Consider the following 55,678-nt stretch of genomic DNA (forward strand, 5'->3'; position numbering starts at 1 on the left):
CCCCGGCGAAATACTTGGCCGCCTTGCGCAGGATGTCGCGTTCGGTGGTGAGCTTCTTCTCGCTGGCCTCGAGCTCGCGCACTCGGGCTTCCAACTGGGCGATCCGCTCGGCGGCCTCATCGGCCGCGCCGGCGGGCTGTTGACTCCGGGCGGTGGTCGAGCCGGTCGGCGGTCTACCCGGTGCCTCACCGCGCTGAGCACGCGCTCGTACCACCCACTCGCGCAGGCTGCCCCTACTCACTGCCAGGTTGGCGGCGATGCCCTTGTAGGTCGCCCCGGGTGTGGACTCGTACAAGGCCACGGCATCGGCCCTGAACTCGTCGCTGTAGTCCTTCAACGCCATCGGCGGTCTTCTCGCTTCCTCTGGATCAAGCAAGATCCAGTATCAGCGTGTCCACCACTTGGGGGGAGTTCCCATCTACGCCAGGCTGTCAGATGCCCAGCGGGAGCCGAATACGCTGTGGGCCTGGTCGGAGACGACTCAGCACCAGTCCATCGGCGCCCTATATGCCCAGCTCGGCGACACTGAGAAGGCCGAACCGGCACTGGCCCACGCATCGGGGCTGTGCCCCGCATCCCGACCCGTCGCCCAAGCTCAGATCATGATGTGGCACTCCCTGTGCAGGATCAACGATGGGGATGTCACTGACGGCCTCGGCCAGGCAGTCGAGGCGGTATCGGTGTTGCCCGAGGAACGGCGGACCCTGCTGGTACGGCGGAGCGCCGTAACCATCCTGCAGACCATCCCCAAGCAGGCGCACAGCCTTGACGCGGCACGAGAGCTGCGCACTCTTACCGGGATGGCTTAGACCCTTACCGCTCCCCAGAACGACGGCACGAGGGGCATGACGCCACGCTGGTTCGCAATACCGCAGTAACCCACGCCAGGAGCGGCAAGCAGGCAGGACACCGGCGAAACGCCACGTCTAAGGGCGCGGCCGAGCGCAGTGGGGCGGCGATAGGGCCTGCCGTAAAGGCGACCACGGCCAAAACGCACGGCAGACGAGGGGCACCCCACGTCGGGCGGAGCCCGACACAAGAAAGGCGTCCGAGCGGAGCGAGGGCCAAGCCCTCAGGGCGCGAAGCGCCGTCAATACCCGAAGGGCACTGGTCGGTGCCGGGAACGGCGAGCAGGCAGCGCACACGCGAAACACCGGTTTCAAGGGCGCGGCCGGGCACGTGGGGCGGTGGTAGGGGCCTGCCGTAAGGGGGCCGGGGCTGGAGCGCAGGGCACATGTCGAGCCCCGGCGTCGGGCGGAGCCCGACATCGGAAAAGCGTCCGAACGGAGCGAGGGCCGAGCCTTTAGGCGCGAAGCGCTGCCAATGCCCGAAGGGGTACGAGGGGTGGGTCATGGGAGGGGGGAGGGGTGCTTGGGTTCTTTGCTCTGGGGCGGGATGCGGGCGAGGTGTTGCTGGAGTTCGATGTGGCGGAACTGGTAGTAGGGGCCCTCGGTGCGCAGCAGGCCCAGGCGGTGGGCGTCCTCCAGGAAGCCCATCGCGCGCAGTGGCAGCCGCCCCCTGGAGGCCAGGCGCGGGATCGTCAGCTTGTAGGCCAGCCAGGCGTGGTGGCTGCCCAGCAAGAGGCCGAACAGCAGGCCGAGCAGCAGCCCGCCCACGATCGCCACGCTCGGGCTGAGCTGGGCCTTCAACGCGATGGCCCCGCCCATCAGGCCGACCACGAGCCCGCTGACGATCCGGATCACCGTGAGGTTCCTGTCGGCCTGCCAGGTCGAGCGCGGGCTCCTCGCGGTGGCCTCGGTGGTGGGGTGCTCGACCCAGCGGATCAGGCTGAGCACCACGACGAACCCGATGCCGGACAGCAGCCCGATCTGCCAGGCCGCCTCCAGGCCGACCCGCAAACCGAACACGGGACTCGCCATCAGCCAGCCGACCAGCGCGCCCAGGGCGCCGACCAGCAGCCCGTCGCGCAGCACCCGCAACAGCTCCGACAGCCTGCCGCGTACCTGGAAGTCGGCGTGCCCCGGCGACTCGCTGAACCAGGACCCGGTGACGAACATGACCACGCCAGCGACCGGCACGCCGATCAGCGCCCCGACGAGCGGCGACCCCGCCAGCACCGCGAACGCCACCCCGACCACCGCGCCGCTGGCCACACCGGCTCCGATCCGTACGCCACGGCTCGGCGTGTGCCGGGCCAGGTGCCACCAGGCGACGTCGCGTGAATCCTCCTTGCCGATGGTGAGCTGGCGGGACAGGTACGCAAGCCAGCGGCCCACTTCGTCGGCCCGCCACATGTGCTGCGGCCGGAACGGCTGCGCCGGGCCTTCGGCGGGCGGGCGCGCGCTCACCAGGGCGGGGATGAGCTGGTCGCACAGGTGGTCGTGCAGGTCGGCCGCGGTGCCACGGCCGAGCGCGAGCAACGGGGCGGGGTCCGCCCGGGGCGCGATGTAGGTCGCGCGGACCAGCCAGAGCCCCAGGGACGTGGACGTGACCTCGGACAGCGCCGGTACGGCTCCCGCGCGCAGCTCGCCGAGGACGCGCGGCCAGGCCGGGTGCGGCACGGGGGGCAGACACGCCCGCAGGTACTCGGAGGCCGCGGCGGCGGTCATGGGCTGTGGTTCGATGACCGCCGCCGCGGTGAGGACGTCGCCGATATCGTGGACGGACTCGGCGAACTGCTCCGTCCGGCAGGTCAGGATGAGCTGGTCGTTCTCGCACATCGAGCGGTTGAGGGCGGCCAGCATGGCGGCGCGGGCATGGTCGGGCAGCTCGTCCAGCCCGTCGATGACGGGCAGTACCTCGCCACGGGCCACCAGCGTCTCGGGGATGGCGGGCCCGAGGCCCTCGGCGCGCAGCGCGGGGTAGTCCATCGCCACGCTCTCGGCCAGCCAGTCCTGGATCCGCGGGTGCAGCCGGTCATCCCAGCGAGCGGCCGACAACAGCACCGGGACGTGCTCCTCGGGCTGCCGGGTGCGCAGCAGTTCGAGGACGAGTTGAACGGCCAGCGTGGTCTTGCCGGTGCCCGGCCCGCCCAGAATGACCAGCCTGCGGCTGCGCAGGGCACGGAAGTTGCGGGCCATGTCCTCGATGTGGACGCCCAGGCCGGGGAAGGCCACGGTGCCCCTGGCGATGATCTCGGGGTGATCGGCCAGTTCGCGGTGCTCGGTGGAACGCCAGGGCAGCGGCATGGGCTCGGGGTCGCACAGCGAGCGCAACACCGTCTCATCACGCCACTGCTGGGCCACCAGGCCGGCCAGGATGTCCTTGGCGGTGCCGATGTCTGCGGAGGTGGGCGCGGGCGGCGGCGTGGCGCGCCTGTGCCACCAGGCCAGGAACTGCACGAGGCCGTTGCCCAGCGACACCGTACTGAGCGCGGCCGTGATGAGCGAGGCCGTGCCGATCGTCACGGCCGCGCCCCCGCCCAACTGCGGTGCCAGGAGCAGAAAGGCGGCCGACAGCGCCAGGAGCAGGGCGCCGATCGCCACGGACGCCCTGGCCCTGCGATTGTGCCGCCAGTATCGGCCAGCCATGAAACCATTATGCCCACGTTTCCGCCGGGCCCGGGGATTGCTTATTCTCTGCGCACGGTCGAGAATGCGGAAAAAGCGGTCCGCCGGTTCAGCAAGTGGTCAATTCAATGGCATCGGGCGGAAAACCCGCCGTGCCCGGGCGGTGGCCGGGGAATCGGTTTTCCGCGGCGAACGCGGCGGCCCGCCCCCGGGGGCCGGGCACGACCAGGTTGCCGTCGGTGACCAGCATGAACCGCTCCAGCCCCGGCACGATCACGTGGACGGCGGTGATGCCGCAGGGCAGCGTGCGGACCGTACGCCGGTACGCCGGGCGGCCCAGCATCGCGACCACCGTGCGGATCTGGTCCCGGAGCGGCCCGGGTGGCGCGGTCGCCTGCGGGAGGGGCACCGGGCGCGCCGCGCGCAGCGGGCCGGTGAGGTCGAAGCGGCCGCAGGCGTGCAGTGCCGGATAGGCCGCCAGCCCGGCCAGGTCGGCGCGTGGCGGGCTCGCCGGGCGCGACCATGCCTCAGCCAGGGTGGTCTGGACGAGTTCGGTGAGCGCTCGCCAGGCCGCGTGGGCGGGAGTGAGCGAGGTCCCGCTGCCGCGCCGGTGTGGACGGCGGCCGGTCGGGGCCGTGTAGGCGAGCATGGTGGGCACGCCGATGTCGCTGGTGATGTCCAGCAGGTGCACCGGTGACCCGGTCAGTTCTTCCGCCGTCGCGTACGCCCGCGCGAGGCCGTGCGGGAGCGTCTCCGGGTCGATGAGCCTGAGCACGGGGGCCGTCCGGCCGAGGAAGGCCCGTACCAGCAGCAGGGAAAGCGCGTCGCGCTCGATCGCCTCGTTGAGGGCGTGCAGCAGCGCCTCGGCGGTGTTCACCCCGGCGGCCGAGCCGCTGTTGCAGGTGTAGCGCATGAGGTGGGTGTAGTCGCAGTCGTCGCCCGCCAGGCGGCGCGGCCCGGCCGCGCCGGTCTCGGTGTACCAGGGGGCGGACAGGAACAGCGGCACGGGCAGCGCCGCTCCCCCGCCGAAGGCGCGGTAGCGCAGACAGGCCATGCCGCTGCCGGGCATCCGGGCCAGCAGCGGCGCGCATGACTCCGCACGCAGCGGCCCTTCCGCGAGGCGGGCCGGCGCGACCCGCGTCAGCGTGGCGGGGTCGAACCCGGCCGGTCCGGTGAGGTAGTGCTCGACGGCCTCGAAGCCCGCGCCCACCCGGGCCTGCTCCGGGTGCCCCTTCCCCATCCCGGACGCGACCGGCCCGGCAGGCCCGAGCAGCCCGCACCACCACGCGGTGGGATCGCGGCCCTCCCCCACGTCCACCAGCTCGGCGCGCAGCCCGAGCGCGGCCGAGGCCGCCGCGACCCTCCGGGCGGCCTCGGCCGTCGGCACGGCCCGCTCGTGGACACCGGTGAAATCGCCGTCATCGAACGGCATCGCCGCTCGCCACGGGCGGCGAGCCCACCAGCCCGGACTCAGGAAGCAGGTCGGCGAGAACGTCGATCTCGGCCTGGGTCAGGTGCTGAGTCCGCCGATCCAGTGACTCGGCCGGAATGTAATCCACTACTTTTCCCATGAGACCCTCCCCATGTATTTCACCTACCATTCTATCCCCCGCCAAGGGTTAACAGGATTTAGCAAGAATTTGCCGGGCGGTGAGCGTGCGGGGAAAGGCGGGCGGGTATGCGGGAAGCCGACGGATACTCGAAGCGGCGGACCGTCATGGATATTTCACCAGAAGTCCGGGAAAACAGGGTGGGGCACAGCAGGGCGGCCGCCGAGCGGTACCGCCGCAGTGACCCCCAACGCCACGAGGCGCGCCTACGGCAGGAGCGGGGCGAGACCTTCCCCGACTCCCCCGGCATGCTCGCCGCCCGCGCCACCCGCCTCATCCAGCGCAACGGCGTGCCGGTCGAGGCGGCGCTGGAGGCCACCAGGGGCGACAGCCTGGACCGGCCCCGGATGCACGAACGCATTGTCGGGGTCGCCAAGGACCTGCAGGCGTGGAGCTTCCTCCCGCGTGGCGTGCGGGCCGCGCGGACCGTGGCCCGGATCTCGGTCCGCGAGAACGGCCGCGAACTTCCGATCGGCACCGGCTTCCTGGTGTCACCGCGGCTGCTGCTGACCAACCACCACGTGTTCCCCGGCGCCGGGGCGGCGACGCAGGCCGTCGCGGAGTTCGACGCGCAGGTCACCATCGACAACGTGCCCGGCGTCTCGACACGGTTCGCCCTCGACCCCGGCGGCTTCTTCCTCGCCCACCCCGACCTCGACTTCGCGCTGGTCCTGGTGGCCCCGGACGCCGACGGCCGCCCGGCGGGCGAGACCTTCGGCTGGAACAGGCTCAGCGTCCAGACCGGCAAGCTGGTCATCGGGGAGCCGGTCAACATCATCGGGCACCCCAACGGACGGCTGAAGGAGATCTCCATCCGGGAGAACCGCCTTGAGGTACGGCTGGACGCCTTCCTCCAGTACCAGACCGACACCGAGCCGGGCAGTTCCGGTTCCCCGGTGTTCAACGACCAGTGGGAGGTGACCGCGCTGCACCACAGCGGCGTGCCGGAGACCGACGACAAGGGCCGGATCCTGCGCCGCGACGGGCGCGTCTGGCAGGAGGGCGACGGCGACGACGCCGTCCACTGGATCTCCAACGAGGGCGTCCGGATCAGCGCCATCCTCAAGCACCTCGCCACGCTGCCCCTGGACGACGCCGCCCGGGCCCTCCTCGCCGAAATGGGCCCGGAGTCCGGCCTCCAGCGCACCACCGTCACCCCCACCGAGAGGCCCGGCGGGATCGGCCCGGCCGTGGGACGGGGGTCGTTCGGTGCGGGGCGGCGGCTGGTGTTCCTGCATGGCCGGGGCCAGTTGACGCAGGACCCCGCACGGCTTCGCCGGTACTGGGCCGCCGGGCTGAACGGCGGCCTCACCCGGGCGGGCCTGGCTACCGTCGCCCCCGAAGACGTCTGGTTCCCGTACTACGCGCCGCGGCTCGCCGAGGCCATGCGCGCCAAGGAGTCCCGCCCGCCCCCGGCCTGGGAGGCCACCGGCGACGCCGTCGCGGCCGGTGCGCCGGGTTCCACCGCCGCGCGGAGCCTGTACGGGGAGCTGATCGTCGAGGCGTCGGCCAGGGCCGGGATGCCGCCTGGGGGGCCCGCCGGGGCGGAAGGGCTCGCCGACACCGTGCGCGCGGGACTCAGCTGGCTGGCGAACACCACCGGACTGGACCGGCTGGTGATCGCCGGGATCTTCGGGGACGTGGCCGCCTACCTCGACGACCGGCGGATCCGCGAGGCCGTCCTGGAGTGCGTGCTCCAGGCGATGCCGCAGGACGGCCGGCTGGTACTGGTCAGCCACAGCCTCGGCACGGTGGTCGCGATGGACCTGCTCACCCGGCTCGGCCCGGACGCCGGCGTCGAACTCCTGGTCACCGCGGGCAGCCCGCTCGGCATGGACGCCGTCTACCGGCGGCTGCTCGCGGGCGGCCCCGGGCGTCCGGATCGGGTGGCCCGCTGGGTCAACACCTGGTGCCCGCTCGATCCGGTCGCCATCGCCTGCCCGCTGCGCGACCACTGGGCGGGGGTGGCGGCCGAAATCCCGGTCGCCAACCCGGCGAGCCGGGCCCACGACATCGAGGAGTACCTGGCCCACCCCGAAGTCGCCGAGGCGATCGGGACCTCGCTCGCCGCCCCGGCCCCCACCTGAAAAGCAGGGCTACGAGGTCGCCGCCTTCTTGGCGATGGCGTGCAGCATGAGGCGGCGGATCGCGCCGCTGAAGGGCCGGATCAGCCGCCAGTACGCGAGCATCTTGCGCCGGGCGTCCGCGTCGTCGGCCGAGACCCAGGTCTCGGTGCGCAGCAACGTGCCCTCCCCCGCCGGGATCACCTCGAACACCGACGCCGACTTGGCGAAGCCCGGCACCGCGTAGTCGCGGAACCGCTCCGGCGGGCACGAACGCCGGTGGTCCTCCGACCGCAGCCGCCAGAACTGGCTGATCGAGCCGAGCACGACGTACCGCTGCGGCTCGTCGGCCAGTTGGAACCAGCCCCGGCGGATCATGGTGTTGATCATGCTCGGCGACCTGTTGGTGAAGGCCGCGCCGCCCTTCGCCGGTAACGACCGGATGCCCATGAGCACCCCCACCAGCGGAAGATCCGCCGGAGACAGGGCGTTCAGCGCCTGCCAGACCGCCTCGGGCCGCTGCCGTATGTGCAGCTCGTGACACTCACCGGCCAGCGGCCGCGGTATGAAGCTCTCCAAAACCTTCGGCATCTTCTCATCCTTCTTCCGAATCATCGGGTGACCGCGCCTTAGTTGGCGAGATGGGCGAGCTTGTCCGGGTTGGCCATGCCGTAGATGTCGCGCACCCGTCCGGAGGGGTCGGTGTCGATGGTGACCACCACGAGGGGCCGGCCGCCGTCGATCACCAGCGCGGTCGGGCTCCCGCCGGGGCGCGCCCAGCGGACCTCGTACCCGGCGAACCGTGGGCCGACCGCGGCGAGCAGCCGGGCCACCTTGGACGCGCCCAGTACGGGCCGCAGCGCGGCGCGGGCCCGGCCGCCGCCGTCGTTCCACAGGGTCACCTCGGGCGCGAGGACGTCCAGCAGGCCGGACATGCTGCCCCCGACGGCCGCGTCCACGAACCGCTCCGCCGCCACCTGGGCGTCCTGCTGGTCCGCGTTGAAGCGGGGCCGCCGCGCGTGGACGTGCCCCCGCGCCCGGTGCACCAGCTGGCGGATCGCGGCGGGCGTCCTGTCCAGGATCCCGGCGATCTCGTCGTACTCGTACGCGAACGCCTCCCGGAGCACGAACGCCGCCCGCTCCAGCGGTGACAGCGTCTCCAGTACGACGAGCAGGCCGAGCGCGAGGCCGCCGCGGCGTTCCAGCCGCTCGGCCGCGTCCTCCTCGGTCCACAGCGGCTCCGGCAGCCACGGTCCGATGTAGTCCTCCCGGAGCCTGCGCACCTTGCGCAGGTGCTCCACCGCGCGGTGCACCGCGATCCGCATCAGGTACGCCCGAGGATGCTCGATCTTGGCGTGGTCCACCTTCTCCCAGCGCAACCAGGTGTCCTGCACGACGTCCTCGGCGTCGGCCACGCTGCCGAGGATGTCATAGGCCGCGGCGAACAGCAGGTTGCGGTTGGCCGCGAAGACGGCCACGGCCGCCGGCTGGTCCGGGATGTCGACGTTCACCACGTATCCGCTCCCCTCCTCTCGTCCGCCGCGCTCTTCCCCGGCTCCTTCCACCGGCCGTTCGGTCATCGCGTCGTACGAGGTCATGCTGCGTTCACTTCCGTCCCCCTGCCTTCCGCGCACGCGGGCGTTCGCTCATGAGACAGAACTCCGGCCCGCACTGTGACATCCGGGGCCGGAATCTTCCGATCGAATCCGGGGCGGTGGCCCGCGTGTCACAGCGGGCGGCGTCCGGCCGTCTGATCGTGGCGTGGCCCGGTACTTCGCCGGGGTCGCAGGAGGGAGCAGGTGAGATGACGTTGACGAGGTCGGATGCCCGGCGTGGGGGCCGGTTGCGCGCGGCCGGTGCGGCGGTGCTGGCGGCCGGGCTGCTGCTGACGGCGGCGTGCGGGCAAGGCGCGGCCCCCGCGAGCGCAGGCGCTTCGGAACACGCGGCGCAGCGGCATCTGTTCGTCGTGGTGGGCGGTGACAAGGTGACCGGGCCCGACGTGATCGAGGCGCGCACCGGCGAGACCGTCCAGATCGTGGTGACCTCGGACGTCGCCGACGAGCTGCACGTACACGGCTACGACCGCACGGCCGAACTGGTCGCCGGACGCCCCTCGACACTGACCCTCGCGGCCGGTCTCCCCGGCGTCTTCGAGGTCGAGGTCCACGAGAACGGGCTGCTGCTGACCCGGTTGCGGGTGCGGTGAAGACCGCGCGGCCCGGCCTCCGGAAAGCCGGAGGCCGGGCCGCGCGGGTCTCCCGCCCAGGTTCACATCCGGACGCGGCTCCGCTGCGCCGCGGAGGGGGCGGTGGTACGGGCCTCGGCGCGAGCCTCGGCCTTGGCGCGTGCCTGCGCCGCGCCGACCTGCCTGCGGTGCACCACCAGCCCGGCCAAGGTGAGCAGGGACACCAGACCGAGCTGCCACCAGGTCTGCGGGCTGCCGCCGAGTTCGAGATCGGCGGCGTGGTTCACCGCGTGCAGGCTGTTGGTGACGAAGAACCCGATCAGGACGATCGAGAGCACGTCCCCCCACACCAGCGCGCACAGCATCATCAGGCCGATGCCGATCTGGAACACCCCGGCGTCATGCAGAAAATGGATATGATTGGGGAACTGGGCGAACTCCGCGAAACTCGCCGGGTCGATGCGCATCCACACACCGAAGACCAGCATCATCATGGCACCGACCACCGTGGCCAGCCCGATGAAGAACTTCGCGGGGCCGTTATGGCCCTTCAGCATTCCGGGTCTCCCTTCCGCCGCGCGGCGCACCGCCGCCATCGCCGCGTTCGCGCGACCATCGATCTCTTCGCCCGATAGGACGACCGGGCCGGGGCGGCTTGTGACATGACCCGCGCGGCCGGACCTCCTCGATACGGCCATAAAACGCAGGATTCCGGTCAAGATCCGTCGGCGGCAGGTACGAGGGCTCAGGATGAGGACATGCCAACCGAGAAGACGATCGCGTTCGTGCTCTACCCCGGCTGCACCATCCTCGACATCGTCGGCCCGCTCCAGGTGCTCTCGACGCTCCCCGCGTTCCGCCCGGAGTACCGGGCGGTCGTGGTGGCCGAGCGGCTGGAGCCCTTCGAGACCGACACGCCGTTGCAGGTGCGCGCGAGCCACACCTTCGCCGACGTCCCCGCGCCCGACGTGGTCGTGGTGCCCGGCGGCGGAGGGCCCACGCTGCGCGCGCTGACCGACGAGACGCTGCTCGCGTACCTGCGCGGGGCCGCGCCCGAGGCCCGCCCCACGGCCTCCGTGTGCACCGGCGCGCTCATCCTCGGGGCGGCGGGGCTGCTCTCGGGACGGCGGGCCACCACGCACTGGGCGATGCTCGACGCGCTGCCGGAGTTCGGCGCGACCCCGGTCCGCGAGCGGTGGGTCTCGGACGGCCCGGTCCTGACCGCGGCCGGGGTGGCGGCCGGGATCGACATGGCGCTGCACCTGACCCAGGAGCTCGCGGGCGAGGAGGTGGCCCGGTCCGTGCAGTACTTCATCGAGTACGACCCGGAGCCGCCGCTCGGCGGGCTGGACTGGGACAAGGCCCCGCGCGCGCTGGGCGTCATGGCCGGGGAGAGGTGGGTGCGCGACGGTCTCGGCGAACACCCGCTCGCCGAGCGGCTGGTGACACGGCTGAAGTCCGGCTCTTGAGGGGCGGGGGCGTACCGCCGCTCAGCCCGCCGACATCAGGGTGATCCCGATGCCGGTGTAGACGACCATGAGCGTGAGCATCGGGTACTGCCCGGTGCGCATGTCGCCGGGGCGGACCACGACGAGCGCCCGGTCGTGGGCGGACACCACCCCGGCGATGTGGCCGAGGACGATCGCGGCGATCTGGACGACGACGATCAGCGACGGCGTCAGCACCGTGTAGTCGACCCCGGCTCCGGCGATGCCGAACAGGTCCCAGCCGCGGCCGAACGGGTCGGTGGCCAGCAGCCAGCCGCGCTGGCCCTCGAAGACGGCGAAGGAGAAGTAGTGCGCCACGCCGTACCCGACCATGAGCGGCACCAGCGAATGGGTGAACTGGTGGTCCGGGCCCGCCGCCGACGGCCGCAGGTAGGGGCGGGTCATCCGGAGGGCGTCCCGGTAGGCCAGGAAGTTGAGCGCGATGACCAGCCCGAGCGCGGCGGTGGCGAGCAGCGTGGTGGCCGGGCGGCCGAGCGCGCGGGTGAGGTCGATCCAGAGTGACAGCCTGCTGAGTCCGTCGAACATGGTCCCGCCGAGCACCACGAGCGCGAGCGCGGTGTGCCCGGCGTCGGCGCGACCGGCCCGCAGCCCGGCCGCGGGGGTGCGCAGCACCAGCCGCCCGGCGGGGTCCCTGCCGAGCGGGGCGAGGGTGGCGAGCAGGCCGGAGTACACCTCGAAGGTGTCCGCGCGGTCGAACCACCGCGGGCCGTAAACCGCCCCGCCCACCGTGTGCGCGACCGCGTAGCCGGTCACGAACAGGGCCACGGCGCGCGGGGAGCCGGGGTGCGGGGAGGCCAGTTCCAGCCAGAGGAAGGCGACCATGCCGGCCAGGCTGAACAGGTGCCCGATCCGCTCCGGCGGCCCGTCCCGGCGTACGGCGGGCGGCAGGCACCGGCGCGCGAGGGCGGACAGCGGGCGCAGCGGATTGACCAGCCGCCAGATCGGCCCGAACAGCAGCGAGGCCGGGATCAGACCCACCCAGAACCACACATAGAACCACGCGGGCGCGGGGTTCGCCGCCGGATCGTCCGCCCCCAGCCACGCCGTGGCCAGCACCAGACCGAACCCGGCGAGCCCGCCTGCCCGCAACGCCCGGCGTACCCAACGCGCGTCCGCCGCCCTCCGCACGACCGCCGGCAGCGACGCCTCCGCCGGCCCCGATCGCGGCCGGGGCCGCAGCACCGACACGGCGAAGAACGCGATCAGCACCGCCCCCGCCCCGGTATAGAGCGCCAGCCACAGCGGTATCGGCAGATCCGCCCGCCCGCCGATCCCATGAGCCAGGATCACCGCCACACCCCTCCCCCGTCGTCCATCACCCAGCAGACGCCCCCGCTCTCTCGCGTGTGACAGGCCCGGGGTGGTGGGGGTGGGCGTACTCGTGCTCCGGGGCCGGCGGCACCGGAGACACCGGTGTCCCAGGGGTGACAGCCATGGCGCAGGCATCCGTCCCGGACAGCCGGACGACGAACCGCGTGTATCGGCCGAGCGAGCGGGATGACTCAGGAGGCCGCGGACACCTGGGCGGCGGTACCGGCCCCCATCACCGGGGCCTTGGGGTGGGCGTACTCGTGTCTCGGCCGGGTACCAGGCGGGCCGGGCGACTCGGGCTGCTTCGGGCAACCTGGCGGCGGTACCGGCCCACATCGCCGGGGCCCAGCGAGAGGTGGAGCGGCCGGGTGGGTCAGGCGTCGTTCGTGGACAGGTGGGCGGTGGGGCGTGTCGCCGGGGTCTCTGATTCGCGCCGGGTGAGGACCAAGGGAGCGTCCTCGGTGATGGCCACCGTGTGCTCGCTGTGGGCCGTGCGCGAGCCGTCCGCGGACCGGATGGTCCAGCCGTCGGCGTCGTAGATGATCTGGTCGGTCGTACGGGCGAGCCAGGGTTCGAGGGCGAGGGCCAGGCCCGGCCGGAGGGTGAGGCCGCGGCCCGCGCGGCCCTTGTTGGAGACGTGCGGCCCCTCGTGCATGGTGCGGCCGATGCCGTGGCCGCCGAACTCGGTGTTGACCGGGTAGCCGTAGTCGCGCGCCACCGCCCAGATGGCCGCCGAGATGTCCCCCACGCGGTTGCCCGGACGGGCCACCGCGATGGCCGCCTCCAGCGCCTCTTCGGTGGCGCGGATGATCCGCAGGTCCTCCTCGGCGGGAGTCCCCACGATGATCGTGCGCGCCGAGTCGGCCACCCAGCCGTCGATGCCGACCGCGATGTCCGCGCTGAGCACGTCACCGTCGCGCAGCGTGTAGTCATGAGGCAGCCCGTGCAGCACGGCGTCGTTGACCGACAGGCAGATCACATTGCGGAACGGACCACGTCCGAAGGACGGCGCATAGTCCCAGTAGCACGACTCCGCCCCGCGCCGTTTGATCATGCCGCGCACATGGTGCTCAAGGTCAAGGAGGTTGACGCCCACGTCGGCGAGCCGGCCGACCTCGGAAAGCACCTCGGCGACGAAACGCCCGGCCACATGCATGCGTTCTATCTCCGCAGGCGTCTTGAACTCGATCACGGGTACCTCGCTCAGCAGGGAGTTGGTATTACTATACCGGCACCCTAACACTTGCCGGTATAGTAATACCAGCCCTATCCTGGGGGCATGGTCCGTCAACCGCTCACCCCTGAGCAGATCGAAGCCGGCAGGCGTCTCGGCGCCCTGCTGCGCCATGCGCGCGGAGGACGCGACCTGGCCGAGGTCGCCCACGCGGCCGGCATCTCGCCCGAGACCCTGCGCAAGATAGAGACCGGACGCCTGCCGTCCCCCGGTTTCGGCACCATCGTCTCCCTCGGCGAGGCGCTCAACGTGCCGGTGGAGGAGCTGGCGGCCACCTGGCGCGGCAGCCACCTTCCGCTGGAAGCCGTCTCCTAGGCGACGGGTGACGGGGGACCGGTGGCCGTCAGCAGGTGATGGTGGCCTCTCGGTCCACCCATATCTGGTCGACGCCCTTGTTGCCGTTCACCGAGGCGAAGAGCGTGCCCTGGTAGTGCCCGCTGACGCATGGCACCGTACTGCTCGCGGAATGGGACTTCGCGGGACCGGTTCTTTCGCCGAACCACTCGTCGTAAGGGGCATCGTTGTCGGGCTCCAGCCAGATGACCAGCCAATCGACTGTGGCCGGAGCGGATTCGGAGCATTTCGCGCCGCCATTGAAGCGCACCTTGCCGTCCACCACGTGCGGAGTGTCGAAGAACACCTCGCAGCCCGGATAGACCTCCGACACCCGGGTTCCGCTTCCAGGTCCGTTCGTCCCGGGCGACAGCGGGGTGGCGCTCGCCGCACCGACTCCACTCGACGTGATGGTCAGCAGCCCGGCGGTGATGGCCGCGGCCAGCGTGGCAGATGTTCGGAGCCGATTCATGAGTCCTCCGATCGGAAGCGATTTCCTGTACGCCCGACCATATACAGCCAATGGAAATAGGCGATATTTCTTATGATTTTGCGCATGAACTCGGTGATCTGAATGGCGGCCACGGCCGGGAGAATGGCATAGACGACCCGAAATCGGCCGCACCCTATAAACTTTATTAGTTAGGGCGGCCCGCCCCGTTCATACGCAGACGAGATTTACGGTCCGCGCTTATCCTTCATCACATCGCGGCTCCCCTGTCGCGATCAACGAGGAATCGGCGTACGTCCGACAGGCCGGGCCTGTCGATCCCGTCCAAGCCCGTCGATCCGCTGGGATCATGAGGGCGTGGAGCTTCGCCAGCTTGAGTACGTCATCGCGGTCGCGGAAGAGCTGCACTTCGGCAGGGCCGCGGCCCGGATGCACGTCACCCAGCAGTCGGTCAGTGAACAGATCCGCAGGCTGGAGCACCAGATCGGCGCCCCGCTGTTCACCCGTACCAGCCGCCGGGTGGCCCTGACCGCCGTGGGCGAGGCGTTCCTGCCGGAGGCCCGCCGGGCGGTGGCCGCGGCCCGGAACGCGCTCGACGCGGGCCGCCGCGCCGCCGTCGCCCCCGCGGGCGAACTCCGCATCGGTCACGCCGAAGACCTCGGCCCGCGCCTGTTCCAGCTCGCCGTACCCGCGTTACGCGCCCGCCTGCCCGAAGTACGGCTGGCACCGGCCCCGATGACCACCTTCGACCAGCTCAACGCCCTGGGTGACCACCGCCTGGACATCGGCTTCGGCTGGAACGCGGAGGCCCGGCCGGGTCTAGAGTCCCTGCTGGTGGTCCGCGAACCGTTCGTCGTCGCCGTGGCCACCGGCCACCCCCTCGCCGCAGAAGCGGCGATCGACCCGGCATGGCTGTCCCATCAGCCGATCATCGTGAACGAGCGGGCGCTCAACCCCTGGCTGCACGATCACATCGTCGGCCGCCTGCGGGCGCGCGGCGCCGCGGTGACGATCCACCGGGAGATCTCCAGCCTGGACCGGCTGCTGCCGCTGGTGCTCACCGGCGCGGCCATCGGGATCACGGTCGCCGCCTCCGCCGCGGCCCGGCCGTTCGCCGGTGTGGTCTACCGGCCCTTCACCGACCCGTCCCCGCTCGCCGACCAGCGCATCGCCTGGCGGCGGGACACCACCGCGCCCGCCGTCCTGGCGTTCGTCGAGATCGTCCGCGAGCTCCGGGACGCGGGGGCGTTCGTCCCGGGCGACCCAGGTCTGCCCACCCCAGAGGCGGGCACACCAGGCCACCTCGCACACACCCCGCGCCAGGACCATGAGACCACTACCGGGACGCCGGCCGAGTGCCGGCCGCGCGATTGACCGCGGCCGCGTAGGCGGACTCCATCTGGGCGGTGATGGTGGGCCCGTCGGGTGCCGGTCGTAGGCGGGCCCCAGGGCCGAGGTGGGTTTCGCGGAGTTCGTCCATGAACGCCTCCAGGGCCTGCGGGCCGCCGGCGGCGAGCACCGCTCCGCGGGCGGCGTACTCCTCGCCCACCGGAAGGTGCCGCATCCCCCAGTCGCTGAGCTGGACGAAGACGGGCAGGAGCTGGATCGCCCGCTCGGTCAGGCCGTAGGTGACCTTCTGCCGGTGCGAGGGGTCCTCGGCCTTGGTCAGCAGCCCGTGCTCGACGAGCATGGCGAGCCGGTCGGCGAGGATGTTCGACGAGATCCGCTCGGGGCCATTGAGCAGTTCTCGAAAGTGCCGTGCGCCGGTAAAGATCGTGTCGCGGAGGACCAGCAAGGTCCAGCGGTCCCCGAAGATCTCCAGCGACAGGTTGATCGGGCACGTCGATCGCATGTCCTTCCGCACCGCACTCATCTCCGAACCAGTTGCGTTTCGCAACATACTCTCCTAGCGTGAGCCCAGTTGCAAAACGAGAGCAGTTGAGAGGTACGCATGTCGCTACAGAACCCGCCCGAGGTGGTGTCACGTGAGGAGTGGCTCGCCGCCCGCAAGAGGCTGCTGGTCCAGGAGAAGGAACTCACCCGGGCCCGGGACCGGGTGAACGCCGAGCGCCGCCGGTTGCCGATGGTCCGCATCGACAAGCCGTACACGTTCGAGGGCCCGCACGGGAGCGTGAGCCTGCTCGACCTGTTCGAGGGGCGGCCCCAGCTGGTCGTGCACCACTTCATGTGGATCAACGACCTCGACGCCGAAGGGAACGAGCACCCTCGCGACACCGGCTGCCCCAGTTGCTCCACCGCCGCCGACCGCATCGGCGAGCTGCGGCAACTGCACGTCCGCAACACCACGCTGGCCGCGGTGAGCAGGGCGCCGTATGACAAGATCGCCGCGTTCCGCGAGCGGATGGGCTGGACCTTCCCCTGGTACTCCTCCTACGGCAGTGACTTCAACTACGACTTCCACGCGACCGTCGACGACCGGGTCGCCCCGGTACGGATCTACTACCGCGACGAGGCCGAGCTGGCCGAGGCGGGCATGCCGTGGTCAGCGGACATGCGCGGCGACTGGCCGGGCATCAGCGCGTTCCTCCAGGTCGATGGCGTCGTCTACCACACCTACTCCACCTTCGGCCGCGGGATCGAGGAGTTCCACATCGGCTACCCCTACCTCGACCTCACCGCCCTCGGCCGCCAGGAGGCCTGGGAGGAGCCGAAGGGGCGCGCGACCCCACTCGGCCTGGAGGTCGGCGGCCCCGCCCTCCGCCTGCCCGACGAGTACGGCGGGTCCTAGATCATGTTGACGCCCCGACGCGGAGTCAGGCCGAGTCGCCTGGGCCACCGGCTTCCTGAAGCCGCCGGTGGTCAAGGACACCATGGCGCCACGGGAGGCGGCCCGCCTCTGACGGCACCGGGCGGTGGGCTCGCGGCTACCGGACCTCGCGCAGCCAGGTCTCGAAAACCACCAGGCCGGGGAACCGTTCGCGCAGGGCCGGGAGGTCGGCCTGGTAGCCCTTGTTCTCGAACCACTCGAACATGGTGGCGGCCTCCTCCGCCTCGGCCCGCAGTTCTTCGAGGGACTGCCGGACGAAGCGCGTCGGTACGCCTCCGACCCGCGTCAGCACCTCGGCGATCTCGGTGACGGTGAGTTCGTCGCCCGCGATCTCGATCCGCCGCCCCAGGAACTCCCCGGGGGCGCAGAACACCTCGGCGGCGATCCGGCCGACGTCGGCCTGGCCGATCATCTGCAGCTTCGTGTCCGCGCTCAGGGCCAGCGGCACGACGCGCTCGCCGCTCCCGTCGGGCTCGGGGACCATGTACGGCCAGTTCTCCATGAAGAAGACCGGCCGCAGCACGGTGGCGGGCACGCCGATCGCGGCGATGTGCCGCTCGACCTGCGCCTTGGTCTCGAAGTGGGCGATCCCGGATCGGCGTTCGGCGCCGCCGACCGAGCTGTAGACCAGGTGGGGCACGCCCGTTTCCAACGCCGCGTCGGCCACGGCCACGCCCTGGCGTACCTCGGTCCCGCCGTACGGATCGGCGAAGTCGGCCGGTTGCACGCTGAACACGCCATCGACGCCGGTCATCGCCTTGCGCAGCGCCTCGTCGTCCTCGAAGGTGCCCGTGGCCAGTTCGGCACCCGCGGCGGACAGCGCGGCGGCCTGGTCCGTGTGCGGGTCGCGCACCAGCGCGCGGACGCTCCAGCCGCGCGCCAGCAGTGCGCGGGTCACCGCTCCGCCCTGTCCGCCGGTCGCGCCCGTGACCAGTGCGATTCGCCCGTTCGGCATTACCCCGTTCCTTCCCATGTTGTTGGTATGCCAACAACACCGTATCCGCTAGCATGTTGGCATGCCAACAAGGGGCGGGGCCCCGCATCCCGGAGTCGAGGTGACCGGCGCGCCGCTCGGCTCGCTCCTGCTGCAGGTCGTACGCCGGCACGCCGCGCTCGCCCACGAACTCCTGGCCCGGATCGGGGTCACGCCGCCACAGGAGCTGGTGCTGCTCTATCTGGAGGACCACGGCCCGGTCCAGCAGTCGGAGCTGGTCCGCTTCCTCGGCCGGGACCGCTCGACGGTCTCGGTGACCCTCGGCGCGATGGAACGGGCCGGGCTGATCACCCGCTCGCCGTCCGAGACCCACCGGCGGGCCATGCTCGTCCGGCTCACCGGCACCGGCCGCGACCTGTGCCCGCGCATCCGCCAGGCCTGGGCCGAGCTGGAGGACCGCGCCTTCGGCGGGCTGACCACCGAGCGGCGGGCCGAGCTGGCAGCCGGCCTCGCCACCGTGCGCGACGCGCTGGACAGGAAGTGATCACGGGCCGGCGGGGTGCGCCGGCCCGGGTGGGGACTACCTGACGCGGGCGGCCAGGCCCTCGTGGAGGTTGCGGTAGACCGGGGTCCAGCCGAGCTCGCGGGTGGCCTTGGCGTGCGAGACGCGCATCTTCGTGTCGATCAGCAGGCAGCCGAGGTAGGGCACGGCCAGGCGGATCATCCACTGCGGGGTCACCACGGGACGCGGGGTGCCGTGTGCGCGGGCGACCGTGGTCAGGAAGTCGCGCCAGCTCATCGGCTCGTCGTCCACGATGTTGTACGCCTCGCCCGCCCGGCCGCGTTCCATGGCGGCGACCGCGGCGGACGCGGCGTCGTCCACGTGGATGAAGCCCGTGATCCCCGTCCTGCCCCGGGGCAGCACCGGGGCGTGCTTGCGCATCATGTCGGCGAACATGTCGCTGAACGCGTTCTTGCCGTAGAACATCCCGTACCGCAGCGCGATGCCCTCGATGCCGTCCGCCGTGAACACCTGCCGCTCGGTCGCCACGCTGGAGTCGGTGACCAGGTCGCCCACCGTACCGACGTGCTTGCCGAACTCGTCCTCCTCGGTCAGCAGCCGGTCGCCGTGGTCGCAGTAGCCGTACCCGGTGATCAGTGACTGGGTGACGAACCGGCGCGCGCCGACCACGCGCGCGGCCTGCAACAGGTTCTCCGTCCCCTTGCCGCGCAGCGCGATGGTGAGGTCATCGGGCCGCAGCTTGCGCGGGGCGCCGCGCAGCGCCGTGGCCTGGTGCATGACCACGTCGGCGCCCTGGCCGTCGACCGCGCGGAGCAGCGCTTGGCGATCCAGTACGTCGGCGATCACGGGAATCGCGCCGTGGTCGGTGATGACCTGCCGTTTGGCCGGATCGCGGATGATGGCGATCACCTTGTGCCCCGCGTCGGCCAGCGCGGACAGCAGCGGAACCCCGACCGCGCCGGTGGCCCCTGCCAGCAGAACCCTCATCGCGCCCGCCTCCCCACCGTGCGGATGACGCCGGGCGGATCGGGCGCCTTCGAGGCCACGACCGCGTTCGCAATGGCCCGTACCATGACGACCTCCATATCTGACTTACCGGATTTGATTGCACCCAATACGACAAGCTGACGGGGCCTCACTGTGACATGGCGGGCGAAAACGGCTTTCCATGACAACACCGGAAGGTGGCCCCACAGTGACCGAGATCACCTCATGGATCGTCACAGCGGCCGCGCCGAAGGTCATCTCCATGGCCGTATCGCCGGTCGCCCCGAACCGCGGCGGCGGCCCCGAGATCTTCCAAGGAGCGCCGATGACCACCACCATGACCCCGCTGCTGTTCGTGCACGGCTTCTGGCACGGTTCCTGGTGCTGGAGCGAGGTGCTCGCCCATGTCGCCGACTCCGGCCGGCAGGCCCTGGCCGTGGACCTGGCCGGGCACGGACTGCGTGCCCGCCGGCCGGAGTCGGTCACCGCCCGCCCGTTCTCCGCGGAGGGCCTGGCCACCGAGAAGTCGCCGGTGGCGGACGTCGATCTCGACCAGGCCGGTGACCTGCTCGTCTCCCAGATCAGGCGGCTGGGGCGGGGCGGGCCGGTCACGGTCGTGGCGCACAGCATGGGCGGGTCCGTCCTGACGCGCGCCGCCGAGCAGGCCCCGGAGCTGGTCGCGCACGCGGTGTACCTGGCGGCGTTCATGCCCGCCTCCGGCGTCTCGGCCATGGAGTGCGCCATGATGCCGGAGAACGCGGGCGAGCTGATCGCCCCGTCGGTGCGGGCCGACCCGATGGCGGTGGGGGCGCTGCGGCTGGACACGATCTCGACCGAGCCCGAGTACCGCGACCAGCTCCGCCGGGCGTTCTACGGCGACCTCGACCCGGCCGACGCCGACGCCGCGCTCGGGCTGCTGACCCCGGACGCGCCCGCCGGGATCGCGCTCGGCAGCACCACGCTGACCGGCGACGGCTGGGGGTCGGTCCCCCGGACGTACGTGGGGTGCGCGCAGGACATGACCATCCGCCCGCCGCTCCAGCGGAAGTTCATCGACGACGCCGACGCCGCATTCCCCGGAAACCCGACCCTGACCCTCGGACTGGACTCCGCGCACTCGCCGTTCCTGTCGATGCCGGACCGGGTCGCCGAGATCGTCGCCGGGCTCGGCTGAGCACCCGATCAAGAAATTAGACCGTTCCGGTCGTTCCAGAATCGGGGTATTTCCTCGTCAACTACTCGGCCGAGGAGTAACATCCCGTCGGCGGCGTAGGGCGGGGGCCGATCGCCCTACGCCGCCCCGGCTTCCCCCCGTCCAGGGGTATATGCCCGGAGTGACCTCATCAGAATGGGATCGCACGCAACTCGCCGTCGCCGAGTACACCAGCCTGCGTGCGGAGATCGTCCAGCTCACGGAGTTACAGACCCAGATCATCGGCGGGGCGGTGGTGGCGCTCGGCGTCGTGCTCTCCGTGGGGTTCGAGGCCGGCAACGCGGCCGTCGTCCTCGTCTACCCGTTGCTGTCCCTGGTGTTCGGGATCGTGTGGCTCTACAAGGCGCATCTGATCGCCAGGATCGCGGCCTACCTGCGCGAGGAGGTCGAAGGCCGGGTCGGTCGCGGCGATCTCGGCTGGGAGCGCTTCGTGCGTACTCACCCGCTGCCGCACCGCCTGCTGGCGTACTGGGGCCTGCGCTCGGTGTTCCCGGTGACCTCGGTACTCGCCATCATGGCGAGCCATGCGGCAGGCCCGGCGCGTTCGGCGCCGATCGTGCTTTACACAGCGTCCTGCCTGGTCACCGCAGGTACGTTCGCGATCTTCGCCGTATGGCGCGAACCGGCCCCGGAGATCGCCGGGGCCGGTTCGCGGTGGGGGGGTCAGAAGGGGTAGGCGGGGGGTTCGCCGCGCATGGTGATCCAGCGGGTTTCGGTGAACGCCTCGATGTTGGCCCGGGCGCCGCCGAAGCGGGAGCCGGTGCCGGAGGCGAGGACGCCGCCGAAGGGGGCGTTGGCCTCGTCGTTCACCGTCTGGTCGTTGATGTGGACGATGCCGGTCGGGATGCGCTCGGCGGCGGCGAGGCCGCGCATCACGTCGCGGGTCACGATGCCCAGCGCCAGGCCGTACTCGCTCGCGGTCGCCAGCCGGATCGCCTCCTCCGTCGAGGTGACGCGGGTGATGGGCGCGACCGGGCCGAACACCTCCTCGGCGAACGCGGGCGCGGTCAGCGGGACGTCGGCCAGCACCGTGGGCCGGTAGAACAGCTCTTCGTAGGCCCCGCCGCCGGCGAGCCGGGCGCCCTGCTCGACGCTGGTGGTGACCAGGCGGTGGATCTTGTCGCGCTGTCCCGCGTCGATGACGGGGCCGAGCGCGACCTCGCCCGCCGCCGGGTCGCCCACGGTGAGCGCGGCGGCCTTGTCCGCCAGGCGTTCGACGAACGCGTCGTACAGCCCGTCGGCGACCAGGTGGCGGCCCGTGGTCATGCAGATCTGCCCCTGGTGGAAGAACGAGCCCCAGGCGGCCAGGGTGGCGGCCTGCTCCACGTCCGCGTCGTCGAGGATCAGCAGCGCGGAGTTGCCGCCGAGTTCGAGGTGCGCGCGCTTGAGGTGCCGCCCGGCGAGTTCGCCGATCCGGCGGCCGACCGCGGTGGAGCCGGTGAAGGAGATGACCCGCACGCTCGGATGGGTGATCAGGGCCTCGCCGACCTCGGGGCCGCCGGGCAGCATCTGCAGCACGCCCGGGGGCAGGCCGGCCTCCTCGAACACGCGGGCCATCAGGGTGCCGCCGGTCACCGCGGTACGCGGGTCGGGCTTGAGGATGACCGCGTTGCCGAGCGCGAGGGCCGGGGCCACCGAGCGGATGCCCAGGATGATGGGCACGTTGAACGGCGAGATCACCACGACCACCCCGGCGGGCATCCGCCGGGCCATGGACAGCCGCGGCTGCTCCGTGGGCAGGATCTCGCCGATCGCCCGCCCGGGCAGCCCGGCGGCCTCGTAGCACTCCTCCGCCGCGACGTGCAGCGAGAAGGCGGCCATGCCGGGGACCGCGCCGACCTCGCGGATGTTCCAGCCGCTGATCTCCTCGGCGTGCCGCTGCCACAGGTCACCGGCCCGGCGCAGGACGGCGGCGCGGGCGGTGTGCGGCATCGCCGCCCACTCGCGCTGGGCCTCGGCCGCGCTCGTGGCGGCCTCGGCGACGTCCTCGGCCCCCGCCTGTCCCATCCGGCCGAGTTCGGCGCCGGTGGCGGGCTCGATGACGGGGTAGTCGCCGCCCCGCCCGGCCGTCCACTCGCCCTTCTTGAAGATGTTCCCCTGCCAGTCGACGCCGTCGAGCAGTGTCACTGCGTTCCCTCTCCCTTGACTGGTGACTTACTGAACCTTTTTCAACCGGTCGCTTGGACCAGGCCAGGGGCGCCTCCACCGGACTCGGCCCGGGCACGGTAGCCCGGCAGGACGCCCGGTGATGCGGGCACGGAATCCCACTTACCACCCCTGACCAGGGGACTTGAGGTTGAAAAAGGTTCACTGATCAGAATGGTCCATGCGGAGGATCGGCTTGATCACCTCGCCGCCGCGGCTCGCCGCCAGCGCCTCCCCGATCTCGTCCAGCCCATAGAACCTGGTCAGCCGGTCGAACGGGAAGCGGCCCTGCCGATGCAGCTCGATCAGCGCGCCGATCAGGGGCTGCGCGCGGCCGCTGCCGCCGAGCGTGCCGACGATCCGCTTGCCCCACAGGGTGGTCAGGTGGTCCAGCCCGAACTCCGCCCCGGCCGGGGCGCCGCCGATCAGCACGCAGGTACCGAGCATCCCGACGCTGTCGGCCGCCTGCCGGACGACCGGGATGACGCCGGTGCACTCCAGGGCGTGGTCGGCGGGCCCGCCGCACAGGCGGTGCACCTCGGCGACGGGGTCGGCCGCGCGGGCGTCCACGGTGTGGGTGGCGCCCAGTTCGGCGGCCAGCGCCAGCCGGGCGGGGTGCCGGTCCACCGCGATGATCGTGGTGGCGGGGGTGAGCCGGGCGGCCATCACCGCGGCCAGGCCGACCGCGCCGACGCCGTACACGACCAGGCTCGCCCCGGGGGCGGGGCGCAGGGTGTTCAGCACGGCCCCGGCGCCGGTGGAGAACCCGCAGGCCAGCGGACCCAGCAGGGCCAGCGGTACGTCCTTCGGCACCACGACCAGCGCCTCGGCCCAGGTCAGCGAGTAGGTCGCGAACGACGACTGCCCGAAGAAGTGGCTGTGCACCGGCGTCCCGCCGGGCCGGCGCAGCGCCGGTTGCCCGGCGCGCGGGCCGAGCAGCCGCCCGCCGCCGCACAGCGCCTCGCCGAGCCGGGCGCAGTACCGCGGCTCGCCGTCCCGGCAGTTGCGGCACGCGCCGCAGGAGGGCCAGCCGATGACCACGTGGTCGCCCGGCCATACCGCGGTGACGCCGTCGCCGACCGCGACGACCTCCCCCGCGCCCTCGTGCCCGAGCACGCCGGGGAACGGCATCGGCAGGTCGCCGTGCCGGGTGATCTCGTCGGTGTGGCAGATCCCGGAGGCGACGATCCTCACCAGCGCCTCCCCCGGCCCCGGTTCGTCGAGCTCCAGTTCCTCGACGCGGAACGGCGCGCCGAGCCTTTCCACGACGGCGGCGGTCACCTTCATCGCAGGTTCCTCCCGGCTACGTCAGGGGGCGACAGCGGCGGAGTCAGGCTCTCCACCAGGCGGGCCACGCGCAGGACGACGTCGTCGCGCATCGCCCCGCCGATGATCTGCAGGCCGACCGGCAACCCGTCGGCGAGCGCCACCGGCACCGAGATCGCCGGGAGCCCGGCGGCGTTGCACGGCGAGGTGAGCCTGGTCAGCACCGGCTCGATGGGCCATACCCGGCCCTCGATCGTGACGGTCATCGCGCCGATGGGCGGGGCCGTGATCGGTACCGTGGCGCAGATCAGCACGTCGTGGGCGGCCAGCGCGTCGCGCAGGGCGGCGGTGGAGCGGCGCAGCGCCGCCTCCTGCCGCTCGATCTCCCCCGCCGACGGCGTGGCCATGCGCATCAGCTCGGCGATGTCCGGCCCGAACAGCGCGGGATCGCGCTCGAACGCCTCCCGGTGGAACGCGCCCGCCTCGCGGACGATCCGCTCCAGCGCCGCGTACGGCATGAGCGGCTGGTCGGGAACGACGACGTCCGTCACCGGCACGCCGTGCCCGTCCAGCAGGGCACGGACGCCCGCCAGCGCGGCCCGTACCTCGGGGGCGAGCACCGCGTCGTACCAGCCGCCCAGCCAGCCCACCCGCGGCTCGCCCGGGTGATCCCGCGGCACCGGACCGGCGAGCGCACCCGTCAGCGCGGCGGCGTCGTCCACCGTGCGCGCCAGCACGCCAAGGTGGTCCAGCGAGGGGGCCAGCGGCAGCACGCCGTCCAGCGGGATCCGGCCGCGGGTCGGCTTGAAGCCGACGCAGCCGCTCAGCGCGGCCGGGATGCGCACGCTGCCGGCCGTGTCGGAGCCCAGCGCGCCGAGCGAGCTGCCCGCCGTCACCGAGGCCGCCGACCCGCCGGAGGAGCCGCCGGGGATGTGGCCGGGCCGGTAGGGGTTGTGCGTGGGGCCGAAGAACGGGCTGTCGGTGCGCCCGCCCCAGGCCAGTTCGTGGGTGGTGTGCTTGCCGAGGATCACCGCGCCCGCGCGGCGCAGGCCGCGTACCGCGCTCGCGTCCCGCTGCGGCACATGCCCGGCGAACCTGGGCGAACCATAGCCGGTGGGGACGCCCGCCGTGTCGATCAGGTCCTTGATGCCGATGGGCAGGCCGTGCAGCGGGCCCCGCCGCAGGCCGCGGGCCGCCTCCGCGGTCAGCGCGGCGGCCTCGGCGCGGGCCCGTTCGGCGGTCACCGTGGCGTAGGCGTGCAGGTCCGGCTCGGTGGCCGCGATCCGGTCCAGCAGGTGCTCGGTCAGCTCGGCGGGCGTGATCTCGCCGCGGGCGATGGCGGCGAGGGCCGCCGTGGCGGACTCAACGGGAAGCGACATCGCCGCCCCCGTCCCGTACGTGGTAGCCGACCGGGAACAGGCTCAGCCCGGTCCGGTCGCGCACCAGGCCCCACAGCCCGCCGGGCAGCCAGAGCGCCGTCGCGATGCCGACCGCGCCGAGCAGCACCAGGTACCAGGAGCCGTGGTCGGCGAGGACCTGCTGCAACCCGAAGAACACCAGCGCGCCGAGCAGCGGGCCCTCGATGTAGCCGATGCCGCCGATCACCACAATGAAGATCATGTACGCGGACCACTGCACGCTGAAGATGGAGTCGGGGTTGACGCTGAGCGAGCTGACCGTGATCACGCCGCCCGCCGCGCCGCAGCCCGCCGCCGAGATGAGGTAGACCAGCCGCTTGGCCCGCGTCACGTCGATCCCGGCCGAGCCGGCCGCGGTCTCCTCGTCCCGCACGGCCATCAGCGACAGGCCGAGCCTGCCGCGCAGCAGCAGGTAGCAGCCGCCGATGGTGGCCAGCGCGAGGGCGAGCGCGATCCAGTACGTGAGCGCGCCGCGCAGGGTCTGGTCTATGCCGGACATCCCGGCCAGGCCCTTCCCGCTGCCGCCGCCCACGCCGTCGATCCGCACCACCAGCAGCCGGTACACCTCGGCGATCACCCAGGTGCCCACCGCGAAGTAGTCGCCGCGCAGCCGGAAGGCCAGCCAGGAGGTGGGCACCGCGAACAGCGCGCAGGTGAGCGCGCCGAGCGGGACCGCCAGGTACGGCTGCACGCCCTGGTCGGCCAGCGCGATGACGCTGTAGGCGCCGATGCCGATGTACGCCTGCTGCCCCACCGACACCAGCCCGCCGAACCCGGCCAGCAGGTTCCACATGCTCGCCAGCGCGATCAGCACGAACAGGTTGACCAGCGTGTCGGTGACCGTGCTGAACACCAGGAACGGCAGCGCCGCCAGGACCACCGCGATCAGCGCCATGGCCGCGCCCGACACCTTGGAGGATCTGGCCGCGCGGCTCACCCGTACCTGGGCCGCCCGCGCGATCAGCGTCTGTGACAGTGTCATGCGGCCCTTCCCGCGAGCAGGCCCTGCGGCCGGAAGGCCAGCACGGCGAGGAAGATGAGATGCCCGGCCAGCAGCGTCAGCGCCGGATCGACCTGCGCGCTCAGCGACTGGGCGACGCCGAGGACCATCCCGCCGAGCAGGGTCCCCCACAGCGAACCCAGCCCGCCGATGACGACCGCCTCGAAGGCGAAGATCAGCCGGGAGGGGCCGATGGACGGGTCGAACGACGAGCGCATCGCGAACATCAGCCCGGCGAGCGCGACGGTGGCGAACGCGATGGCGGTGGCGATGCCGTACACGTGCCTGCTGTCGGCGCCCATCAGGCTCGCGGTCTCCCGGTCGTCGGCGGAGGCGCGTAGCATCCGGCCCAGGCCGGTGCGCGACAGGAACACCTGGATGCCCGCCAGCGCGGCGCAGGCCAGCAGGAACGTCGTCAGCGACAGGTAGCCGACCGAGGTGGACTCGGTGAGATGGAAGGAGGCGGTGGCGAAGGAGCCGCCGTCGAGCGTGCGGGTGTCCGCGGAGAAGACCTCCAGCAGGACGTTCTGCAGCACGATGGACAGGCCGAAGGTGACCAGCAGGGTGGCCAGCGGGCCCGCGCCCAGGCTGCGCTGCAGCAGTACCCGCTGGGTCAGGTAGCCGAGCAGGGCGAACAGCGGCACGGTCACCACCACCACGACCCACAGCGGCAGCCCGGTGCCGCTGACCATCGCGAGCGCCAGGAACGACGCGACCACCGCGAGGTCGCCGTGCGCGAGGTTGACGATCCGCATGACGCCGAACATCAGCGAAAGGCCGGTCGCGAACAGCGCGTACAGGCCGCCGAGCAGCAGCCCCTGGACGACGGCGTTGAGCCAGCCCATGTCAGTCGCCTCCCTTTTCCGGGGTCCCCCCGGCGTACGCCGTCCCGATGCCGAAGTAGGCGTGCTCGACCTGCTCGGGGGTCAGCTCCCTGGGCCGCCCGCGCAGCACGGACCTGCCCTCCAGCAGGCAGTGCAGCCGGTCGGCGACGCGCATGGCCTGCGAGACGTCCTGTTCGACGAGCAGCGCGGTGGTGCCGGCGGTGACGATGTCCGGCAGCACCTCGTAGATGCGCCGCACCACCACCGGCGCGAGGCCGAGCGACAACTCGTCGATGAGCAGCAGGGCAGGGTTGGACAGCAGCGCCCTGCCGATCGCCACCGCCTGCTGCTCGCCGCCGGAGAGCTGGGCGGCGTTCTGCCCGCGGCGGTCGGCCATCCAGGGGAACAGCTCGTGCACGCGGGCGAGGTTCCAGGCGCCGGGGCGCCTGCGGTACGCGCCGGCCAGCAGGTTCTCCTCCACCGTCAGGGACCGGAACAGCCGCCGCCCCTCCGGCACCAGCGCGATGCCCGCCGACACCCGCTTGTGCGCGGGCAGCCGGGTGATGTCCGTGCCGTCCAGGGTGATGGACCCCGACGCGGGCGGGTTGAGCCCGGCCACGGCGCGCAGCAGGGTGGACTTGCCCGCGCCGTTGGCGCCGATGATCGCCAGTATCTCGCCGCGCTCGACCTCCAGGCTGAGCCCGTCCACCGCGCGCAGTTGCCCGTGGTAGACGGTGAGGTCGCGGATCGACAGCAGCGTCATGGCCCCTCCTCCGCCGCGCTCGTCTCGGGACCGGCCCCGAGGTAGAGTTCGCGCACCTTGGGGTCGGCGAGCACGCGCATCGGCTCGCCGTCGGCGACCACGTCGCCACCGGCCAGGCAGATCATCCGCCCGACCGTGCTGACCAGCGCGTGGACGACGTGCTCGATCCACACCACGCCCAGCCCCTCGGCGTGCAGCCGCGAGACGACCTCGACGAGTTCGTGCACCTCGGGCTCGGTCAGCCCGCCGGCGACCTCGTCCAGCAGGAGCAGCCGGGGCGCGGTGCCGAGCGCGCGGGCCAGTTCCAGGCGTTTGCGCTGCAACAACGTGAGCCGGCCGGCCGGGGTGTTGGCGAGGGCGGCCAGGCCGGTGCGGTCCAGTACGTCCATCGCGTGCGCCCACGCCTGCCTGCCCGCGAGGCCCGCGCCCTGGTGGCCGCAGACCAGCACGTTCTCGAAGACGGTCAGGTGCGAGAAGGGGCGCGGCACCTGGTAGGTGCGGCCGATCCCGGCCCGGGTGCGAGCGTGCGGCGGGGCGCCGGTGATCTCCCGCCCGGCGAACCACACCTTCCCCCGGTCCGGCCGGAGGTCGCCGGAGATCATCCCGAACAGGCTGGACTTGCCCGCCCCGTTCGGTCCCACGATCCCCAGCGCCTCCCCGGCCTGTACCGACAGGGAGAGGTCATCGGCGACGGTCACCTTGCCGAAGCTCTTGGTGATGCCGGAAAGACGCAGCAGTGGCTCGGTCATCAGGCGTTGGTGGGCAGCAGGTCGCCGCCGACCGGGACGGCCTTGTTGGCGGAGTTGTCCACGATCACCACGTCCCAGGGGAACCGGTCGCCCTTGCGCCACTGGCCGCCGACCGGGTGCTGCAGCGCGATGCCGGGCTGCGGGCCCGCGGTGAAGTCGAGGTCGCCGCTCATGCAACTGATCTTCATGCCGCGCAGCTTGGCGGCGACCTCGTCGCGGTCCTTGGGGTCGCTCGCCTCCTTGAACGCCTGGATGGCGATCTCGAACAGCGAGTACACCGAGCCCAGGGCCTGGGTCCACTGCTTGCCGGTGGCGGCGGCGAAGTCGTCGGCGAGCTGCTTGGCGGACTTGCCGTCCAGGGCGGACTTGTAGGGGTGGGCCGGGCTCCACCAGAAGTCGGTGGCGATGTTGGCGGCGAGCCCGCCCAGCGCCTCGGCCTCCGACGGGAACAGCATGACCTTGGCGACGGTGGCCAGCTTGGGCTTGAAGCCCTGCTGGCGGGCCTGCTTCCAGAAGGTCTGGAAGTCCGGCGGGATCGGAGTGCAGGTGAACAGGTCGGCGCCGGACTCCTTGAAGGCGGCGATCTGCGCGGTGAAGTCGGTGGCGCCGTTCTGGTAGGCGCCGCCGTCCACCGGGGTGTAGCCGGACTTCTTCATCATCGGCCCGAGGCCCTGCCGGAAGGCGTTGGCGTCGGTGTCGTTGGGCCACAGCGCGGCGACGTTCTTGGAGGAGACGTCGGCGCGGTCCCACATCGGGAAGAAGCAGTCGGCGAACTCCTTCATGCCGAAGAAGAACAGCGTCGTGTACTTGAAGCCCTCGCCCGGCTTGCCGTTCCGGCCGTGGAACCACGCCTCCCAGGGGGCGATCGTGGTGACGTTGGGGATGCCGTTGGCCTCGCACTGGTCGGCCACCGGGTTGGTGGTGTCGGGCGTGGAGGACCCGACGATGAGGTCCACCTTGTCGCTGTTGATCAGTTGCCGGGTGACCTCGGTGGCGCGGTTCGGGTTGGACTGGGTGTCCTTGACGACGATCTCGATCCGCCGCTTGACGCCGCCCGAGGTGAAGCCGCCGCGCACGGCCTGCTGGATCTGCTGCACCACGAAGTTGTCCGCGGTGGCGAATCCGGCCAGCGGCCCGGTCTGGGGGCTGACGTAGCCGATCTTGAGTACGTCCGACGACGAGCCGCCGGTGCCCTTCAGGCCGCCGCAGGCGCTCACCAGGGACGCGCCGCCGAGCGCGGCCGCCGCGCTGAGAAAGGAACGGCGGCCCAGGCCGCCCGTGGGGGTGTCGCGCACGGCAAACTCCTTAGTCGACGGTGTTCACGGGCATCGCTCGTCCTCGGGACACCGCGGTCGCTCTTCGAGGGCATGACTCACTCGGCCACTCCGCAGGGGAAGACCGGAACCCGGGGGGCGGGAAGTTGCCCTGACCGTATGGTCCGGCCGACGCCAGAGCAACGGTGCGTTTCAGTGACTGAAACGGGATTTGTGCTATTGGAACGCCTGCTGGCCGCGCGGGCGGTGGCCGAGCCGCTTGGAGATCTCCGCGGCCGTGCGCCGCAGCGGCGGCTCCAGCCGGGCGGCCAGCGCCTCCACGGTGGCCGGGGCGCTGGTCAGGTGGACCGCGACGTTGACCGCGGCGACGACCTCGCCCACCCGGTCGCGGACCGGCGCGGCGAACGACCGCAGGCCCGGGGCCAGCTCCTCGTCGTTGACCGCGACGGCGCTCTGGCGCACCTTGGCCAGGGCCGCGAGCAGCTGCTCCCGGTTGGTGATCGTCTTGGGGCCGCGGCGGGCCAGGTCGGTGCGGTCGAGGATCTGCCGCAGCGCCGCCGGGTTCTTGTGCGCGAGCAGGACCTTGCCCATCGCGGTGCAGTAGGCGGGCAGCCGGGAGCCGACGTGCAGGTTGAGGTCCATGGCCAGGGAGTTTCTCCGGCTGCTGCGCCTGCGGTCGACGTAGACGACGTCGGGGCCGTCGCACAGGCCCATGCTCACGGTGCAGCCGGTCTCATCGGCCAGGGCCTGGAGGAGCGGCCCGGCGACCCGGGTCAGCTCCATGGAGTCGATCGCCGCGAAGCCGAGGTCGACCAGCCGGGGGCCGAGGAAGTACTTCCTGGTCTCGGGGTCCTGGCGGATGTACTCCAGCTTGGTCAGCGTGGCGACGTAGCGGTAGGTGGTGCTCTTGTTGAGCCCGACCGCCCGCGCCAGGTCGGCGATGCCGAGCACGGAACGGTCACCGCCGAAGGCGGACAGGATGCGCAGGCCGCGCTCCAGGGACACCGAGAAGGCACTGGAGTCGCCCGTCGCACGGCCGCGCGGGCGGGGAGGCTCGTCGTCGCTCACACCGTCAGGATACGGTCTGTTGGTTTCAGATATTCAAACGCTTTTGACTGCCGTGCCGAACGCGTGAACGCTGCTGGCCTGCACAGCCGTACGCGACGACGACCCGAGTGAGGAGACCGGACCCGATGGCCGAGGCGGAACCGACCTGGGGCGGCGGGGCGAAGCCGCGCGCCGGGCACTTCATCGGCGGCGAATGGACGCCCGCCGGTTCCGGCCGTCACTATCCGAACCGCTCGCCGTGGTCCGGCGCGGTGCTGGGCGAGGTCGCCGCGGGCGACGGGGACGACGCCACGCTGGCCGTCGCCGCGGCGCACCGGGCGTTTCCCGGCTGGTCGCGGGCGCTGCCCGCGACGCGCCAGCGGGTCTTCCTGCGCGCGGCCGACCTGCTGGAGTCGCGCCGCGCCGAAGTGCTCGCCGACCTGGCCGCCGAGACCGGCTGCGGGCGGCACTTCGGCGACGTCCAGACCGACTTCGCGGCCCGGCTGCTGCGCCAGGCCGCCCAGCTCACCTACCGGCCGATCGGCGAGGTGCTGCCCTCCGACATCGCGGGCACCCAGGCCATCGCGGTGCGGCGGCCGGTCGGCGTGGTGGCCGCGATCGTCCCGTGGAACGCGTCACTCGCCCTGTCCGGGCGGGCGATCATCGGGCCGCTCGCCCTCGGCAACACCGTGGTGCTCAAGCCGTCGGAGGAGTCGCCCTACACCGGGGGCGGGCTGTGGGCGCGGATCCTGGCCGAGGCCGGACTGCCCGCCGGGGTGCTCAACGTCGTCACGCACGCCCCCGGCGAGGCGAGCGGCATCGCCGACACGCTGCTGGCGAGTCCCCTGGTCAAGCGGGTCAACTTCACCGGTTCGACGCCGACCGGCAGGCGGCTGGCCGAGAAGGCGGGCGGGTACCTCAAACGGGTGGTGCTCCAGCTCAGCGGGCAGAACCCGCTGATCGTCACCGCCGACGCCGACCTCAATTACGCCGTGGACGCCGCCGTGTACGGGGCGTTCGTCCACCAGGGGCAGGTGTGCATGTGCGCGCGGCGGATCTACGTCGAACGCCCGCTCGCCGCCGAGTTCATCGACCGGTTCGCGGCGCGGGCGGCGGCGCTGCCCGCCGGGGACCCCGCCGACCCGGCGACCGTCGTCGGGCCGGTGATCAACGAATGGGCGCTCGCGCTGCTCGACCGGCGGGTCAGGGAGGCCGAAGGGCTCGGCGCCCGCGTGGTGGCGGGCGGCGTGCCCGCGCCGCCGTGCTATCCGGCGACCGTGCTCACCGGCGTGCCGGACGAGGCGGAGATCGCGCAGGGCGAGACGTTCGGGCCGGTGGTGATCGTGGAGGTGGCCGAGTCGGCCGAGCAGGCGGTGGCCCGCGCCAACGAGTCCGACTTCGGGCTGGCGGCCTCGGTCATCACCGGCGACCCGCGCCGCGGCCTGGCCCTGGCCGCGATGCTGGACGTCGGCATCGTCCACGTCAACGACCAGCCGGTCAACGACGAGCCGCACATGCCGTTCGGCGGGGTCAAGGACAGCGGCTGGGGGCGGTTCGGGCTGGGGTTCGCCGCCGAGGAGTTCTGTGAGCTCCAGTGGGTCACCGTGCGCGACCAGGACCGCGTGTTCCCCTTCTGATACGTCTGGTCAGCGGCCGTCGGTCATGCCGGAGACCCACCGCCTGGACTCGGTGGGATAGCCGTCGTCGAAGATCAGCCACGTCCTGGTCGAGCGGACCCCGTGCACGGCGTGGATGCGGGCCAGCACGACATCGCGCAGCGAGGCGTTGTCCGGCGTGCGGACCAGCATGACCAGGTCGAAGTCACCGCCGACGAACGCCAGGTGCTCGATGTGCGGGACCTCGCGCAGCCGGGCCAGGACCGCCCGCCAGGCGTGCTGGTCGATGGTGACCAGCACGTACGCCCCGGTGCCGAGCCCGGCGCGGACCGGGTCCACCCTGGCCGTGAACCCGGTGATCACCCCCTCGCCGAGCAGGCGTTCCAGGCGCGCGTAGGCGTTGGAGCGCGACACGTTGACGCGCTCGGCGAGCGCCCGGATGGACAGCCGTCCGTCGGCCTGCAACTCACGGATGATCGCCCTGTCGATGTCGTCCAGGACCGCCGCAGTTCGTCCTCCCCGGGCCGGGGCAGGTGGGCCTGGGGTGTGCAACTGGTCCATGGAAGCTCCGCTCTACGGCCATATGTCCCTGCTTTCGGCCGAGTGTTGAGACTTATGGCCGAACTGATTCATATTCCTAACACTGATGTAGTGCGGAGGTGAAGTCACATGACGGGTCTCGCGCAAGCCCTGCTTCCCTCGGCGGAACCGGTACGGTTCCTCACCGATGAGGGGGCCGTGGCCAAAGGCCGTCATCGGCACCCGGTCCCCGATCCCGGGCTGCTGCGCCGGGCGTACCGGGCGATGGTCGTCGGCCGCCGGTTCGACGCGCAGGCGACGGCGCTGACCAAGCAGGGACGGCTGGCCGTCTATCCGTCCAGCCACGGGCAGGAGGCGTGCCAGGTCGGCTCGGTCCTGGTCCTTTCCGAGGGCGACTGGTTCTTCCCGACCTACCGGGAGTCGGTCGCGCTGGTGACGCGCGGCATCGACCCGGTGGAGGTGCTGTCCCTGCTCCGCGGCGACGCGCACTGCGGGTACGACCCCGTGCGCCACCACGTCGCCCCGCAGTGCACCCCGCTGGCCACCCAGTCGGTGCACGCGGCCGGGCTCGCGTACGCCGAGCGGCGCAAGGGCACCGGACGGGTCGCGCTGGTCTGCGTCGGCGACGGCGCGACCAGCGAAGGCGACTTCCACGAGGCGCTGAACTTCGCCGCCGTGTTCAAGGCGCCGGTGGTCTTCCTGGTGCAGAACAACCATTACGCCATCTCGGTGCCGCTGGAGCGCCAGACCGCGGCCCCCTCGCTGGCGTACAAGGGCATCGGGTACGGCGTCCCGTCCGAGCGGGTGGACGGCAACGATCCGGTGGCGGTGCTCGCCGTGCTCACCGCGGCCGTCGAGCACGCGCGCTCCGGCCAGGGCCCCTACCTGGTGGAGGCGCACACGTACCGGCTGGAGTCGCACACCAACGCCGATGACGCCTCCCGGTACCGCACCGACGACGAGGCCGAGCAGTGGCGGCGGCGCGACCCGATCGCCCGCCTGGGGCGGTACCTGCGGCGGCGCGGTCACCTCACGGACGCCGACGTCGAGGCGTGGTCCGCCGAGGCCGAGGAACTGGCCGCCGGCCTGCGCGCGCGGATGAACGCCGATCCCGAACTCGCCCCGCTCGGGCTGTTCGACCACGTCTACAGCGCACCGACCCCGCAGCTCACCGAGCAGCGCGAGGTCCTGCGGGCCGAACTCGCGGCAGAACAGGCCGCCGAAGAGGCCGGGGAGGCATTTTCATGATCACGATGGCCCAGGCGCTCAACGCGGCCCTCGGCGACGCCATGGCCGAGGACGAGCAGGTCGTGGTGTTCGGCGAGGACGTCGGCGCGCTCGGCGGGGTGTTCCGCATCACCGACGGGCTGACCGCGAAGTACGGCGAGGAGCGCTGCTTCGACACGCCGCTCGCCGAGTCCGGGATCGTCGGGTTCGCCGTCGGCATGGCCATGGGCGGCTTCCGGCCCGTGGTGGAGATGCAGTTCGACGCGTTCGCCTACCCGGCCTTCGAGCAGATCGCCTCGCACGTGGCCAAGACTCGCAACCGCACGCGCGGGCGGGTCGGGCTGCCGCTGGTCATCCGCATCCCCTACGGGGGCGGGATCGGCGGCGTGGAGCACCACTGCGACTCCAGCGAGGCGTACTACGCGCACACCCCCGGCCTGAAGGTCGTCACGCCCGCGACCGTCCAGGACGCGTACTCGCTGCTGCGCGAGGCGATCGACGACCCCGACCCGGTCGTCTTCATGGAGCCCAAGAAGCTGTACTGGTCCAAGGCGGACATCGAACGCCTCGGGCGGACAGAGCCGTTCGGGCGGGCCGCCGTCCGGCGGTCGGGCGGTGACGCCACGCTCATCGCGTACGGCCCGAGCGTCCCCGTCGCCCTGGAGGCCGCAGAGGCCGCCGCCCAGGAGGGCTGGGACCTGGAGGTGATCGACCTGCGCACGATCGTGCCGTTCGACGACGCGACCGTCACCGCGTCGGTCCGCCGTACCGGCCGGTGCGTGGTGGTGGGCGAGGCCGCGGGCTTCGCGGGCGTCGGCGCGGAGATCGCCGCCCGGGTGCAGGAGCGCTGCTTCCACAGCCTGGCCGCCCCGGTGCTGCGGGTCACCGGCTTCGACGTGCCCTATCCGCCGCCCATGCTGGAACACCACCACCTGCCGAGCGTCGATCGCATCCTGGACACCCTCGACCGGCTGCAGCGCGACGACCTGCCCGACACGCGGTTCCTGGCCCTGGGCGGCGCGGCGTGAGCGCGACGGTCTTCCGGCTGCCCGACCTGGGCGAGGGCCTGACCGAGGCCGAGATCCTGGAGTGGAAGGTGTCGGTCGGCGACACCGTGGCGATCGACCAGATCGTCGTGGAGGTGGAGACCGCCAAGGCGGCGGTGGACGTCCCGGTCCCGCTCGCGGGCACCGTGGCCGAGCTGTACGCCGAGGTGGGCAAGGTCGTGGCGGTGGGCTCGCCGCTGATCGCGGTGAGCGGCCCCGGCGGGGACGCGGGCGGCGAGGCGCTGGACCCGGCGGCGGCCCGGTACCGCGAGGAGGAACGGGCCGGGTCGGGCAACGTGCTCGTCGGGTACGGCACGAAGGAGGGCAGGCGGTCGCGCAGGCGTACGGCCCGCAAGGCGTCACAGGCCGCAGGGCCGAGCACGGCGGGCTCGGCTGCGCCGACCGCAGGACACGCCGCAGCGCCCACGGCTGCACCGGCCGCAGGGCCGGGCGCGGCGGGATCGGCTGCGCCGGGCGCGGGGTCCGTTGTAGGGCATGTGCATGGTGAGGCCCCGCGGGTGATCTCGCCCGTGGTGCGCCGGCTGGCCAAGGAGGGCGGCATCGACGTCGGCGCGCTGCCGGCCAGCGGCCCCGGCGGCGTGGTGCTGCGCCAGGACGTCGAGGCGGCCATCGCCGCCGGGCACGCCCCCCGGCAGGACGACACCGATGTGGTGCGCGTGCCCCTGACCGGCATCAGGCGGACGATCGCCGACAAGATGTCCCGCAGCCGCAGGGAGATCCCGGACGCGACCACCTGGGTCGAGGTGGACGCCACCCCCCTGGTCCGGCTGAAGGAGGACATCCAGCGCGCCGACCCCGGCGCGCGGGTCGGCATGCTCGCCCTGTTCGCCCGGATCTGCCTGGCCGGGCTGCGCCGCTTCCCCGAGCTGAACGCCACGGTGGACACCGAGCGGCAGGAGATCGTCCGGATGTCCCGGGTGAACCTGGGGTTCGCCGCGCAGACCGACCGCGGCCTGGTGGTGCCGGTCGTCCGCGACGCCCAGCGGCTGACGCTGGCCGAACTGGCCGCCGCGCTGCGCGAGCGCACCGACCAGGCGCGCGAGGGACGGCTGGCCCCGGCCGACCTCACCGGCGGCACGTTCACGCTCAACAACTACGGGGTGTTCGGGGTGGACGGCTCCACGCCGATCATCAACCATCCCGAGGCGGCCATGCTGGGCGTCGGGCGGATCGCCGACAAGCCCTGGGCGTTCGAGGGCGAGGTGCGCCTGCGCAAGGTGGCGCAGCTCTCGTTCACCTTCGACCACCGCGTCTGCGACGGCGGCGTGGCGGGAGGCTTCCTGCGGTTCGTCGCCGACTGCGTGGAGCGCCCCGAGGTGCTGGTCGCCCACCTGTGACGGGTACGGCGGCAGCGCGCCGCCGTACCCTGCGGGGTCACCCGTCGTAGTCCAGGGTGAGTTCGCCGGAGGCCGGGACGGCCTGGCAGGTGAGGACGAATCCGGCGGCCAGTTCTTCCGGTTCCAGCGCGAAGTTGCGCCGCATGTCCACCTCGCCCTTGACCAGCCGGGCCCGGCAGGTGCCGCAGACGCCGCTGCGGCAGGCGTACGGCGCGTCGGGACGGACCCGCCGGGCGGCGTCCAGCAGCCGGGTCTCGCGCGTGGCGCGCAGCGTGGTGGCCCGGCCGTCCAGCACGATCGTCACCTCGCTGCCCTGCGCCTCCTCGGCCCGCTCCTCGTGCCGCCGCGGCGCGGGGGCCTCGTCCTCGACGTAGAACAGCTCCTGGTGGACGCGCTCGCGCGGCACGCCGAGATCGGCGAGCACCCGGCGGGTCTCCATGACCAGCTCCAGCGGCCCGCACAGCCACCAGTGCCCCACCTCGGCCACCGGATACAGCCTCGGCAGCAGATCCGCCAGGACGGCGTGGTCGAGCCTGCCGTCCAGCCCGGCCTCCCTCGGTTCGCGGGACAGCACGTGCGCCACCTCGAACCGGTCCAGGTGGGCGTCCTTCAGGTCGGCCAGCTCGTCGGCGAACATCACCGTCTGGCCGCGGCGGTTGGCGTACAGCAGGGAGACCCGCGCGCCGGGGTCGCGCAGGGCGGCCCCGGCGATGGACATGATCGGCGTGATGCCGGACCCCGCGGCGACCAGGACGTGGTGCTGCGGCCGGTCCAGGGCCGGGGTGAAGTTCCCTGAAGGGGGCAGCGCCTCGATGACGTCGCCGGGGCGTACCTCATGGACCAGCCAGGAGGAGAAGAGCCCGGAGGGCACCTCGCGCACCCCGATCCGCAGGGCCTCCCCGTCGGGGGCGCAGATCGAGTAGGAGCGGCGTTCCTCGCGGCCTTCGACCAGCCGCCGCAGGGTCAGGAACTGCCCGGGGGCGAAGGCGAACGCCCCGGACTCGGCCGCGGGGACGTCGAAGGTGATCGCGACGGCGTCGTCGCACAACCGCTCGACCTCCTGTACCGGCAGCGGGTGAAAGCGGCTCACGGCTTCAGATCTCCTTGACGCGTTCAAAGGGTTCCAGGCAGTGGCGGCAGCGGTGCAGCGCCTTGCAGGCGGTGGAGCCGAACGGCGACAGCTCGACCGTGTCGGCGGAGTCGCAGCGCGGGCAGCGCACCGCCCGCCTGATCGGCCCCAGGTCGATTGTCCCCGGGCGGGGGGCCGCGCCGGGGGGCGCTATCCCGGCCGCGCGCAGCTTCTCCCGGCCCGCCGCGGAGATCCAGTCGGTGGTCCACGGCGGGTCCAGTACGGTACGCACCTCCACCCGGGGGTAGCCCTCCTCGCGCAGCCTGGCGCGCAGATCGTCCCGCATCGCCTCGATCGCGGGGCAGCCGGTGTAGGTGGGCGTGATGGACACCACCACCACGCCGTCGCTCTCGCGCACGTCGCGCAGCACGCCCAGCTCGGCCAGGGTCAGCACGGGCAGTTCGGGGTCGGTCACCGTCTCTGCGGCCTGCCTGGCGGTCACCATGTCGCCTCCGGGTGGGCACGGGCCACGCTCTGGAGTTCGCCGAGCAGCGCGGGCATGGCGGCCGAGTGCTCGCCGTACCGGCCGGTGCCGCCGCGCGGCGGCTCGGGCAGCGGCCGGTGGCGCAGCGTGGCCGCCGCCGCGACCTGGGCCAGCACCTGTTCCAGCTCGGGCCGCGCGGTGGCCGGATCGACGCCGATCCCGGCGGCCGCCATGCGGAGTTCGACGGGGTGGGCGTGCAGCAGCTCGGCGGCGTCGCCCAGGGCGGAGTCCCAGGCGAGCTGGGCGCGCCGGTGGGAGACGTCGGTGCCGTCGCCGAGCCGGACGACCCACTGCGCGGCGTGGTCGCGGTGGTAGGCCAGTTCCTTGACGGCCTTCTTGGCCACGGCCGCCAGGCCGGCGTCCCGCGAGCGGGTCAGCCCGCCGAACACGGCCAGCCGCCAGGTGGCGAACACCAGCAGCCCGGTCATGGTCACCGCGAAGTCGCCGGTCGTCTCGGTGAACCGCACGTTGCGGAACTCCGCGGCCTCCCGGAAGAACGCCAGCCGGTCCTCGTCCCGCCCGGCACCCTCGGCCTCGCCCGCCCGGGTGAGCAGCAGGCGGGCCTGGCCGAGCAGGTCGAGCGCGATGTTGGCGAGGGCGACCTCCTCCTCGATCTCCGGGGCGCGGGCGCACCACTCCTGCAGCCGGTGCGACATGATCAACGCGTCGTCGCCGAGCATCAGGCAGTACGCCGCCAGGTCCGCGGACTCAACGGACTCAGATGTGAGGGACGTCATCGGGGATCTCGTAGAACGTGGGGTGACGGTAGATCTTGTCGGCGTTCGGGGCGAAGAACGGATCGCGCTCCTCCGGGCTGGAGGCAGTGATGTGCTCGCTGCGCACCACCCAGATGCTCACGCCCTCGTCCCTGCGGGTGTAGAGGTCGCGCGCGTTGTGCAGGGCCATGGCCTCGTCCGCGGCGCGAAGCGAACCGGCGTGCACGTGGTTCAGGCCGCGGCGCGCGCGGACGAACACCTCCCACAGCGGCCAGCTCATGCCGCCCGCCCTGCCCGCTTGGCGGCGTGCGCCTCGGCCGCCTCGCGTACCCAGGCGCCCTCCTCGTGCGCGGATCGCCGTACGGCGATCCGCTCGGCGTTGCACGGGCCTTCGCCGCCGATCACGCGGCGGAACTCCGCCCAGTCCACCTCGCCGAAGTCGTAGTGCCCGCGCTCCTCGTTCCAGCGCAGCTCCGGGTCGGGCAGCCGGACCCCGAGGGCGTCGGCCTGCGGCACGCTCATGTCCACGAACCGCTGCCGCAGCTCGTCGTTGGTGTGCCGCTTGATCTTCCAGGCCATCGACCGGGCGGTGTTGGGCGACTCGGCGTCCGGCGGGCCGAACATCATCAGCGACGGCCACCACCAGCGGTCCACCGCTTCCTGGACCATCTCGCGCTGCTCCGGGGTGCCGCGCGTCATCCTCATCAGCAGCTCATAGCCCTGCCGCTGGTGGAAGGACTCCTCCTTGCAGATGCGGATCATGGCCCGCGCGTAGGGGCCGTAGGAGGTGCGGCACAGCGGCACCTGGTTGCAGATCGCCGCGCCGTCCACCAGCCAGCCGATCACCCCGACGTCGGCGAAGGTCAGGGACGGGTAGTTGAAGATCGAGGAGTACTTCTGCGCGCCGGAGATCAGCTTGGCGGTGAGGTCGGCCCGGTCGGCGCCCAGGGTCTCGGCCGCCGCGTACAGGTACAGGCCGTGCCCGGCCTCGTCCTGGACCTTGGCCAGCAGGATCGCCTTGCGCCGCAGCGAGGGGGCCCGGGTGATCCAGCGGCCCTCCGGCTGCATGCCGATGATCTCGGAGTGGGCGTGCTGGGCGATCTGCCGGACCATCGTGGCGCGGTAGGCGTCGGGCATCCGGTCCCGCGGCTCGATCCGCTGGTCGCGGGCGATGATCGCGTCGAAGCCGGTCATTCTGTCCCCTCCTTCGCGACCATGGTGAGCACGTCGTAGGCGGCCACCACGGCGCCGTCTTGGTTGGTCACCCGGGTGTCCCAGCGCACCTCGCCGTAGTCGGCGTCCTCGCGGGGGGTGATCTGCTTGGCGGTCAGCGTCACGCTCAGCTCGTCGCCGGGGTAGACGGGGGTCAGGAAGCGCAGGTTCTCCAGGCCGTAGTTGGCCAGCACCGGACCGGGGTCGGGGTCCACGAACAGGCCCGCGGCCAGCGAGACGATCATGTAGCCGTGCGCCACCCGGCCCTCGAAGAACGGGTTGGCGGCGGCGGCCTCCTGGTTCATGTGCGCGTAGAAGGTGTCGCCGGTGAACTCCGCGAAGTGCTCGACGTCGGCGAGGGTCACGGTGCGCGGGCCCGCGGTCACCGAGTCGCCGACCCGCAGTTCGCCGAGGTGCTTGCGGAACGGGTGGGTGCCCTCGGCGCGCGGCGCGCCCTGGGTCCAGCGTCCGGTGAGGGCGCTCATCATGGCCGGTCCGGCCTGCACCGCCGTGCGCTGCATGTGGTGCAGCACGCCCCGGATGCCGCCCAGTTCCTCGCCGCCCCCGGCCCGGCCGGGGCCGCCGTGCACGAGCATGGGCAGCGGCGAGCCGTGGCCGGTGGACTCGGCGGCGTCCTCGGCGTTGAGCACCAGGATGCGGCCGTGCCAGGGCGCGACCCCGAACACCACCTCGCGGGCGAAGGCGGTGTCGGCGGTCACGACCGAGCCGACCAGGCTGCCCCGGCCGCGCGCGGCCAGTTCGACCGCCTCCCGCGCCGAGTGGTACGGGATCAGGGTGGCGACCGGCCCGAACGCCTCCACCTCGTGGACCTCGCCGCGTCCGGGGTCATCGGCCCGCAGCAGGATCGGCGACAGGAACGCGCCCCGCTCGGCGTCGGCGTCGATCACCTGGACCCGCCGGGGGTCGCCGTAGATCGCGTCGGCCGCGCCCATCAGGGCCTTGACCGCGCGGCGTACCTCGTCGCGCTGCTCGCGGGCGGCCAGCGGGCCCATGGTGACACCGTCGCCGGCCGGGTTTCCGATCCTGACCGCGGCCAGCCGTTCGGCGGTGGCCTCGGCCACCGCGCCGAGCAGGCCGGCCGGGACGATGGCGCGGCGGATCGCGGTGCACTTCTGCCCGGCCTTGGCGGTCATCTCGGTGACGAGCTGCTGGACGTACAGGTCGAACTCCGGCGTGCCCGGACGGGCGTCGGGGCCGAGCACGGAGCAGTTCAGTGAGTCGGCCTCGGCGTTGAAGCGCACCGAGCGGGCCGCGACCGTGGGGTGGTCGCGCAGCCGGGCCGCCGTGGCGGCCGAGCCGGTGAAGCCCACGACGTCCTGCTCGGTGAGGTGGTCGAGCAGGTCGCCCGCCTCGCCGCAGAGCAGTTGCACGGTCCCCTCGGGCAGCAGGCCGGACGCGACGATCAGCTCGACGAGCCTGGCGGTGAGGTACGCGGTCGGGGTGGCGGGCTTGATCAGGCTCGGCATCCCGGCCAGGAAGGCGGGCGCGAACTTCTCCAGCGGCCCCCACATCGGGAAGTTGAAGGCGTTGATCTGCACCGCGACGCCGGGCAGCGGCGTGCACAGGTGGCGGCCGACGAAGGTGCCGCCCTTGCCGAGCGGCTCGACCTCGCCCTCGACCAGCACGGTGTCGTTGGGCAGCTCGCGGCGGCCCTTGCTGCCGTAGGAGAGCAGCACGCCGATGCCGCCGTCCACGTCGATGCGGGAGTCGGCGAGGGTCGCGCCGGTGCGCGCCGACAGCGCGTACAGCTCCTTGCGGTGCTCGCGCAGGTACAGGGCGAGCTGCTTGAGCAGCAGGGCGCGCTGGTGGAAGGTCAGTTCGCGCAGCGCGGGGCCGCCGGCCGAGCGCCCGTACGCGAGCGCCGCCGCCCGGTCCACACCGGCGGCGGAGACCCGGGCCGCCTCCTCCCCGGTCACGGCGTCCAGCACCGGGCGTCCCTCTTCCGGCGGGACGTGCCATCGGCCCGACACGTAGCTCCGCAGTGCGGTCAACGTGGCCTCCTTGATTAACCTACCGGACGTTCAGTTAGTAATGTAACGTAGCCGCATGACAGATGGAAGCCTCATCGCCGTCTCCACCGAGGGGCCGGTGGCCACGGTCACGCTGATCCGTCCCGCGCTCACCGCCCCGCTGAAGGCCGGGCTGCGCGACGCCGTCGAGACGCTGGGGCGCGACCCCGAGGTACGGGCGGTGGTCCTCACCGGCACCGGAAGGGCCTTCTGCGTGGGACAGGACCTGGCCGAGCACGCGGCCACCCTGGAGGCCGATCCGGAACACGCCTTCGACACGCTGGGCGAGCACTACCACCCGATCGTCCAGGCGCTGGCCACGATGCCCAAGCCGGTGATCGCCGCGGTGAACGGCTCCTGCGCGGGGGCGGGGCTCGGCATCGCCCTCGCGTGCGACCTGCGGATCGCGGCGGAGGGCGCGCGGTTCGCCACCGCCTTCACCGGCATCGGCCTGACCTGCGACTCCGGGCTGTCGGCGAGCCTGGTCCGGGCGGTGGGCGCGGCCCGCGCGGCGGAACTGGTGCTGCTCGGCGAGCCGTTCACCGCCGGGCAGGCCGCGGAATGGGGCCTGGTGACCCGCGTCGTACCGGCCGGCGAACTGGCCGCCGCGGCGGCGGAGCTGGCGGCGCGGCTGGCCGCCGGGCCGACCCTGGCCTTCGCCGAGGCCAAGCGGGCCATCGCCGCCGCCGCGAACCCGCCGCTGACGGAGATCCTTGCGCTGGAGGCGGCGGCCCAGGCCCGGCTGGGCCGGACCGCCGACCATCGTGACGCCGTACGCGCCTTCCTGGACAAGCGGCGGCCGGAGTTCACCGGCCGCGCCGATCAGCTCCAGTCGTGAAAGCCCCGGCCGGTCTTGCGGCCCAGCTCGCCGCGGGCGACCTTCTCGCGTAGCAGGCGCGGCGGCGCGAAGCGCTCGCCCAGCGTGCGGTGCAGGTACTCGGCGATGGCCAGGCGCACGTCGAGACCGACCAGATCGGTCGAGCGCAGCGGCCCCATCGGGTGCCGGTAGCCGAGTTCCATCGCCCGGTCGATGGACTCGGCGTCGGCCACGCCCTCTTCGAGCATCCGGATGGCCTCCAGGCCGAGCAGTACGCCGAGCCGGCTGGTGGCGAATCCCGGGGAGTCCGCCACGACCACCTCGGACTTGCCCAGCGCGCGCACCCAGCCCAGCACCAGGTCCCGGGCCCGCTCCTCGGTGGCGGCGCCCATCACCACCTCCACCAGGCGGGAGGCGGGGACGGGGTTGAAGAAGTGCATGCCGAGGAAGCGCCCGGGAAGCCGCAGCACGGCCGCCAGCTCGCCGATCGACAGCGAGCTGGTGTTGGTGGCGATCACGGTGTCCTCGGCCACGACCTCCTCGGCCGCGGCCAGCACGTCCGCCTTCAGGGCGGCCTGTTCGGGCACGGCCTCCACGACGAGATCCGCCGTGGCGGGGAGGTCGGCCATGGCGGAGGCCACGCGCACCCGGGCGAGCACCGCGGCCGGGCCTTCGGCCAGCTTTCCCTTGTCCGCCGCGGTCCGCACGCCTTCGGCGATCCGCTGCGCGGCGGCCTCGGCGGCCACCGGCTCCACCACGACCACGTGGGAGCCGAGCGCGGCGAAGCACTGCGCGATGCCCGCGCCCATCCGCCCGCCCCCGATCACGCCGACCTCGGCCGGGACGCCCGTCATGACGGCCTCCGGTCCAGGAAGGCGCGCATGCGCTCGGCCTTGTCGGGTCCCTCGAAGAGCACGGCCTGGGCCAGGTCGTCGGCCAGCGGGTGCGGGCCGCGGGCGTCCAGGACCAGCTTGGTCAGCCGGAGCGCCATCGGGGAGGAGGACGCCATCCGGTCCAGCAGCGCGTGCGCGCGTTCCAGCAGCCGCCCGGCCGGTACGACCTCGGCGACCAGCCCGAACCCGTGCGCCTCCGCGGCGTTCAGCCGCCTGCCGCCGAGCAGCACCTGCTTGGCGACCGACCGCCCGGCCAGCTCCGCCAGCCGCCAGCAGGCCCCCGCCGCGGCCAGGATGCCAAGGCCCGGCTCCGGGTTGCCGAACACCGCCGCCTCGCTCGCGAGCCTGACGTCGCAGGCGTAGGCCAGTTCGGCGCCGCCGCCGAGCGCGTAGCCGTCCACCGCGGCCACGGTGGGCAGCGGCAGGCGGGCGATCCGGTCGAACAGCCTGCTGTTGATGCCGGCCAGCGCCTCCTCCCGGCCGCGTTCCAGCAGCTCCCGGATGTCCGCGCCGGCGGCGAACACGCCGCCCGCCCCGGTCAGCAGCAGCAGGCGCGGACGCCGCTCCAGTTCGCCGCACAGCGTGTGCAGTTCGCCGACCATCTCGGCGTCGATGGCGTTACGGGCCTCGGGTCTGTTCAGTGTGACGATGACCCGGTCGTCCCGTTCTTCGACCAGCAGCGTCCGGTGGCTCATGCGTGCTCCGTCCTCACGATCTGGGCCCACCATATACTTACCGTACGTTCGGTTGGTTACCTGGTTCCGGACATGGCCCATAATGAACAGGGTGACGACGTTGGACCGAAGCCGGCCTCGGCGGGGACGCCCGGGTTACAACAGGGAGAGCCTGCTCCAGGTCGCGGTCCAGGTCTTCAACGAACGCGGCTACGACGGCACGAGCATGGACGACCTGTCCAAGAAGCTCGGCATCAGCAAGGCCGCCATCTACCACCACGTCTCCAGCAAGGACGAGCTGCTGGAGCTGGGCGTCAACCGCGCCCTCGACGGGCTCTTCGCGGCGGCGGCCGAGGCGACCGCCGCCGGGGTCCCCGCGATCGACCGGCTCGAACAGCTCATCCGGGCCAGCGTCGCGGTGCTGGTCGAGCGGCTGCCGTACGTGACCCTGCTGCTCAGGGTCCGGGGCAACACCGAGGTGGAGCAGCGGGCGCTCGACCGGCGGCGGCAGTTCGACCGGCTGGTGGCCGGGCTGGTCGCCGAGGCCAAGGCCGACGGCGACATCCGCCCCGACGTCGATCCCGCGGTCGCGAGCAGGCTGCTGTTCGGCATGGTCAACTCCGTGGTGGAGTGGTACCGGCCGAACGAGGCGACCAGCGCGGCAGACCTGGCCGAGGCCATCCGCACGATGGCCTTCGACGGCTTCCGTCCCTGAGCGCGCGGCGGGCCGATCGGCCCGCCGCACGCGGTGCTACCTGCCCACGTACACCGGGTCGCGGCCCTCGCGCAGCGCCTCCAGCCGCTCGGCGAAGTCCTGGGTGCCGAGCAACCGGTAGAGGGCGGGCACCAGCTCGGCGAAGACCTGGTGCGCGTGACCTTCCATGGCCAGGCGGCCCACCCGCAGCGTCTCGCGCAGCGCCAGCGGCGGGTGGGCGGCGATCATCTCGGCCAGCGCCACGGCCCGCGCGAGCTGCCGCCCCGGCTCGACGACCTCCTGGACCAGGCCGAGCCGCAGCGCCTCCGCGGCGTCCCACGGCTCGCCGGTGAGGATCCAGCGCATCGCGTTGCCCCAGCCGACCTCCAGCGGCATGCGCAGGCCGCCGCCGCCCGCGGGCGTGGTCCCCCGGCTGACCTCGCCCTGGCTGAAACCGGTGTCCGACGCGGCGACGCGGATGTCGGCGGCGAGCATCAGCTCGTGCGCCATCGCGCCGACGCGTCCCTGCACGGCGGCGACCAGGGGTTTGGACAGCCGGGTCGTCGTCCCGAACGGGTTGATCCGGCCGGGGCCGTCGGGGCTGTAGGTACGGGCCTGGAGCGTGGGCAGGAAGCTCACCGGGTCCAGGCCGACGGAGAAGTCCGGGCCCGCCGCGTGCAGCACCACGACCACGACCTCCTCGTCGTTGTCGGCCCGGTGGTAGGACTCGCCCAGGGCCTGGAGCGTCGGCGGGTCGATGGCGTTGGCGACGTCCGGCCGGTCCAGCCGGATCAGCGCCAGCCGGTCCCGCTTCTCGTAGTGGACCGTTTCCTGCTCGGTCGGGTTCATCTTCGGGGTCAACTCCCGGTTCACAGGGCGGGGCGGGGCAGCGGGGGCAGCGCCCGTTCGACCGCCTCGCCGATGGCCAGCAGCCTGCTGTCGGAGCGGGCGGGGCCGACCAGCTCAAGGCCGATCGGCAGGCCGTCGGCGGACAGTCCCGACGGGACCGACAGGCACGGCAGCCCCGCGTTGCTGGGCGGGTCGGTGTTCCTGATGTAGGTGAAGAAGGTGTCCACGCTCGCGCCGTTCAGCTCCACCGTGCGGTCCTCCCCCGCGGGCCGGTGCGGGCGCGCGGGCAGCGGGGTCGTCGGTACCACGACGGCGCTCACCTCGTGTTCGGCGAAGTAGGCGCCGTAGGCCGCGCGGAGCGCCGGGCGGTGGACGGTCAGCGCCTCCCGGTAGTCGGCCGCCGATATCTGGTCCTCGTCCAGGATGGACTCCAGCGTCTCGCGCACGGTGTCGGTGGCGACCTGGCCCACCAGGTCGCGCAGTGAGATGGGCGCGGCGTGCTGGTAGAGGTAGGCCGACAGCTCCCGGCCCACCTCATACAGCACGATGGCGAAGCTCACCAGGTCGTTGAGCCGCCGCAGGTCCGGGATGTCCCGCTCGACCAGTACCGCGCCGCGCACGGCGAGGTCGTCGAGCGCGCGTTCGGTCACGGTCGCGACCTGCGGGTCCAGGTCCTCGTAGAAGTGCCCGGCGGGGACGCCCAGCCGCAGGCCGCGGAGGTCGGCGGTCAGCGTGGGGTCGGCCCCCGCGGGCGCACAGATCGCGTCGACCAGCCGCACGTCCGCCACCGAACGGGCGATCGGCCCCGCGGTGTCCCGGCTGGAGGAGATCGGGATCATCCCGCGCCGGTCGTAGCGGCCGTGCGACGGGCGGAAGCCGACGCAGCCGCACAGCGCGGCCGGGATGCGGCAGGACCCGCCCGTGTCGGCCCCGATCCCGGCGGGGACCAGCCCGGCGGCCACCCCCGCCGCGGTGCCGCCGCTGCTGCCGCCCGGCAGGTGGCCGGGGGCGTAGGGGTTGCCCACCGTGCCGAACGCGGGGCTGTTGCCGGTGATCCCGAACGACAGCTCGCCGAGGGTCTGCTTGCCCATCAGCGTGCCGCCCGCGTCCAGCAGCCGCTGCGCGATCGGGGCGTTGCGGCGTGGCCGCCAGCCGCGCAGCGCGGGCGTGGTGGCCGTGGTGGGCAGGTCCGCGGTGTCGATCGCGTCCTTGAGCGCGAACGGCAGGCCGTACAGGGGCCCGGGCCGGTTTCCGGCCTCCCGCACGGACCGCCGGATCAGCGCGGGGTCGTGCGTGACGTAGGTGTTCAGCCCCGCCAGCCGGGCGGTCCGCCCGATCAGGGCCTCCACGTAGTCCTCCAGCTTCAGGTCACCGTCGCGCAGCAGGCGTACGGCCTCGACCGCGGACAGCCAGTGCGGCTCGGTTCCCATCCTGGTCACCCGCCTACAGGGCGATGGTGAGCGCGAACGGGACCATGCCGCGACGCCGCATGATCGCCGTGGCGAGCAGCATGCCCGCCTCCGGACCCCGCGCGGTGGTGACGTCCCCCAGATCCTCGACCCACTCCGCGGGCCACCCGAGGTCGCCCAGCAGCCGGGCGACCTCCGCCTTGGCGGCGTCGTCATCGCCGGAGAGGAACGCCCGGGGGACCTCCTTGAGCCGGTGCGGGTCGGCCATGACCGGGGACAGCATGGTGCTGAGGGTCTTGACGACCTTGGTGTCCGGCAGCGCGGCCTGCAGATGCTCGGCCAGGCTGCTGTTGGGGTACATCAGCGGGCCCGGCATGCCGCCCGGCCCGCGCTCGGTGGCGTTGGCCACGTCGATCAGGATCTTCCCGGCCAGCTCGTCGCGCAGCGCGACGAGCCGGTCCATGGACGAGTCGCCGGGCGTGGCGTTGACGACCACCGAGGCCGCCCGCGCGGCGTCGGCGGGGGTGGTGACCGTCACCGGCCTGCCCTGCCAGGCGGCGGAGACCTCGGTGACGTTCCTGCTGCCGATGGCGACCTTATGCCCGGCCTCGGCGAACTTGGCGGCCAGGGTGGCGCCGACGCGCCCGGAACCGAGAACGGCGATGTACGTCAAAGTGCGCTCCTCATGGTGAGTGGGGGTTTTCATCGGGGGGACCGGCGGGTCAGCCGGTTCCGTTCGTGGTCAGCCACTGGTCGGCCTTGGCCAGCGTGGCCTCGCGGTCGAAGGCGTTGATCCGCTGCAGGAGGTCCCGCTGCAGAAATGTGTTGAGATCGACGGAACGCTCGACCACCTTGGCCTCCAGCAGCAGCCGCTGGGCCTCACCCCAGCGATCGGCCCTGACCTCGCCGAAGGACTTTCCGTCGAAGGGCACGAGGGTCTCGGCCAGGGCTTCGAGCAGCGCCCTGGACTGCTCCGGCTCGCTCCACTGCTCGGGGGCCACCTGCCGCAGCGCCGCCTCGGCCACCTTCGGGCGCTCGATGCCGGCGTAGGTGCCCCTGGCCAGCGCCCGGAAGAACCGGACCAGCGCGTCACCGCCGCGCAGCGACTCGGCGCGCACGATGTACCCGCCGACGGGCAGCCCGCCGAGGCCCTGTGGGGTGATGTCCCGCACCGGCAGCCCGGCCTCGTCGAAGGCGAAGAAGTCGGTGAGCGTACCGGCGTAGGCCGCGATCCGCCCGGACTGCAGCGTCTGGGCCACCGAGGGACTGCCCGGCCCGACCATCGTCGTGGTGACGTCGGCGATGGTCATGCCCGCCTTCTTCAGGGCGGCGGTGAGATAGGCGCGGTCCTGGTCGGGTGAGGCGAGCCCGACGTTCTTGCCCCTGAGGTCGGCGACGGTCTTGATCGTGCTCTTCTCCGGGACCACGAGGCCGATCAGGAAGCCGTTGCCGCCGGTCCGCTCGTCGTACGGCAGGCGCAGGTCGTCCGTGCGGAGCGCGGCGGAGATCGCATCGGTGGCGGCGACCAGGCCGATGTCGGCCTTGCCGTTCTGGACGAGGGCGGCGATGGGGATGTTGTCGGCGACGGGCGCGAGTTCGACCTTGAGCCCTTCCTCCTCGAAGAACCCGAGCTTGCGGGCCAGGACCTCGTTGAAGGTGAACAGGGAGTTCGGGGCCGGGGTGGCGAGCGTGAGCGTGCCGTCCACTCCTCCGGTGGCGCCACCGGAGGAGCCGCAGGCGGCCAGGGTGAGCGCCAGCAGCGGGGCGAGCAGGCGGGCGCGGCGCCGTGATCCGTTCATGGGAACCTCTTCTGTCGGGCCGTCGTGAGCCGCCGCAGCACGCGCTTCTCCCTGCGCCTGGTCATGGCGGGCAGGCCGGCGGCGTGCCGCCAGAAGACGACCGTGTGGTCGGCCCGGTTGATGGCCCCGTACAGCAGCAGGCCCATCGCGGTGAGGATGAGGACCACGGCGAAGGCGTCGTCCTGGTTCAACTGGGCGCTGTGGCGCTGGACGAGGAACCCGAGCCCTTCCTGGGAGGACACGATCTCCGCGACGACCGCGCCGGCCAGGGCCAGGGTCAGCCCGATCCGCAGCCCCGCGAAGATCATCGGTGCGGCGGTGGGGAGCAGCAGGGCGGTGAAGGTCCGCCTCCTGCCGACGCGCAGGGACCGGAACAGCTCTTCTGCGTCGGGGTCGGGGGTCAGCAGGCCGGTGAGCGCGTTCACGAAGATCGGGAAGAAGGCGATCAGCCCGGCGATGACGATCTTCGAGGTGTACCCGAAGCCGAAGGCCGAGATCAGGATCGGCGCGATCGACAGCATCGGCAGGACCTGCAGGGTGACCGCGTACGGGTAGATCATCTGCCGCAGCGGCCTGGACGCCCCGGCCGCGATCGCGAGGCCGACCCCGAGTACGGCGGCCAGCGCGAACCCGGCCAGCGTCTCGAAGAGGGTGGCCCCGAGGTGCGGCCAGATCAGGGCGTCGGCGAAGTGCTCATAGATCGCCACGACGACCTCGCCGGGCCTGGGCAGGATCAGATCACTGATCCAGCCTTGGGTGTTGGCGAGGTCCCAAAGGACCACGATGACCACGAACAACCCGACCGGAGCGACCACCCGCCCACGCCCCGCCGTCGGCGTACCGTCCCCGGCCGCCCGAGCCCGCGCTGTGGATGTGAATCGCCGGAGCAAACCGATCAGCCCCCTTCGCCGGAGGGAGATTCGAGGCCGTCGCGGACCGCGAGGGCGAGTTTCTGGAAATCGGGTGTGTGGGCCGTGCTCAGGGAGCGGGGGCGAGGCAGGGGGATGGCCACGTCGGCCGCGATGGTGCCGGGGCGGGCGGTCATGACGATGACGCGGTCGGAGAGGAGGACGGCCTCGGAGATGTTGTGGGTGATGAAGACGGTGGCCGAGGCCGAGCGTTCGTGCAGCCGGGCGAGCTGGAGGTTCAGGCTTTCCCTGGTCAGTTCGTCGAGGGCGCCGAACGGCTCGTCGAGGAGGCGGACGCGTGCTCCGGTCATCAGCAGGCGGGCCAGGGCCACGCGCTGTTGCATGCCGCCGGACAACTGCCGTGGGAAGCGGTGCTCGAAGCCCTGGAGGTGGAAGAGGCCGAGCAGGCGCATGGCCTCGCGGAGGTCGTCCGCGCCTACCCGGCGGTGCAGGGCCACCGGGAGCAGGACGTTCTCCAGGGACGTCTTCCAGGCCAGCAGGGCGGGACGCTGGAACATCAGGCCCACGTCCCTGCGCGGCGCGGTGACCGGCTCGCCGTGCACCTCGACCGAGCCGCTGGTGCCGGGGACCAGGCCGGCGATGATCCGGAGCAGGGTCGACTTGCCGCAGCCGCTGGAGCCGACGATCGAGACGAACTCCCCGGGCGCGACGGTGAGGCTCAGGTCCTTCACCGCCTCGACCCCGCCGTCGAACCTCTTGCCGACCGCGCGCAGCCGTACGGCGGCGCCCGGGTTCGCGAGTGTGGTGTTGATGTGCGCCTCCTCGGGTGAGGCCAACGGAACGATGGCGTGGATCTAGGGGGACCCGGCCGGGCCCGTCCGGGGCGGCCGTTCGTCGATGACGCGCCGCATCTTCCCGGCCGACCGCTCGACCTCGCCGGGCGCGACGGCCTCGACGGCGACGGTGACGCCGATCACGTTCTTGATGGACGTGCGCAGTTCGGCGGCGGCGTTCGCCGCGTCATGGGCGGTCGCGGCGGCCCGCCGTTCCACCCGTACGGTCAGCGCGTCGAGCGCGCCCTCGCGGGTCAGCACGCACTGGAAGTGCGGCGCCAGGTCCGCCGTCGTGAGCAGCAGTTCCTCGATCTGCGTGGGGAACAGGTTCACCCCGCGCAGGATGATCATGTCGTCGGTGCGGCCCGAGATGCGCTCGATTCTGCGCATCGGCCGGGCGGTGCCCGGCAGCAGCCGGGTACGGTCGCGCGTGCGGTACCGCAGCACCGGCATGGCCTGCTTGGTCAGCGTGGTGAACACCAGCTCGCCCTCCTCGCCGTCCGGCAGCACCTCGCCGCTCTCCGGATCGACGATCTCGGGGTAGAAGTGGTCCTCCCAGACGTGCAGGCCGTCCTTGGTCTCGACGCACTCCTGCGCCACGCCCGGCCCGATGATCTCCGAGAGCCCGTAGATGTCCACCGCGTGGATGCCGGTCCGGTCCTCGATCTCGCGCCGCATCTCGTTCGTCCACGGCTCGGCGCCGAAGATCCCGATGCGCAGGGAGGTCGTACGCGGGTCGACGCCCTGGCGTTCCATCTCCTCGATCAGCGCGAGCATGTAGGAGGGGGTGAGCGAGATGATGTCCGGCCGCAGGTCCTGGATCAGGCGGACCTGCCGTTCGGTCATGCCGCCGGAGACCGGGATCACGGTGCAGCCCAGCTTCTCCGCCCCGGCGTGCAGCCCCAGGCCGCCGGTGAACAGGCCGTAGCCGTAGGCGTTGTGCAGGCGGTCGCCGGGCCGGCCGCCCGCCGCGCGGATGCTCCGGGCGACCACGGTGGCCCAGGTGTCCAGGTCGTCCCGGGTGTATCCGACGATGGTCGGCCGCCCGGTGGTGCCGGACGAGGCGTGGACGCGGGCCAGTTGCTCCGGCGGTACCGCGAACATGCCGTACGGGTAGTCGGCCCGCAGGTCGTCCTTGGTGGTGAAGGGCAGCCGGGCGAGGTCGGACAGGGCCTTGATGTCGCCGGGTGCCACGCCTGCCTGGTCCAGGGCCCTGCGGTAGTGGGGCACGTTGTCGTAGGCGTGCCGTACCGAGCGGCGCAGCCGGGCGAGTTGCAGGTCGCGCAGCTCGCCGACGGTCGCGGTCTCGATCGGCTCAAGGTTTCCGGCGGAGGTGGACCCGGGTGAGGTGGGCCCGGGTGAGATGGGCCCGGGTGAGATGGGCCCGGGTGAGGTGGGCAGGGTCATCGGAGGCGCCTTCCCGCCCGAGGGGGATCGGGCATTCGGTGGTTCTCACGCGAAGATGGCCGAGACGCGGGCGTGGTCCTTCTCGTCGAGCCGGATGCTCCGGGCCTCCTTGACCGCGTCCCACTGCTCGAAGGTCCGTGGTGCGACGATGGGCGCGCTGACCGCCGGGTGGTCGCGGAGCCAGGCCAGCGCGAGGCCGGAGACGCCGACCATCAGCTCGCGCGCGATCTCCCGGAGCGCGGCGACCTTTTCCAGGTTCTCCGGCGTGTGGAAGCCCTTGTAGTAGATGTTCCCGGCCACCGCGATCCGGCTGCCGGGCTGTGGCTCGGCGCCGTCGAGGTACCGTTCGGAGAGCACCCCGCCGGCCAGCGGGGAGAACGGCGTGTACCCCAGGCCCTCGCCCAGCACCAGCGGCAGGACCCGCGCCTCGTCCTCGCGGTCGAGGAGGTTCAGCCGGTTCTCGACGGTGACGGGCCGGTGCAGGCCCTTGGCGTCCGCCGTGCGCAGGATGGTCTCCAACTGCTCGCCGCTGACGTTGCTGACACCGTACGCCCCGATCGCCCCCGAGTCCTGGGCCCGGCTGAACGCCTCCAAAGTCTCCTCGATCGGCGTGTCCGGGTCGGGTACGTGCGACAGGAACAGATCGACCCGGCCCAGCCGCTCGACGCTCCTGGTCAGCCGCGCCTCGATGTGCTCCCTGGACAGGTCGAACCCGCGGGAGCCGTCGGGCCTGCTGATCAGCCCCACCTTGGTCGCGACCAGGACGCCGGCGGGCCGCCGTTCGTGCAGCCAGCGCCCGACGACCTTCTCGCTCTCGCCCCCGCCGTAGGAGTCGGCCGTGTCGATCACATTGATCCCGAGGTCCATCGCCTCGTCGAGCCGCTGGAATCCCTCCTCGGCGTTCAGGCCGAAGCCGCGCGTGCTCGTGGACGCGCCGACACCGCCGATCGAACCGGCGCCGAAGACGAACTCGCTGATCTCGATGCCGGACGCACCGAGGGGGACCTTACGCATGGTCCGAACACCACTCTTCCTAGATTCACGTCCAATGGGGATTTACCGCTCATGGCCGGAGGAAATACGCGCCTAGCCGATCGTGGACAGAACGTCGACCACGGCCGCCTGCAGTACCGGGGTCGTCGCCAGGAAGTCCTCGCTCGCCAGGCTCCAGGGCCGCCCCCGGGTGTCGGAGATGACGCCGCCCGCCTCCATGACCAGCAGCGCGCCCGCGAGCAGACCGGAGCGCACCTGGCTGAACTGCCAGAACGCCTCCATGCGACCGGCGGCGACCTGGATGAGCTGCAAGGTGGCGGGCACAGAGACCCGGATCACCATGGCGGCGTTGAGCATCGCGGTCACGGAGGCGCCGATCCGCTCGAAGGTCTCGGCGGACTCCCCCGGCTTGGCCTGGCCGGTGCCGACCAGCGCGCCCTCGATGCCCTTCTTCGGGGAGTGCCGCAGCGCCACGCCGCCGAGGAAGGCCCCGCCGCCCTGGACGGCGGTGTAGGTCTCGCCGGTCAGCGGCAGGTGCACCGCCGTGAGCACGGGCACGTTGTCCCGCACCAGCGTGGCCGTCACGCCCCAGTCGTTCATGCCGTGGACGTGGTTGATGTTGCCCTCGACCGGGTCGGTCACCCACCACTCGCCGCCGGGGAGCACGCCGCTCTCCAGCTCGTCCTCCACCCAGCCGGCCTCGGGCCGCAGCCGGGCCAGTTCCGGCCGCAGCACCGCGAGCGAGGCGTCGTCGTTGGCGTGGATCCCGGCGACCACCTCGTCCCGCCCGCCGAGGTCGGGCGTCGTGGAGAACCGTTCGAGCACCCGCGCCCCGGTCTTCCGCACCGCGGCGGCGACATCGAGGGCGAGCCGCCGGTCGCCGGGCTGCGAGCCGGGTCTGGTCGTGCCGGTCAGGTACGGTGACATGCTCGATCACTCCAATGCGGGAAACACGCCGGGCGGGGCCGTGCGCCCGGCAGGGATGGGACGTACCGCTCAGCGGGCGCCGGCGGGCTCGACGGGGGTCGCGAGAGCGGCCCGGGCCTCGATCACCTCCGCGGCCGTGAACACGGCCTCCTCCTCGAAGGGGCGGCCGATGACCTGCACGCCGACGGGCGCGCCGGACGTACCGAGGGCGACCGGCAGGCCGAGCGCGGGGAGCCCGAGGACCGGCACGGACATCAGCGGCCACTGCCGCCCCATCAGCTCCGCCGTGCGCCCGGCGGACTCGGCGTCCGCGCCCATCGTGAACGGCGGCTCGCCGGACACCGGGGTCAGGACGAGGTGGTGGCGGTCGGCGAAGAGCGACATCTCCCGGCGCAGCATGCCGCGCCGGGCCCACCCAGCGACGAACCCGGGCAGGTCCACCTGCCCGAACTCCTCCCGGTAGGCGGCGTACATGAGGTCGAAGAAGCGCCGGAAGTCAGGGTCGCCGACGCGTTCGACCTCCGCCACCATGCCGATCTCGAACTCGGTGAGCGCCAGCAGCCACCACAGCCGGGCGGCCTCGCCGAGCAGCGGCAGCTCGACCTCCTCGACCGCGTAACCGGCGTCGGCCAGCCACGCGGCGGCGGTGCGCGCGGCCTCGACGCTCTCCGGCGTGGAGGAGCCGCGCAGCCCCGGCCCGCCCGGGTCGGTCACCACGGCGACCCGGGGGCGCTCCGGTGAGCCGGGGATCCGGCTGGCGACGGCGACCGCCCGGGGGTCCCTGGCGTCGTAGGTCTCCATCGCCCGCAGCCCGAGGCGCAGGTCCGCCACGGTCCGCGCGATCGGGCCCTGCTCGACGAACGCCTGCACCGCCATCGGCGGGTCGAAGGACGGCGACCCCGACCACGCGGGCACCCGGCCGGGCGTGGGCCGGAGGCCCGCCACCCCGCAGCACGCCGCCGGGTAGCGGATCGAGCCGCCGATGTCGCTGCCCTGCGCGAGCGCGCACATGCCGAGCGCCACGGCCGCCGCCGCGCCGCCGCTGGAGCCCCCGGGGGTC

56 protein-coding genes (1 of these 56 cut by a window edge) are annotated in these 55,678 nt (G+C 72.4%); 15 read left to right on the forward strand and 41 right to left on the reverse strand.

Going from position 1 to position 55,678, the window contains the following annotated elements; all coding sequences use genetic code 11:
• The 4 genes from DP939_RS32015 to DP939_RS46410 form a co-directional block, all read right to left on the reverse strand.
• A partial coding sequence (locus DP939_RS32015; protein WP_147268220.1) for a transposase occupies positions 1–343 on the reverse strand: 343 nt, incomplete at its 3' end.
• A 1,006-nt stretch (positions 344–1,349) separates the two neighbouring features.
• A complete protein-coding gene (locus DP939_RS32025; protein ID WP_113984580.1) occupies positions 1,350–3,491 on the reverse strand; it encodes an NACHT domain-containing protein in 2,142 nt (713 codons plus the stop codon).
• 88 nt (positions 3,492–3,579) lie between these two features.
• Positions 3,580–4,902, reverse strand: a complete 1,323-nt coding sequence (locus DP939_RS32030) for a YcaO-like family protein (RefSeq protein WP_113984581.1) — start codon at positions 4,900–4,902, stop codon at positions 3,580–3,582.
• Entirely contained in the window at positions 4,889–5,041 is a 153-nt protein-coding gene (locus DP939_RS46410) for a hypothetical protein (RefSeq protein ID WP_158578804.1), read from the reverse strand. Before DP939_RS46410 ends, DP939_RS32030 begins: the two co-directional genes overlap by 14 nt.
• Positions 5,042–5,220: 179 nt before the next feature.
• Between DP939_RS46410 and DP939_RS32035 the strand changes: the two genes are divergently transcribed.
• Positions 5,221–7,167: a trypsin-like serine peptidase gene (locus tag DP939_RS32035; protein WP_225878632.1), complete on the forward strand. Its 1,947-nt coding sequence runs from the start codon at positions 5,221–5,223 to the stop codon at positions 7,165–7,167.
• 9 nt (positions 7,168–7,176) lie between these two features.
• On the opposite strand, the gene DP939_RS32040 is transcribed toward DP939_RS32035, so the two are convergent.
• Both DP939_RS32040 and sigJ read right to left on the reverse strand, forming a co-directional pair.
• Positions 7,177–7,734, reverse strand: coding sequence for a hypothetical protein (locus tag DP939_RS32040; RefSeq protein WP_113984582.1), 558 nt, complete (start codon positions 7,732–7,734; stop codon positions 7,177–7,179).
• Positions 7,735–7,772: 38 nt separating this feature from the next.
• On the reverse strand, positions 7,773–8,741 hold the full coding sequence (sigJ, locus tag DP939_RS32045; protein ID WP_225878633.1) for an RNA polymerase sigma factor SigJ: 969 nt from the start codon (positions 8,739–8,741) through the stop codon (positions 7,773–7,775).
• Between the two features lie 206 nt (positions 8,742–8,947).
• Here sigJ and DP939_RS32050 point away from each other — a divergent pair, with 206 nt between their 5' ends.
• A complete protein-coding gene (locus DP939_RS32050; protein ID WP_113984583.1) occupies positions 8,948–9,349 on the forward strand; it encodes a cupredoxin domain-containing protein in 402 nt (133 codons plus the stop codon).
• 62 nt (positions 9,350–9,411) lie between these two features.
• Here the strand turns inward: DP939_RS32050 and DP939_RS47180 are convergent, their stop codons facing one another.
• Entirely contained in the window at positions 9,412–10,047 is a 636-nt protein-coding gene (locus tag DP939_RS47180) for a hypothetical protein (RefSeq protein ID WP_199565554.1), read from the reverse strand.
• Positions 10,048–10,086: 39 nt separating this feature from the next.
• On the opposite strand from DP939_RS47180, the gene DP939_RS32060 reads away from it, so the two are divergent.
• Positions 10,087–10,797 (forward strand): DJ-1/PfpI family protein, encoded by a 711-nt coding sequence (locus DP939_RS32060; RefSeq protein ID WP_113984584.1) that lies wholly within the window; start codon positions 10,087–10,089, stop codon positions 10,795–10,797.
• A 21-nt stretch (positions 10,798–10,818) separates the two neighbouring features.
• On the opposite strand, the gene DP939_RS32065 is transcribed toward DP939_RS32060, so the two are convergent.
• Complete coding sequence (locus DP939_RS32065) at positions 10,819–12,132, reverse strand: hypothetical protein (RefSeq protein ID WP_199565555.1); 1,314 nt, start codon at positions 12,130–12,132, stop codon at positions 10,819–10,821.
• Between the two features lie 388 nt (positions 12,133–12,520).
• On the reverse strand, positions 12,521–13,339 hold the full coding sequence (gene map, locus DP939_RS32070) for a type I methionyl aminopeptidase (protein WP_113984585.1): 819 nt from the start codon (positions 13,337–13,339) through the stop codon (positions 12,521–12,523).
• Between the two features lie 87 nt (positions 13,340–13,426).
• Here map and DP939_RS32075 point away from each other — a divergent pair, with 87 nt between their 5' ends.
• Entirely contained in the window at positions 13,427–13,696 is a 270-nt protein-coding gene (locus DP939_RS32075; RefSeq protein ID WP_113984586.1) for a helix-turn-helix domain-containing protein, read from the forward strand.
• Positions 13,697–13,724: 28 nt separating this feature from the next.
• On the opposite strand, the gene DP939_RS32080 is transcribed toward DP939_RS32075, so the two are convergent.
• Positions 13,725–14,186, reverse strand: a complete 462-nt coding sequence (locus tag DP939_RS32080) for a hypothetical protein (protein WP_147268221.1) — start codon at positions 14,184–14,186, stop codon at positions 13,725–13,727.
• A gap of 336 nt (positions 14,187–14,522) precedes the next feature.
• On the opposite strand from DP939_RS32080, the gene DP939_RS32085 reads away from it, so the two are divergent.
• On the forward strand, positions 14,523–15,539 hold the full coding sequence (locus DP939_RS32085; RefSeq protein WP_158578806.1) for a LysR family transcriptional regulator: 1,017 nt from the start codon (positions 14,523–14,525) through the stop codon (positions 15,537–15,539).
• On the opposite strand, the gene DP939_RS32090 is transcribed toward DP939_RS32085, so the two are convergent.
• Complete coding sequence (locus DP939_RS32090) at positions 15,502–16,038, reverse strand: winged helix-turn-helix transcriptional regulator (protein ID WP_199565556.1); 537 nt, start codon at positions 16,036–16,038, stop codon at positions 15,502–15,504. The genes DP939_RS32085 and DP939_RS32090 overlap by 38 nt on opposite strands.
• Before the next feature lie 78 nt (positions 16,039–16,116).
• Here DP939_RS32090 and DP939_RS32095 point away from each other — a divergent pair, with 78 nt between their 5' ends.
• Positions 16,117–16,914, forward strand: a complete 798-nt coding sequence (locus DP939_RS32095) for a DUF899 domain-containing protein (RefSeq protein ID WP_113984590.1) — start codon at positions 16,117–16,119, stop codon at positions 16,912–16,914.
• Positions 16,915–17,050: 136 nt separating this feature from the next.
• Here the strand turns inward: DP939_RS32095 and DP939_RS32100 are convergent, their stop codons facing one another.
• Positions 17,051–17,908 (reverse strand): NmrA/HSCARG family protein, encoded by an 858-nt coding sequence (locus DP939_RS32100; RefSeq protein WP_113984591.1) that lies wholly within the window; start codon positions 17,906–17,908, stop codon positions 17,051–17,053.
• A gap of 61 nt (positions 17,909–17,969) precedes the next feature.
• On the opposite strand from DP939_RS32100, the gene DP939_RS32105 reads away from it, so the two are divergent.
• Positions 17,970–18,431, forward strand: coding sequence for a MarR family winged helix-turn-helix transcriptional regulator (locus DP939_RS32105; RefSeq protein ID WP_113984592.1), 462 nt, complete (start codon positions 17,970–17,972; stop codon positions 18,429–18,431).
• A gap of 36 nt (positions 18,432–18,467) precedes the next feature.
• Here DP939_RS32105 and DP939_RS32110 read toward each other — a convergent pair whose 3' ends face one another.
• Positions 18,468–19,397, reverse strand: a complete 930-nt coding sequence (locus DP939_RS32110) for an NAD-dependent epimerase/dehydratase family protein (protein ID WP_113984593.1) — start codon at positions 19,395–19,397, stop codon at positions 18,468–18,470.
• 208 nt (positions 19,398–19,605) lie between these two features.
• Between DP939_RS32110 and DP939_RS32115 the strand changes: the two genes are divergently transcribed.
• Both DP939_RS32115 and DP939_RS32120 read left to right on the forward strand, forming a co-directional pair.
• Positions 19,606–20,571, forward strand: a complete 966-nt coding sequence (locus DP939_RS32115) for an alpha/beta fold hydrolase (RefSeq protein WP_199565557.1) — start codon at positions 19,606–19,608, stop codon at positions 20,569–20,571.
• A 160-nt stretch (positions 20,572–20,731) separates the two neighbouring features.
• Positions 20,732–21,286 (forward strand): hypothetical protein, encoded by a 555-nt coding sequence (locus DP939_RS32120; protein WP_113984594.1) that lies wholly within the window; start codon positions 20,732–20,734, stop codon positions 21,284–21,286.
• On the opposite strand, the gene DP939_RS32125 is transcribed toward DP939_RS32120, so the two are convergent.
• The 9 genes from DP939_RS32125 to DP939_RS32165 form a co-directional block, all read right to left on the reverse strand.
• Entirely contained in the window at positions 21,274–22,737 is a 1,464-nt protein-coding gene (locus DP939_RS32125; protein WP_113984595.1) for a benzaldehyde dehydrogenase, read from the reverse strand. The two genes, DP939_RS32120 and DP939_RS32125, sit on opposite strands and share 13 nt — an antisense overlap.
• A 180-nt stretch (positions 22,738–22,917) precedes the next feature.
• Entirely contained in the window at positions 22,918–24,042 is a 1,125-nt protein-coding gene (locus DP939_RS32130; protein ID WP_113984596.1) for an NAD(P)-dependent alcohol dehydrogenase, read from the reverse strand.
• Positions 24,039–25,400 carry an amidase gene (locus DP939_RS32135; RefSeq protein ID WP_113984597.1) on the reverse strand — a complete coding sequence of 454 codons (1,362 nt, stop codon included), beginning with the start codon at positions 25,398–25,400 and terminating at the stop codon, positions 24,039–24,041. The genes DP939_RS32130 and DP939_RS32135 overlap by 4 nt, the downstream gene beginning before the upstream one ends.
• Entirely contained in the window at positions 25,384–26,421 is a 1,038-nt protein-coding gene (locus DP939_RS32140; protein WP_113984598.1) for a branched-chain amino acid ABC transporter permease, read from the reverse strand. The genes DP939_RS32135 and DP939_RS32140 overlap by 17 nt, the downstream gene beginning before the upstream one ends.
• Complete coding sequence (locus tag DP939_RS32145; RefSeq protein ID WP_113984599.1) at positions 26,418–27,284, reverse strand: branched-chain amino acid ABC transporter permease; 867 nt, start codon at positions 27,282–27,284, stop codon at positions 26,418–26,420. The genes DP939_RS32140 and DP939_RS32145 overlap by 4 nt, the downstream gene beginning before the upstream one ends.
• Position 27,285: 1 nt before the next feature.
• Positions 27,286–28,026, reverse strand: coding sequence for an ABC transporter ATP-binding protein (locus DP939_RS32150; protein WP_113984600.1), 741 nt, complete (start codon positions 28,024–28,026; stop codon positions 27,286–27,288).
• The gene (locus DP939_RS32155) at positions 28,023–28,775 is read right to left on the reverse strand and encodes an ABC transporter ATP-binding protein (protein WP_113984601.1); all 753 of its coding nucleotides are present in this window, start codon (positions 28,773–28,775) and stop codon (positions 28,023–28,025) included. Before DP939_RS32155 ends, DP939_RS32150 begins: the two co-directional genes overlap by 4 nt.
• Positions 28,775–30,070, reverse strand: coding sequence for an ABC transporter substrate-binding protein (locus tag DP939_RS32160; protein WP_113984602.1), 1,296 nt, complete (start codon positions 30,068–30,070; stop codon positions 28,775–28,777). Before DP939_RS32160 ends, DP939_RS32155 begins: the two co-directional genes overlap by 1 nt.
• 195 nt (positions 30,071–30,265) lie before the next feature.
• Entirely contained in the window at positions 30,266–31,117 is an 852-nt protein-coding gene (locus tag DP939_RS32165) for an IclR family transcriptional regulator (RefSeq protein WP_113984603.1), read from the reverse strand.
• A gap of 125 nt (positions 31,118–31,242) precedes the next feature.
• Here DP939_RS32165 and DP939_RS32170 point away from each other — a divergent pair, with 125 nt between their 5' ends.
• A complete protein-coding gene (locus tag DP939_RS32170) occupies positions 31,243–32,733 on the forward strand; it encodes an aldehyde dehydrogenase family protein (RefSeq protein WP_113984604.1) in 1,491 nt (496 codons plus the stop codon).
• Between the two features lie 9 nt (positions 32,734–32,742).
• Here the strand turns inward: DP939_RS32170 and DP939_RS32175 are convergent, their stop codons facing one another.
• Positions 32,743–33,273, reverse strand: coding sequence for an Lrp/AsnC family transcriptional regulator (locus DP939_RS32175; protein WP_113984605.1), 531 nt, complete (start codon positions 33,271–33,273; stop codon positions 32,743–32,745).
• Positions 33,274–33,381: 108 nt separating this feature from the next.
• Here DP939_RS32175 and pdhA point away from each other — a divergent pair, with 108 nt between their 5' ends.
• The 3 genes from pdhA to DP939_RS32190 are packed head-to-tail and all read left to right on the forward strand — an operon-like array spanning position 33,382 to position 36,883.
• The gene (gene pdhA, locus DP939_RS32180) at positions 33,382–34,500 is read left to right on the forward strand and encodes a pyruvate dehydrogenase (acetyl-transferring) E1 component subunit alpha (RefSeq protein ID WP_113984606.1); all 1,119 of its coding nucleotides are present in this window, start codon (positions 33,382–33,384) and stop codon (positions 34,498–34,500) included.
• Entirely contained in the window at positions 34,497–35,507 is a 1,011-nt protein-coding gene (locus tag DP939_RS32185; RefSeq protein ID WP_199565558.1) for an alpha-ketoacid dehydrogenase subunit beta, read from the forward strand. Before pdhA ends, DP939_RS32185 begins: the two co-directional genes overlap by 4 nt.
• On the forward strand, positions 35,504–36,883 hold the full coding sequence (locus tag DP939_RS32190) for a dihydrolipoamide acetyltransferase family protein (protein ID WP_113984607.1): 1,380 nt from the start codon (positions 35,504–35,506) through the stop codon (positions 36,881–36,883). The genes DP939_RS32185 and DP939_RS32190 overlap by 4 nt, the downstream gene beginning before the upstream one ends.
• Positions 36,884–36,920: 37 nt before the next feature.
• Here the strand turns inward: DP939_RS32190 and paaE are convergent, their stop codons facing one another.
• The 6 genes from paaE to paaZ are packed head-to-tail and all read right to left on the reverse strand — an operon-like array spanning position 36,921 to position 42,436.
• The gene (gene paaE / locus DP939_RS32195; RefSeq protein ID WP_113984608.1) at positions 36,921–37,973 is read right to left on the reverse strand and encodes a 1,2-phenylacetyl-CoA epoxidase subunit PaaE; all 1,053 of its coding nucleotides are present in this window, start codon (positions 37,971–37,973) and stop codon (positions 36,921–36,923) included.
• A 4-nt stretch (positions 37,974–37,977) separates the two neighbouring features.
• Positions 37,978–38,457 carry a 1,2-phenylacetyl-CoA epoxidase subunit PaaD gene (gene paaD, locus DP939_RS32200; protein ID WP_113984609.1) on the reverse strand — a complete coding sequence of 160 codons (480 nt, stop codon included), beginning with the start codon at positions 38,455–38,457 and terminating at the stop codon, positions 37,978–37,980.
• Positions 38,451–39,233, reverse strand: coding sequence for a 1,2-phenylacetyl-CoA epoxidase subunit PaaC (paaC, locus tag DP939_RS32205; RefSeq protein WP_113984610.1), 783 nt, complete (start codon positions 39,231–39,233; stop codon positions 38,451–38,453). Before paaC ends, paaD begins: the two co-directional genes overlap by 7 nt.
• The gene (gene paaB, locus DP939_RS32210) at positions 39,214–39,492 is read right to left on the reverse strand and encodes a 1,2-phenylacetyl-CoA epoxidase subunit PaaB (RefSeq protein ID WP_113984611.1); all 279 of its coding nucleotides are present in this window, start codon (positions 39,490–39,492) and stop codon (positions 39,214–39,216) included. Before paaB ends, paaC begins: the two co-directional genes overlap by 20 nt.
• Entirely contained in the window at positions 39,489–40,406 is a 918-nt protein-coding gene (gene paaA, locus DP939_RS32215) for a 1,2-phenylacetyl-CoA epoxidase subunit PaaA (protein WP_113984612.1), read from the reverse strand. Before paaA ends, paaB begins: the two co-directional genes overlap by 4 nt.
• Positions 40,403–42,436: a phenylacetic acid degradation bifunctional protein PaaZ gene (gene paaZ, locus DP939_RS32220; protein ID WP_113984613.1), complete on the reverse strand. Its 2,034-nt coding sequence runs from the start codon at positions 42,434–42,436 to the stop codon at positions 40,403–40,405. Before paaZ ends, paaA begins: the two co-directional genes overlap by 4 nt.
• Before the next feature lie 55 nt (positions 42,437–42,491).
• On the opposite strand from paaZ, the gene DP939_RS32225 reads away from it, so the two are divergent.
• The gene (locus DP939_RS32225) at positions 42,492–43,292 is read left to right on the forward strand and encodes an enoyl-CoA hydratase/isomerase family protein (protein WP_113984614.1); all 801 of its coding nucleotides are present in this window, start codon (positions 42,492–42,494) and stop codon (positions 43,290–43,292) included.
• Here DP939_RS32225 and DP939_RS32230 read toward each other — a convergent pair.
• Together DP939_RS32230 and DP939_RS32235 are read right to left on the reverse strand one after the other, a co-directional pair.
• The gene (locus DP939_RS32230) at positions 43,277–44,125 is read right to left on the reverse strand and encodes a 3-hydroxyacyl-CoA dehydrogenase family protein (protein ID WP_113984615.1); all 849 of its coding nucleotides are present in this window, start codon (positions 44,123–44,125) and stop codon (positions 43,277–43,279) included. The genes DP939_RS32225 and DP939_RS32230 overlap by 16 nt on opposite strands.
• Entirely contained in the window at positions 44,122–44,859 is a 738-nt protein-coding gene (locus tag DP939_RS32235; protein WP_113984616.1) for an enoyl-CoA hydratase/isomerase family protein, read from the reverse strand. Before DP939_RS32235 ends, DP939_RS32230 begins: the two co-directional genes overlap by 4 nt.
• Before the next feature lie 82 nt (positions 44,860–44,941).
• Here DP939_RS32235 and DP939_RS32240 point away from each other — a divergent pair, with 82 nt between their 5' ends.
• Positions 44,942–45,553: a TetR/AcrR family transcriptional regulator gene (locus DP939_RS32240; protein WP_113984617.1), complete on the forward strand. Its 612-nt coding sequence runs from the start codon at positions 44,942–44,944 to the stop codon at positions 45,551–45,553.
• Positions 45,554–45,589: 36 nt separating this feature from the next.
• Here the strand turns inward: DP939_RS32240 and DP939_RS32245 are convergent, their stop codons facing one another.
• The 10 genes from DP939_RS32245 to DP939_RS32290 form a co-directional block, all read right to left on the reverse strand.
• A complete protein-coding gene (locus DP939_RS32245) occupies positions 45,590–46,381 on the reverse strand; it encodes an enoyl-CoA hydratase-related protein (protein WP_147268222.1) in 792 nt (263 codons plus the stop codon).
• Positions 46,382–46,401: 20 nt separating this feature from the next.
• A complete protein-coding gene (gene iaaH / locus DP939_RS32250; RefSeq protein WP_113984619.1) occupies positions 46,402–47,811 on the reverse strand; it encodes an indoleacetamide hydrolase in 1,410 nt (469 codons plus the stop codon).
• Positions 47,812–47,824: 13 nt separating this feature from the next.
• Positions 47,825–48,463 (reverse strand): NADPH-dependent F420 reductase, encoded by a 639-nt coding sequence (locus DP939_RS32255; protein ID WP_113984620.1) that lies wholly within the window; start codon positions 48,461–48,463, stop codon positions 47,825–47,827.
• A 49-nt stretch (positions 48,464–48,512) separates the two neighbouring features.
• On the reverse strand, positions 48,513–49,589 hold the full coding sequence (locus tag DP939_RS32260) for an ABC transporter substrate-binding protein (protein ID WP_113984621.1): 1,077 nt from the start codon (positions 49,587–49,589) through the stop codon (positions 48,513–48,515).
• Positions 49,586–50,404 carry an ABC transporter permease gene (locus tag DP939_RS32265; protein WP_158578809.1) on the reverse strand — a complete coding sequence of 273 codons (819 nt, stop codon included), beginning with the start codon at positions 50,402–50,404 and terminating at the stop codon, positions 49,586–49,588. The genes DP939_RS32260 and DP939_RS32265 overlap by 4 nt, the downstream gene beginning before the upstream one ends.
• Positions 50,405–50,484: 80 nt before the next feature.
• Entirely contained in the window at positions 50,485–51,294 is an 810-nt protein-coding gene (locus DP939_RS32270; protein WP_199565560.1) for an ABC transporter ATP-binding protein, read from the reverse strand.
• Between the two features lie 18 nt (positions 51,295–51,312).
• Entirely contained in the window at positions 51,313–52,698 is a 1,386-nt protein-coding gene (gene paaK, locus DP939_RS32275; RefSeq protein WP_113984623.1) for a phenylacetate--CoA ligase PaaK, read from the reverse strand.
• Positions 52,699–52,743: 45 nt separating this feature from the next.
• On the reverse strand, positions 52,744–53,712 hold the full coding sequence (locus DP939_RS32280) for an aldo/keto reductase (protein ID WP_113984624.1): 969 nt from the start codon (positions 53,710–53,712) through the stop codon (positions 52,744–52,746).
• A 72-nt stretch (positions 53,713–53,784) separates the two neighbouring features.
• Positions 53,785–54,618 carry an inositol monophosphatase family protein gene (locus DP939_RS32285; protein ID WP_113984625.1) on the reverse strand — a complete coding sequence of 278 codons (834 nt, stop codon included), beginning with the start codon at positions 54,616–54,618 and terminating at the stop codon, positions 53,785–53,787.
• A gap of 69 nt (positions 54,619–54,687) precedes the next feature.
• Positions 54,688–55,678 carry the 3' portion of an amidase gene (locus DP939_RS32290; RefSeq protein ID WP_113984626.1) on the reverse strand. The gene runs 446 nt beyond the window's last position, so the window shows 991 of its 1,437 coding nt (coding positions 447–1,437); its start codon lies beyond the right edge, outside the window; the stop codon is at positions 54,688–54,690.

It is taken from the genome of Spongiactinospora rosea, assembly GCF_003315795.1.
In the GTDB taxonomy this organism is placed as follows: domain Bacteria; phylum Actinomycetota; class Actinomycetes; order Streptosporangiales; family Streptosporangiaceae; genus Spongiactinospora; species Spongiactinospora rosea.

Bases quoted from the DNA above. Each gene is read 5' to 3' on its own strand.
- DP939_RS32185 (WP_199565558.1), top strand. From the start codon at position 34,497: ATGATCACGATGGCCCAGGCGCTCAACGCGGCCCTCGGCGACGCCATG.
- DP939_RS32240 (WP_113984617.1), top strand. From the start codon at position 44,942: ATGAACAGGGTGACGACGTTGGACCGAAGCCGGCCTCGGCGGGGACGC.
- paaD (WP_113984609.1), bottom strand. From the start codon at position 38,457: ATGGTGACCGCCAGGCAGGCCGCAGAGACGGTGACCGACCCCGAACTG.
- DP939_RS32285 (WP_113984625.1), bottom strand. From the start codon at position 54,618: ATGTCACCGTACCTGACCGGCACGACCAGACCCGGCTCGCAGCCCGGC.
- DP939_RS32140 (WP_113984598.1), bottom strand. From the start codon at position 26,421: ATGACACTGTCACAGACGCTGATCGCGCGGGCGGCCCAGGTACGGGTG.
- paaB (WP_113984611.1), bottom strand. From the start codon at position 39,492: ATGAGCTGGCCGCTGTGGGAGGTGTTCGTCCGCGCGCGCCGCGGCCTG.
- DP939_RS32170 (WP_113984604.1), top strand. From the start codon at position 31,243: ATGGCCGAGGCGGAACCGACCTGGGGCGGCGGGGCGAAGCCGCGCGCC.
- pdhA (WP_113984606.1), top strand. From the start codon at position 33,382: ATGACGGGTCTCGCGCAAGCCCTGCTTCCCTCGGCGGAACCGGTACGG.
- DP939_RS32235 (WP_113984616.1), bottom strand. From the start codon at position 44,859: ATGAGCCACCGGACGCTGCTGGTCGAAGAACGGGACGACCGGGTCATC.
- paaC (WP_113984610.1), bottom strand. From the start codon at position 39,233: ATGACGTCCCTCACATCTGAGTCCGTTGAGTCCGCGGACCTGGCGGCG.
- DP939_RS32175 (WP_113984605.1), bottom strand. From the start codon at position 33,273: ATGGACCAGTTGCACACCCCAGGCCCACCTGCCCCGGCCCGGGGAGGA.
- DP939_RS32100 (WP_113984591.1), bottom strand. From the start codon at position 17,908: ATGCCGAACGGGCGAATCGCACTGGTCACGGGCGCGACCGGCGGACAG.
- DP939_RS32030 (WP_113984581.1), bottom strand. From the start codon at position 4,902: ATGCCGTTCGATGACGGCGATTTCACCGGTGTCCACGAGCGGGCCGTG.
- sigJ (WP_225878633.1), bottom strand. From the start codon at position 8,741: ATGACCTCGTACGACGCGATGACCGAACGGCCGGTGGAAGGAGCCGGG.
- DP939_RS32130 (WP_113984596.1), bottom strand. From the start codon at position 24,042: ATGAAGGTGACCGCCGCCGTCGTGGAAAGGCTCGGCGCGCCGTTCCGC.
- DP939_RS32080 (WP_147268221.1), bottom strand. From the start codon at position 14,186: ATGAATCGGCTCCGAACATCTGCCACGCTGGCCGCGGCCATCACCGCC.
- DP939_RS46410 (WP_158578804.1), bottom strand. From the start codon at position 5,041: ATGGGAAAAGTAGTGGATTACATTCCGGCCGAGTCACTGGATCGGCGG.
- DP939_RS32145 (WP_113984599.1), bottom strand. From the start codon at position 27,284: ATGGGCTGGCTCAACGCCGTCGTCCAGGGGCTGCTGCTCGGCGGCCTG.
- paaA (WP_113984612.1), bottom strand. From the start codon at position 40,406: ATGACCGGCTTCGACGCGATCATCGCCCGCGACCAGCGGATCGAGCCG.
- DP939_RS32230 (WP_113984615.1), bottom strand. From the start codon at position 44,125: ATGACGGGCGTCCCGGCCGAGGTCGGCGTGATCGGGGGCGGGCGGATG.
- DP939_RS32260 (WP_113984621.1), bottom strand. From the start codon at position 49,589: ATGAACGGATCACGGCGCCGCGCCCGCCTGCTCGCCCCGCTGCTGGCG.
- DP939_RS32135 (WP_113984597.1), bottom strand. From the start codon at position 25,400: ATGTCGCTTCCCGTTGAGTCCGCCACGGCGGCCCTCGCCGCCATCGCC.
- DP939_RS32105 (WP_113984592.1), top strand. From the start codon at position 17,970: ATGCCAACAAGGGGCGGGGCCCCGCATCCCGGAGTCGAGGTGACCGGC.
- iaaH (WP_113984619.1), bottom strand. From the start codon at position 47,811: ATGGGAACCGAGCCGCACTGGCTGTCCGCGGTCGAGGCCGTACGCCTG.
- DP939_RS32095 (WP_113984590.1), top strand. From the start codon at position 16,117: ATGTCGCTACAGAACCCGCCCGAGGTGGTGTCACGTGAGGAGTGGCTC.
- DP939_RS32050 (WP_113984583.1), top strand. From the start codon at position 8,948: ATGACGTTGACGAGGTCGGATGCCCGGCGTGGGGGCCGGTTGCGCGCG.
- paaK (WP_113984623.1), bottom strand. From the start codon at position 52,698: ATGACCCTGCCCACCTCACCCGGGCCCATCTCACCCGGGCCCATCTCA.
- DP939_RS32040 (WP_113984582.1), bottom strand. From the start codon at position 7,734: ATGCCGAAGGTTTTGGAGAGCTTCATACCGCGGCCGCTGGCCGGTGAG.
- DP939_RS32075 (WP_113984586.1), top strand. From the start codon at position 13,427: ATGGTCCGTCAACCGCTCACCCCTGAGCAGATCGAAGCCGGCAGGCGT.
- DP939_RS32245 (WP_147268222.1), bottom strand. From the start codon at position 46,381: ATGAACCCGACCGAGCAGGAAACGGTCCACTACGAGAAGCGGGACCGG.
- DP939_RS32060 (WP_113984584.1), top strand. From the start codon at position 10,087: ATGCCAACCGAGAAGACGATCGCGTTCGTGCTCTACCCCGGCTGCACC.
- DP939_RS32280 (WP_113984624.1), bottom strand. From the start codon at position 53,712: ATGCGTAAGGTCCCCCTCGGTGCGTCCGGCATCGAGATCAGCGAGTTC.
- DP939_RS32090 (WP_199565556.1), bottom strand. From the start codon at position 16,038: ATGAGTGCGGTGCGGAAGGACATGCGATCGACGTGCCCGATCAACCTG.
- DP939_RS32225 (WP_113984614.1), top strand. From the start codon at position 42,492: ATGACAGATGGAAGCCTCATCGCCGTCTCCACCGAGGGGCCGGTGGCC.
- DP939_RS32150 (WP_113984600.1), bottom strand. From the start codon at position 28,026: ATGACGCTGCTGTCGATCCGCGACCTCACCGTCTACCACGGGCAACTG.
- DP939_RS32025 (WP_113984580.1), bottom strand. From the start codon at position 3,491: ATGGCTGGCCGATACTGGCGGCACAATCGCAGGGCCAGGGCGTCCGTG.
- DP939_RS32155 (WP_113984601.1), bottom strand. From the start codon at position 28,775: ATGACCGAGCCACTGCTGCGTCTTTCCGGCATCACCAAGAGCTTCGGC.
- DP939_RS32110 (WP_113984593.1), bottom strand. From the start codon at position 19,397: ATGAGGGTTCTGCTGGCAGGGGCCACCGGCGCGGTCGGGGTTCCGCTG.